The following is a 57,671-nucleotide window of genomic DNA, read 5'->3' on the forward strand; positions in this document are numbered from 1 at the left end:
TTCGATTCCCATCACCCGCTTCATGAATCATTGAAAAGTCTCTGTATATACAGGGACTTTTCTTTTATTTATAGAAACAACACCTCATTATAATACCAATCTTCCCTATATTCGTTTGATAAGTGAAAGAATAACTCAAACCCCTTTATTAAATTCTGCTATAAGAATCAAAAAATTATAAAAACACTCTTTAATTTATTGCGTCACTGTGATAAAGTATACAAAAGCTTGCTTTGCCGGTCATGTTTCTTTATGTTTCGTCTGGTTTGTAATAATGGAAATCATGCAGATACGAATCCATTCAGGTGCAACGAACATTCCAAGTCTAACTGTATATTTATGAAAAATTAAGAATAGGTATGAGTTATTCGAGTAATGAAAAGTACGTGAAAAAGGTATCATGCGACAGCATTTGACCATTAATCGAAGCAGAACAAGAAAATGAATAATAAAGCGTGTTTTTGTGCTGTAAATCAGGGTAAATCCCCATTTTTACTAGTAGAAAAATAAAGATTTTCGTACCATTTTATTGTATGATGTTATGAAGGTGTCAAATTTACGTGTACGAATGGAACGATCAGATGGGAGGATAAGCATGACTGAAACTATGGTAACCGCCAGCAAAAGCCAATCCAACAACCTGCTTCGGCGAGACGTGCGGTTCCTGGGCAATATACTCGGAGAAGTTCTTGTCCATCAAGGAGGCACGGAACTTCTAGATATCGTTGAGAAGATTCGGGAAACGAGCAAATCGTTGCGTGCAGAGTTCTTGCCAGAACTTTATGCAGAGTTCAAAACGATGATCCAGGAATTAGACTCAGAAAATCGCCATCAGGTGATTCGAGCTTTTGCGATTTATTTTCAATTAGTTAATATTGCTGAACAAAACCATCGGATCCGGCGTAAACGGGATTATGAACGTTCTGCAGGGGACGCTGTGCAGCCTGGATCGATTGAAAAAGCAGTACAAGATCTGAAGGAACGTGGACTGTCTCACACGGAAGTAGAGGATATTCTAGAAGATTTATCGCTGGAATTGGTGATGACAGCTCATCCAACCGAAGCCATGCGTCGGGTTATACTGGACATCCACAAACGGATATCCGAAGATGTCATGTCACTTGATAATCCTACGCTGACGTTGCGTGAACGTGAACAGTTGCGGGAGAAGTTGCTGAATGAAGTCATTACACTATGGCAGACTGATGAGCTTCGTGACCGTAAACCGACTGTGCTTGATGAAGTACGGAACGGAATGTATTACTTTCATGAAACGTTGTTCCATGTACTTCCGGATGTATACCAGGAGCTTGAACGCTGCCTGAATAAATTTTATCCTGACCATGACTGGCATGTGCCGACGTATTTGCGGTTCGGTTCCTGGATCGGTGGAGACCGGGATGGAAATCCTTCGGTAACTTCAGATGTAACATGGCAGACACTGTTGATGCAGCGTAAGCTCGCTTTACGTGAGTATCAACGGATTATGATTGAACTTATGGGACATCTCAGCTTCAGCACGAACATCATTCACGTATCGGATGAGCTGGTGCAGTCGATTGAGCAAGATCGTAGTTGTGTAACGTTGAAAAAAGTGGACATGTGGCGGAATGAAAAAGAGCCATATCGCATTAAATTGGCTTATATGATTGCCAAGCTGAACAATGTTCTGGATGAGAACAAAGTAGGACAGCCTGACCGCTATGACAGCGCTCAAGGACTGATGGATGATCTGATGATTATCGATCGCAGCCTGCGTCATCACTTTGCAGACTATGTAGCAGATACGACCATTCGTAAAATGATTCGTCAAGTGGAGTTGTTCGGATTCCATACAGCTGCATTGGATGTGCGTCAGCACAGCAAAGAGCATGAAAATGCGATGTCGGAGATTTTGGCCAAGATGAACATCGTAGAAGATTATGCTCGTTTGACGGAAGATGGCAAAATCGATTTGCTGGCTCGTTTGCTGGATGATCCTCGTCCGCTGACTTCCCCTTATCACCAATACACTGAGGGGACCAAAGAAACTCTGGATGTATTCCGTACGATCAAACGTGCTCAGAGTGAGTTTGGGGCCGGCTGTATCACAAGCTACCTGATTAGTATGACCCAAGGAGCAAGTGATCTGCTTGAGGTTATGGTATTTGCCAAAGAAGTAGGTTTGTTCCGCAAAGAGCATAACGGTGAAGTGGTATCTACGCTTCAAGCGGTTCCATTGTTTGAAACGATTGATGATCTTCATGCCGCTTCGGAAATTATGGAGAAGCTGTTCAATCTTCCGGTATATCGCGCAAGTGTGAGTGGACGGAATGAACTGCATGAAATCATGTTGGGTTACTCGGACAGCAACAAGGATGGCGGGGTTGTTACAGCCAACTGGGAGCTGCGCGTGGCGATGAATGCTATCACCGCTGTTGGGAATAAACACGGCGTTAAACTGAAGTTCTTCCATGGTAGAGGTGGAGCGCTTGGACGTGGGGGTATGCCTCTCAACCGTAGTATTCTTGCTCAACCACCACACACCATTGGTGGGGGCATCAAGATTACAGAGCAGGGTGAGGTTATCTCTTCCCGTTATTCCCTTCAGGGAATTGCATACCGCAGTCTTGAGCAGGCTACATCGGCTTTGATTACAGCTGCACTAAACGGTCTGGAGCCGCAGGAGTCGGACTCAGAGCGTCAGTGGGACAGCATCATCAAAGATATTTCTGAAGTATCCCTGACAAAATACCAGGATCTCATCTTCCGTGATCCAGACTTCTTTACTTTCTTCAAGGAATCGACACCGCTGCCTGAGGTTGGGGAACTGAATATTGGTTCACGTCCATCCAAACGGAAAAACAGCGACAAGTTCGAGGACCTGAGAGCGATCCCTTGGGTATTTGCCTGGACCCAAAGTCGTTATCTGCTTCCCGCATGGTATGCGGCAGGAACTGGACTTCAAAGTTACTATCAGGATAAAGAAGAAAATCTGGTTGTCCTGAAAGAAATGTATGAAAACTTCCCATTCTTCCGTACACTAATTGATACGGTGCAGATGGCTGTTGCCAAAGCAGATCTGGTTATTGCGAAGGAATACTCGGCCATGACTTCCAATGTGGAAGCACGTGATCGCATCTATGGTCAGATTGAATCTGAATTCAAACTTACCAAAGAGCTGATTCTGAAAATTACGGGAGAAGCTGAAATTTTGGATGATGTACCGGTGATTCAAGAGTCGATCCGACTTCGTAATCCATATGTCGATCCTTTGTCCTACATGCAGGTCCAACTTCTGAGTGAGCTCAGAGACATGCGTGAGCGTGGCGAGGATGACACAGAGTTGCTGCGTGAAGTGCTGCTTACAATTAACGGCATTGCTGCAGGACTTCGGAATACGGGCTGATCATTAACCTGCTTAACAATATATGAAGTGAATTTTCCAGCCATATAGATAGTAAAAGCTTAATTCTTTCCTCAGCTTGAGTGAGAGATGAAACGGGACTCCTTCGGGAGTTCCCGTTTTTACTGTTTTTGGCGGTTATTTTCCGGCACAGTCTTGATTTTTGACCAAAGTTGATTTACGATTTGATTGGTGAATTACAAGTGTGGACGGGTATCAGAAGGCGGAAGACCCATCAGCATGTCTGGGGGAATAAGGGTGGACAATTTGGAGAACAGGCTTGTTAAGCTGGTACTGAAGGGTGACCAGCGAGCCTTTGCAGAAATCGTTGAATTATACAAGGACAAGCTGTTTCATCTGGCATACCGGATGCTGAACAATCGTCATGAAGCTGAGGACGTTGTACAGGAGACGTTTTTACGTGTGTTTCGTAATATGGAGAAGTATGATCCGAACCAGAAGTTCTCAACCTGGATATATCGGATTGCAACCAATCTGTGTATTGACCGCTTACGGCGGAAGAAACCTTCTTATTCATTGGATGCAGAGCTGAATGATCAGGAAGGATCTGATGGTTATGCAATGCTTCCAAGCGATGATCGTACACCAGAGAGTGAAGCACTTTTGTCTGAAACACAGACACTAATCCGTGAAGCGATTGACAGTTTGCCGGCCAAGTATAAATCAGTCATGATTTTGAGATATTTACAGGACTTGTCGCTACAGGAAATCAGTGATGTGACAGGTATGCCCGTAACAACGATTAAGACTCGTGTTCATCGGGGCCGTGATTTTTTGCGTAAAAAACTGGAATACAAGTTGTAAATGTAAAACGTCTGTATTTTGGGCGAAATTATTTGAAACATATCCGAAACGGATGCGTATGTAATGTATGCAAGTCTTATGCGTGCTTTTTGGCAATGCAAGGACTAAGTGATCTAAGAAAGGATTGGCTCTCATATGGATTGCAACTCGGCCGTCTCTTTAATGCATGAATGTTTGGATGAGTCGTTGTCCCCGGCCCAGAAGGTTGAACTGAAAAGTCACCTTGTGACCTGTCCGGATTGTCGCATGCGCTTTAAAGAGTTGGAACAGACGGAAATGCTACTCTTTGCCATGAAACACTATTCACCGTCTGCCTCGGATGAGCTGACCAATCGAATTATGAATGCTCTGCCCCAGCCCAAGAGACAGCAAGTATGGCTCAAATGGGTCAAAGGACATCCCGCGCTGACGGCGGCAGCCTTCTTTTTGGTCGTGATGCTCTTTAGCGCCTGGAATTTCTGGAATCAGAATAACGAAATGGTCGTTAAGGGAAATAATTTGGACCAGATCGTGATTGAAGGAAACACGGTTATTGTTCCGGAGGGCAAGTCCATTGCTGGCGATCTTACGATAGAGAATGGAACTGCTCAGGTGTACGGTGATGTGAATGGCAATCTAACGGTCATCGACGGACAGTTGTATCAGGCTTCAACGGCACATATTTCCGGTCAGGTGAAAAGTATTGATCAGGCGCTGGACTGGTTCTGGTACAAAATAACCAATATGGTAAATGAAGTGGCTTATCGCTAAAACAGGGTAAATTCTTCAATGGTATATACCAAGCAGGGTACCTCCAGATTGCTGGGGTACTCTTTTTTTATCTGATAACTTTGTAATTTATGGGATTTGTGTTGTTTATGCGCAGTTTGTGACTCCCGTAACTTGCAACATGAACGTTAACGTTATAACCTAGATACTAAAGAGAACATACTACTACATATAGATAAGCTTTTTGCATAAATCCAAAGAGCGTCTTTCAATCAGCAAAATATAGATGGAAATGATTCTGTTCGTCTTTACGCTGGTTAGATCAGAGTGCTCGTTTCTGGCCAACTTTTGTACCTGAGAGTGAGTCTGAATGGATTATGCAAATGCGATAAAGGATTAATTAAATCCTAATGGGTTAATATGAGAGCAGGGTTTACTCATCAATGGGGATAGCGGGGGCTGGCTTATGAATTATTTTGCTGACTTAACGTGGAAAGAGTCCATTAAGGACGTTATCGATATATTGATCGTTACCTATATTATGTACAAATTGATTTTGCTTGTGCGGGGTACCCGTGCAGTTCAGTTGCTTAAAGGCATTCTGTTCCTTGTAGTGATCTGGGCACTAAGTACGTGGCTAAACCTTTATACGCTCAAATGGCTGATGAACCAGATGTTTACGTTTGGTGTCGTTGCGGTCTTTATTATCTTTCAACCGGAACTGCGCCGTGGTCTGGAGCAATTGGGTAGAGGTAAACTGTTTGGACGCTCGGCAGCAGCAAGTGATGAAGAATTAACGGTTTTAATTGGTGAGATTATTAAGTCCGTAAATTATTTGTCACGACGTAAAATTGGTGCATTGGTTGTATTTGAACGAGAAACAGGTCTGAACGATTACACGGAGTCCGGCATTCAGATGCAATCTCTGGTTAGCTCAGAGCTGATGATTAACATTTTTATTCCGAATACACCGCTCCATGATGGAGCCGTCATTATACAGGGCAAACAGATTTCGGCGGCAGCCTGTTATTTGCCTTTGTCCGAGAATCCGTTTATTAGCAAAGAGCTAGGAACGCGTCACCGTGCAGCAATTGGGATTACCGAGGTTGCAGATGCGATCTGTTTGGTTGTTTCGGAGGAGACGGGACAAGTGTCGCTTGCGATGAATGGACAGGTTGTTCGTGATATTAAGGAAGAATCATTGATTGCCAAACTGTACGAAGAACTGCGTCCAACATCCAATCTGACTAAAAAGAATGGTTGGACTACCTTCTGGAAACGGAAGGGGGGACGTAAAAATGGATAAATGGTTCAATAACAACAATTTTGCCAAGATTCTCGCTTTAGCGGTGAGTTTGTTGCTCTGGTTCATGATACATCTGGATGAAGTACCAACTACGCCAACGATCACGACAGGGACAACTAATAAGGTTGTGGAGCGTACTGTGCCTGTTCAGCCTTATGGACTCGACAGTAACTCCTATGTACTTACTTCATTAAGTACGGATGAGGTACGTCTGGAGATTAAAGGGCAGCGTTCGATGTTAACTTCGATTTTTACGAATGATGATTATAAGGTGCTAGTGGATCTTAGTCAGGTGAAAGATGGGTCCAATACGTTACCGCTAGTACCCGATCTGCCTTCCGGGGTTGAGGTAGTCAGCATGGAGCCTTCCATGGTTACGGTCAACGTGGAGAAATTGGGCACCAAATCCTTCAATGTGAATATTGTACCCGAAGGAGAACCATCCGCCGGATATAACGCTGGAACGCCCGTTGTTGAACCTTCAGGTCCAGTTAAGGTAACTCTGCCGGAAGGGCAGCTTGACGCCGTAGCGAAGGTTCAGGGCAGTGTGAGCGTGAAGGATGCGAAGGATGACGTAACGCAGAAAAAAGTGAAGCTTCAGGCATACGATGCCGAAGGCAAGGTCATTGAAAATGCGATTGTTACACCAGAAACCGTTGAAGTCCGTATTCCGGTCAGTCAGCCCTATACAACTGTGCCCTTAAGAATCAAATATTCGGGACAGCTGCCGGAGGGAATGGTGCTCTCCACGGTTGAACCAAGCGTGAAAGAAGTCTCGGTTTACGGAACAGAGGATGCGCTTGCGGGTATACAGTCCTACGACCAAGTAACCCTTGATCTTACACAGTTCAATGAGCCAGGAACGTCTACAGTTAACGTGGACTTGACGCCGCCTCCCGGTTTTGAGAAAATCGAGCCTAGTTCGATTCAGCTTAAGGTGACGGTATCGCCTTACGATGAGCTTCAGGAGACGACCAAAGTCTTTCCGAACGTGCCCATTACGCTTACTGACGCGGGGAGCGGGCTGGAAGGGACACTGGTGACTCCCAAAAGTGGCGGCTTGAATATTACGCTTAGAGGTTCTTCCACGATGCTTGAAGGTCTAAGTAGTGATGATATCAAGCTGACTGCGGATCTTGCTGGACTTGCGGTAGGCACGCATGAAATAAAGCTTGAGGCTGACTTGCCTCGTTTTGCCAAACTGGATGAATCATCAGTTGATCTGAGCGCTACCGTCAAAATTAGCGAAAAGGCTGATGATACGACGGTTGCTCCCGGCGAGGATCCGAATGATGAAGGAACGCTGGGGCCTGATCCTTCACCAGCCGAAGTCGAGAATGGAGATACCGAAACTGCTCCTGGAGAAGAAGAAACAGAATCGAATACGGACAATCAGGAGCAGAGCCAGCAGGGGAATACCAGTCGAGGTAACTCCAATAACAGCGGTAGCAGTAATAGTGGCTCCAATCCGTAAAGAAAATGTTCAGATCAGAATTTTAAAAATAACGTTTATGCTCTTATATGATGCGAATAGAAGGAGTTAGATCATGGGGAAATATTTTGGTACAGACGGCGTAAGAGGTGTTGCCAATAAAGAATTAACGGCGGAGCTGGCTTACAGCATCGGACGTTGTGGTGGTTATGTGCTTGCAGGCGGTGTGGAAAGACCGAAAGTGGTTATTGGTATGGATACCCGAATCTCGGGCCTTATGCTGGAATCCGCACTGGTTGCAGGTTTGCTGTCCATTGGCGCCGATGTAATTCGTCTGGGTGTTGTATCCACTCCTGGAGTGGCGTATATTGCTCGTCTGCTGAAAGCCGATGCAGGGGTAATGATCTCGGCTTCTCACAATCCGGTTGAGGATAATGGAATTAAATTTTTCGGGGGAGATGGCTTCAAGCTGTCCGATGAGACGGAGAACCGGATTGAAGAACTGATGGATGCAGAAACGGATCAATTGCCGCGCCCAGTAGGTGGTGGTTTGGGGACCGTTACTGTGGATGAAGAATCCCGTTATCGCTATTTGGACTACCTGAAAACAACGGTAAATGAATCGTTCTCAGGACTCAAAATTGTTCTGGACTGTGCTAACGGAGCAGCTTATGAACTGGCACCCAAGTTGTTCAGAGAACTTGGTGCAGAAGTCATTGCCATTGGCGCTGAGCCTAACGGCCTGAATATCAATGAGCAATGCGGATCAACTCATCCGGAGCATTTGAAACAAGAGGTGCTGAAACATAATGCGGATCTGGGCCTTGCTTTTGACGGGGATGCGGATCGTCTGATTGCTATTGATGAGACAGGAGCTGAGGTTGATGGTGACTTCATTCTGTGCATCTGTGGTGATGCGATGAATCGTGCAGGCAAGCTGAAAGACAGTACCGTGGTATCTACCGTAATGAGTAACATCGGATTCTACAAAGCAACGGAGAAACTGGCACTGAAAACAGCTAAGACTGCTGTGGGTGACCGTTATGTGATGGAAGAAATGCGCCGTGGGGGTTATAACCTGGGTGGAGAGCAATCCGGTCATGTTATTTTCTTGGATTACAACACAACAGGCGACGGCATGCTGACAGCGATTCAGCTTGTGGACACGATGAAGGCTTCCGGTAAAAAACTGAGTGAACTTAAGGCGCTGATGACCCAGTATCCACAAGTATTGGTGAACGTGCGTGTTGAAGATAAGAGTAAATACGAGGGCAATTCCGCGATTGAGCAAGCCATTGCTACAGTAGAGCAGCATCTGGGCGATAATGGACGTGTACTTGTTCGTGCGTCCGGGACCGAATCCCTGATCCGCGTTATGGCGGAAGGACCAGATAAAGATGAACTTGAACAATTCGTATCTCAAATTGCAGATGTTGTGCAAAAAGAACTGGTATAGGACCTGATCTATAGGCCTTCCAAACACGGTTGTTTCAAGGGAATCACTGTCTCATAAGGTTTAATCTAACAGGGTTTATGCCATACAAACCCATATTCCTACGTCCCGGCCTAGTGAGACCATGGGTCTGTTTATCCGGTCGGGATTGTGGGTAAATATGCCGAAATTGTCACAGGTACTTTGCTCCATTGCAAAATGAACCTGACGTGCATATAATGAGTGGAGTCGTCATTCAGACACAGAAAGTGAGGATCGTAAGGTACTAGTTACACAAGCGCCAGAGCTTGAAGTTGCGCGGGAAGGATTTTGATCAGTACTAATCTTGAAACAATAAAGATGTTACTGAGCAAGATCGACGGCAATCAAGCTGACGAGGTGGAGGTGTTCGGATTGTTCGGCGGGGACCTCCCGGTGATGCACCAGAGCCGTAAACCGGATTGCGGAAAATGGATGGGTGACTGTCCACACAACGCGCCGGTAGGTGCAAGATTCAACTAAAATTCAAATGAATGTGCGCGAAGAGCGTGAACAGTGCGCGGACGGGAAAATGATGTACATTCATGATTGCATCTAATAACAGCTTATGACTGCGGAGCGGCAAGAGGCTGCTCTGATCATTGATAATTGAATAATTGAAAGTTTTCATGATACGTTAGGCAATCATTTTCATTTTTTCGATATGCCGTGCCAGCCTGTTTCTCTTCGTGACACAGTATTCATATACAAACGGAGGAAATAAACTATGTGCGGTATTGTTGGATATATTGGTAATAAGAACACTCAATCGGTATTGGTCGAAGGCTTGAAGAAACTCGAGTATCGTGGTTATGATTCTGCAGGTATCGCGGTATTCACACCGGAAGGTCTGCAAATCACGAAAGCTCTTGGTCGTCTTGCGAACCTTGAAGCTAAGCTGGATGGTGCACCACTGGTAGGTAATGCCGGAATCGGACACACACGTTGGGCAACTCATGGTAAACCATCTGATGAGAACTCTCATCCACACACGGATGGAAGCCAGAAGTTCTCTGTTGTGCATAACGGTATTATTGAGAACTACCTGGATCTGAAGGACGAATTGATGGCTCAAGGTCACACGTTCACTTCCGAGACAGATACTGAAGTTATTTCTCACCTGATCGCACGTGAATACAATGGTGATATCGTTAAAACAGTGCAAAAAGTGATCACGTTGTTGCGTGGCGCATTCGCACTAGGTGTATTGACAGAGCATGAGCCTGAGAAACTCGTAGCTGTGCGTCAAGCAAGCCCATTGATTATTGGTATTGGTGAAGGCGAGAACTTCATTGGTTCCGACATCCCGGCAATTCTGGAACATACACGTAACGTGTACATTCTGAATGATGGTGAGATGGCTGTATTGACACATGATGCTGTCGAATTGATGACGATTGAAGGTAACTTTATTTCTCGGGAAATGATTCGTGTCGATTGGGATGCTGTAACCGCAGAAAAAGGCGGATTCGAGCACTTCATGCTGAAAGAAATTCATGAGCAACCAAAAGCATATCGTGATACAATGCTGGGTCGCATCGATAATGAAAGCAAAAAGGTTCAACTTCCTGAGTTGAAAATGACTGAAGAACAAATTAAAAATATCCGTAACGTTCAAATCATCGCTTGTGGTACAGCGTACCATGCAGGTCTGGTTGGACGTACAGTGATTGAGCAATTGGTACGTATTCCGGTTGAAACAGATGTTGCTTCAGAATACCGCTATCGTTCCCCGATCGTAAGCAAAGATACACTTGTGATCGTGGTGAGCCAATCTGGTGAAACGGCTGATACACTTGCTGCACTGCGTGAAGCACAGTCAAATGGTGCACATGTACTCGCCATCACTAACGTTGTAGGTAGCTCCATTGCACGTGATGCAGACGATGTGATTGCAACACTGGCAGGACCGGAAATTGCAGTAGCTTCCACCAAAGCGTACACTTCGCAATTGATCGCGTTCAACCTGCTGGGTCTGTACCTTGCACAAGTTCGTGGCACACAAACAGCAGAAGAGATTGCTCACACGCTGGCAGCAATGCAAGCATTGCCTGAGCAAGTTGAATCCATGCTGGAGCAAGCGGAAGCTATTAAAGGATATGCAGAACAAATCTCCAAACATGAACATCTCTTCTTCATCGGCCGCGGTCTGGACTATGCAGTAGCACAAGAAGGATCGTTGAAACTGAAAGAGATCTCTTATATTCACTCCGAAGCGTATGCTGCGGGTGAGTTGAAACATGGTACGCTCGCATTGATCGAGGACGGTATCCCTGTCATTGCTTTGGCAACGCAGGAGAACGTTCTGGAGAAAACTGTGAGCAACATCAAAGAAGTGAAAGCACGTGGCGCAGACGTACTGGCAATTACGTACGAAGAGCACGTAGCACCATTGCTGAAATCCGTTGACCAAGCGTTTGCGATTCCTAAGACGTTGCCACTGCTCAGCCCGGCTCTGTCCGTTGTAGCATTGCAATTACTGGCATACTACGCTTCCCTGGCACTAGGTCACGATGTGGATAAACCACGTAACCTGGCGAAAAGTGTAACGGTAGAGTAAGGGATTGTTAATTTCTTATATTATATAAGTTTATATTAAAAGGGTCCTGATGACAGTTGTCATTAGGACCCTTTTTTGTTATGAACCTTTCCATTATGAATCTAACGTTAAAATTCCTATGTCGAAATCAGTAGAGGGCACATTTATGAAATCCTTTGACTGAAGCAAAGTTTATAGGGTAAGCACTCTTGTTATAGGGGTCGAACAGAAATTTTATCTATTTCTCGAATGGAATTAATTAATTTTCATTGTTATATGAACATAAATCTTTAATCCAGAGATAATACATCTTAAAGACTCTCTGCACGATTAGTTTTAGTTTCTAATGGTAATACCCACGAGCAACAGGATAAATTGAAATGAGTTTAAAAAGGTGCTCATAATTAGAGTTTTCCATTTTCATGTTTGTTTTAGAATTTACTATGGTTACGCCCAAGTCGTAATCGTTTCAACTGGGAGACGATAGGAAGGGTAGCCATCTTTGGCTGCTTTACCTATGGAGATCAACATCACGGGCTGGAAACGCTCTTTATCTAGTCCGAAGGCTTCAGAGATCTGGTCTTTATCATAGCCGGCCATAGGGTTCGTATCATAGCCATGGGCACGGGCAACGAGCATGAGTTGCATGGATATGAGACCTGAGTCAATGAGATTAATATCACGTAGTTCGGATGCGTTTATGTTCGCATAATAAGGTTTTACCTGTTGCATTTGCATATCCATGATGTCTTGTGGCATGTATCCAAGTTCCACTGATTTATTGAAAATCTCTTCCATGTATTCAACGTTATTGGCATCGTAAAACACGGCAATGACAGCCGAGGACGTTAGTGCCTGTGTCTGGTTAAAAGAGGCTAGTGGTGCAAGCTTCTCTTTGCCTTCAGCACTGTCGATGACAAGAAAACGCCACGGTTGCATGTTAATCGCCGAAGGGGCACGTGAAGCTTTCGCCAGTATCTCTGTCATCTCCTGGCGGCTGATTTTGACTTCAGGGTCGTAGACCTTAACGGAATGGCGCTCCAAGACGATGGTATCAAAATCATTTGTTTTGTTGAATTGGCCGGTAATTGTATTCATATGGATATCTCTCCTCATATCTAATATTGGTGAGAGTGGGTTATGGGGTTACCTCAATCCGTCTCACTATGAGGATTGTAAACTATGAAGTATACTTTATAGCAAGAAAAAGAAACGAGGGCGATCCATATGAAAATTAGTGAAGTAGCCAAGAGTGTAAACCTTCCGATATCCACTATTCGTTATTATGAGAAGATAGGTATTATCACGGATGAACATATACTGAGAGATAAAAATAACTATCGGGTATATGCCCAGAGCATTATTCAGCATCTAGAAGTAGTTAAACAATGTTTAGCTGTTGGTTTTACGATCCATGAGATCCAATCTATGATCTCTAAACAGGGATTTTCAAGTAATGAACAAGCATGCGTTATCCAAGCGAAAATAACAGAAATTGAAGAGGCACAGAAAAAATTAGAGAATTCCAAACAAAATCTGTACGATATTCTTAAGGCGGATATCACTTGTGAGGATGGTTTTGGTAAGTATTGAGCCGCACGTCCCTCTTGAGCTTTTCATTCAGTACACTCTAACATCAAATCGAAACAATGGAATACAGACCATCCTGTATACGTAGCCTACCGGGTTGCCCCGTTGCAACCTTTACCTCTGTGGCAAATACCCCGGGCATACGTCCGTCTGGGAACCAGGGCATCTCTTTGTCGATGACAATAAACATACCTTCTGCGTCACCGATCGGGGCAAATTGTTTTCCGTCTCCGGCAAAGGGTTCAAGGTGATACTGTCCATTCATTTTGCTTATGGTATCGGGTACATCATCGACAGGCAGGCCGATCTCGCTAATGCATAGCAGATGCCTGGAATCAAAGGTTTCTTCGACTGCATTATCCAACGAATGGTGTGCGATGAACTCCATCAAATTCCCACTCGGGTCATAGAAATAGAAAGCAGTCGCATCCCAGTATGGGAAATAGAACTCATCTTTATCGTCCTTGGAAAGCAAAGGGATGTTTTGATCTTGAACCCATTTCTTGGCTTCAGCAAGTTGGTTTGTCGGAATCGTAAATGCCACATGATAGAAGGGCTTTTCCTGATCAGGAGCGTGCTGAAATGAAAGGACCGAATTTCCTGTGCGGAACGATACGGATGATGCACTCTCATCCAGTAGCTCCAACTCCAGTAACGTACCGTAAAACTGCTTCATGGCCTCCATTTGATGGGTGAACAAGTTAACCTCTTTTATTTGCATTCAATTCACTCCCCTCTGGACTTATCCTTGATTAAAATAATCAATGGTTTTCTCAATAAATGCTTTGGCAGATTGGGTCAGATAACGGTCGGACCGATGAATGATCTCAAAGTGACGGTAGGGGGCATCGTCCGTAATTCGGATGATGCGTAGTGTCGGTTCATTCATTGCCTTGATCAGTGGATAGGGCAGCACTGTTCCGCCAACGTTAGCTTTGACCAGACTAATAATGGAGGTCGCCGAACTTGTCTCCATGATTGTATTTAAGGTAAAGCCATATTTGCGGCAATAGCCATCAACCAGTTCTCTGCCTGTGAATCCTTCCGGAAACATTACGGTCTGAATATCGCGCAATTCCTTAATTCCAATCTCATTTCGTTCAGCCCAAGCGTGGTTCTCCGAAACGACGAGTACATATTCTTCGCTGCACAAAGGAATGCGGACAAGACGATCATCAGAAATCGAAGTGAGCTCGATGCCGATGTCGACTTCGTTATCCAACACTTGATTCAGTACATAAATCGAAGAAACAACCTTTAATTTCACCTTGGGAAAATGGGCATGAAAATTAACGAGTAATGGAGTAAGACGGTAGTCCAAATCGGAGGGTAGGACACCAATCACCAGCTTGCCTCGCTGATCATTGCGGAATTCAGCTAATGCATCTTGGGTATTCTGTAAATGCCGAACCATTTGTACACAGTGCTCTAGAAATAGCGTTCCCGCCTGCGTCATCACAATCTTTTTGCCTACCCGGTCGAACAAGGGAACGCCCAACTCATCCTCCAACGCTCGAATCTGTTGACTCAAGGTAGGTTGAGAAATGCCGATTTTATCTGCTGCACGTGTAAAATGGAGTTCCTCACAAACGACGATAAAGTTCTCCATTTGGCGAATTTCCATATGCTTCTCCTCATATCATTGGTTTTTATAATCATTTTAATAGAAACTATTGTATTGTTCAATCATTGTAATACTTCTATACTAGTCTTGCACCACAAAAAGATCTACAGCCTGGATCATTAGTGAATGCAGCTATATAACAATACATGAGGTGATCCATAGTGAAACTATTTTATATCGTTCTGGCGCTTATTCTGGCTTCATTGAATTTGCGACCACCCATTACATCCATTTCACCACTAATGAGTACCATACAAAGTGATCTAGGTATTAGCGGAATTACTGCAAGTCTGTTAACTACGCTTCCCGTATTATGTATGGGTATATTCGCTCCATTTTCCGTAAAGCTGAGCAGGAGGTGGGGGAATGAGGGCGCGATTGTTTTGGCATTAATCCTTATTGGAATGGGTACGGCATTGCGGTTGTTTGTGGGTGCAACGCCTCTGATGATGTTTACTTCATTTCTATCCGGTGTAGGGATTGCATTGGCAGGTCCGTTGTTGTCCAGCTTTATCAAGCAGTACTTCCCTACGCGAGTTGCTGCCATGGTGGGGCTTTACTCTACAGCAATGGTCGTGGGGGCCAGCTTTAGTGTTGGATTATCGGTTCCCTTTCAAAATATCCTGGGAGGGTCGTGGAGGGGATCGTTAGCGATTTGGGCATTGATCGCCGTCATTGCTTTGCCCGTCTGGATGAGATTAGCCTTGGTAGCACGAAAAGATCGACAATCGGGGCAGATTTCTACTGTGAACGTTGAAGCTCTTCCAGTGAAAAATAGTCGAGCATGGGTGCTGACGTTGTTCTTTGGACTGATGGCAGCGATCTTCTATTCATTGACTGCATGGCTTGCGCCTGCGATCCAGAGCCAGGGATATACGAAAGAGACTGCCGGAAGCATCCAAACGTTATTTACGTTAATTTCATTGCCGTCTACGTTATTCATTCCAATGCTCGTTCACCGTTACCAAAGACGTGTGTTCTGGCTTGTTGGATGTGCGTTAATGGAGTTGATAGGCGTCTTAATGCTGAACCTGTCCGTCAGTCCTTGGTTGGCTGCGATCCCACTCGGCATTGGTGCCGGGGGACTGTTTCCGATCGCGCTGATGCTGCCCATTGATGAGACGAATAACGCTCAGGAAGCAAGCGCCTGGTCAGCCATGACTCAATCGGGCGGTTACATTCTGGGCGCGCTCGGTCCACTGGCGCTCGGTTGGCTCCATGATACCACGGGCAGCTTTGTTCAAGCGTTCTATGGTCTGGCTATAATCATCGTGCTGCAAATCATAGTTCAGTTGGCGATAGGCAATAAAAAAAGCTCTCCAGCAGTTCATGATAAATCAGAGTCCAGAGTTTGACGAAAAAAGATGGATATCGATGTGCAAAGAGGTCTCTGGAGGTATCATCTTCATGCTGGTTCCTGTTGCGGGCACACATTTCAAGTGGTTAGTTGTTGGCGGTAGTTAAATGTGGTCGAGCAAATCCAGATAGTGCTGTCGTAAGGATTCCTTTAGGTGATCTGGCTCCAAGATTTTAATGGACTTGCCGAAGCTTGCGAGATAGCGAATGATGAACTCAAGCTCATGGTCTTCATACGACCCGACTAAATAGGCGTATCCAGTTTGTCCAGTATCAGTTCCAGATTCGTTAATAATCCGCATGGATGGAAACTGTTCTTGCTGGAACAGCTCAATCCCGGCTTCATTGATCAGACATTTAAATGGGATAGCGCTCTCTGATGGTTTCCATAACGAGTGGGTATCCTGTAGATTGAGTTCATTAATATGTGGTATAGGTTCGATGTCTGTCACCTCAGACGAGGTGATTCGGTCACATCTGAACACACGGTAGGCCTGTTTATCAAGATCATACGCCTGGCAATACCAGTAGCCTTTCATGGCATAGAGGGCGATGGGCTGAATGGTGCGTATGCTGGGCTTAGTTTTAACGGGATTTGAGCTGTTATCTGGGTTAATACTACTGCTGCGAATATGTTGATACGTAATCTGTATCACTATATTCTGAACAGCGGCCATTAATAGAAATTCCAAATGCTCACTATCCCGGATTTGCTCGGTGTGTCGAAAAGAGACCCGATGCTGGATTTGTTCAATATCCTGTCTCTGGTTTTCGGATAGGGCACTTAGAAACTTCTCGTGAATGGAACGAAAAGAGATCTGAAAGGGCAGGTTGGTAAAGCTGCGTAATGCCTGCATCGCAAAGTAGAGAGCATGAAGCTCACTCGTATTAAACGAAATGGGGGGCAGCTGCATCTGCTGAAGCAAACGATACCCGCCATAACGTCCATATTCGACATAAAAGGGAGCACCGATTTCCTCCAATGACGCGATGTCTCGTAATGCAGTTCTCTTGGATATCTGAAACTCCTGCATGAGATCTTGCAGGGTGAAGTGTTGTTTTTGATTGATAAAGCGCAGCATCTGGTTCATGCGTTCTGATTTTTTCATAAAAAAACCTCTCAATGGTGCCATGGATTGGCACCTTTATTCGTTATAGTAAACAGTGTAATCCAATCAAACGAAGGAGGCAATACAGATGAATTTTGAAGTGATCCCGTTTCTGTCGATGAATGGTGATGCTGCGGCAGCCATTGCTTTTTATGAGAAGTACCTGGGGGCTAATGTGTTATTCAAGAAAAATTACAAAGAAATGAAGGAAATGAATCCAGGGTTTGAGTATCCTGAAGGGCAGGATGAATATATTACACATTCGGTACTCCAGATCGGGGTAAACAAATTGATGATTGCTGAGGAAGAAATGGATACGGGTCGACCGTGGCAGCTGGGAAACAGCACGTCATTATGCATTCAATCGAAAGATAAAAGTACGATGACAGAGCTGTATAATTCGCTGGTACAACATGAGCAGGTTAAGGTGCTGGTGCCTTATGAACAAAACGAGTTTAGTCCGGGGTATGGAATTGTCCGTGATCCGTTCGGAATTGTCATTCAGCTCTGTGTGACGGTGCATGATTTTTAATAACAGTAAAAATGAATCCGTCATGAGCCTGAAGGATAAATATCCTTTGGGCTCATTTTGAATTCTTTAGAAGTTGTGGTTTTCTACTCCCTAAACTTTCTGCAAACGGGTAGCGTCCAGCTTGGCAAGACGTTTCATCACTTTCTTCAGCATAACGGAGGCTTTGACACGTAGAGGAAGATCGTTGGATATTTCGATGCTGTATGAACCGGCGAGAATCTGCTCTTTGAGCTCGGCAACCGATGCACATGGACGAACCAGCACATTGAATACACTACCGTATTGCAGACACTGGTGGGTATCGCTTCCGGCAGTGACGGGTTTACCGAGGGACTGGGCGAATGGTTCAACCTGCCCGCGGCACGTCTCGATGCCGTATTGGTACATATCCTTGGCGTTCAGATCAAAAGCATCCAAACGTCCCAACAAATCACGGTCCAACTGATACAGCGGGGTGGACTCGCGGAAAGGGTGTGCGCCAATTTTGAGCAAAGGCCAGGCTTCGGCCATATCCAGCAACTCGGCAAAAGGAATGAATGAGCCCTTGGCTGTATATGGTTCCAGGCCGCTGCGGACGGCAAGGATATGTTCTTTTTGGCCCACCAGCAAAATATGTCCTGTCTCCTGAATATCCACTTCCATGCCGGGAAAAATGCGCAGTCCATCTGCCTCGTAGTACTCTCCGTTGTATGGATAGAGACGATCCAGCGTCTCATAGACTTCGTAGAAGTTACGGGTGTTAAAATGTTCAGTGAGTGCGAGGGCTTCGAGCCCGCTGGCCTTGGCTTCGTTGACCATTTCGGTGAAGTAATCAACCGAGAAATCAGAGTTTTTGGATAATTTTCCGTGAGTATGAAGATCAATGCGCATAGAAGACACTCCTTTATTCCATGAATGGTTAATGGTATGAATAGTTACAGTATTTTATTTTGAATTATAGAATCTTGTAATACCCGCCGACCCAAAACAGCAGTGCAACATAGATTGCCGATCCGGCGAGAAATCCGAGGTCACGTGAGGTGATTTTCAGATGGGCGAGCTTCAGGCGTTTGGATTCGGGATGCTTCATCCCGTACGAAAAACCGCGTGTCTCCAGTGCTTCCACCGTTGTGCGGGAACGTTTGGCGGTAGCCAGCATTAGCGGGAAGAAAGACACAATGAACAGCTTCATATAGTAGACAACGAGTCGCCAGTAGAGCCATCCGTGCCGGGAGGGAACCTGACCCCGCAGTCTGTAGGACAGCATGATGTTGCGGAATTCACCGAACAGCACCGGCAATATGCGATAAGCATAAGAGAGGCTGAAAGAGAACGTAGCAGGCATGCCTAGCGCAAGCAACCCATCACCAATCCGTTCTGGGTCCATGCCGGAAAAGACGGTGATACTCGCTAGCGAGACGATGGACAGCTTCAAGGTGAGCAGCAGCAGGGGGAATGCAGATTCCAGATTGCCGCCGAAGAACAGTGAGATGATAAACATCCACCCGACCTGGCCGATTAATCCTAGGCAAAGAATGATAATGATAAAAGGAGCGGCTCTGGACAGTATGGTGGTCGTCACCATCAATAGAAACATGCCGAGCAGTACAGTCCCGTTATGAACAAACCAGGGAACGATGGCAAAAAAGAGATACCAGATCAGCATGGCACGGGGATCAATCCGCGACAGGCTGGCATGTCCGCTGCCATATACAGTATTCATCAGCTCAAGCTGAATGCGTTCAATGGATATTTTGTCAAACCAGTTGCGGACAAGCTGCATGATGCATATCCTCCTTGGTGAGTGATTGATTCAACAGGCTATCAACAAAAGCCTCGGTTGTTGATGAAAGTGTAGGCAGTCCCATACGGTGGGAGAGCTCCATGATCTGTGTAAGCGCAAGTCCGGAGCGGCGCAGAAGGGATTCATCTGCAAACACGTCGGCAGGTGTGCCGTCTGCTTCCACCTGACCATTGTGAAGCACGATAACGCGACTTGCCCACTGGGTAACCAACTGCATGTCATGCGTGGCAATGACGGTTGTTCGCACATGCTGATCCAGCTCATCCAGCACACCTATCAGTTCCTCGCGAGTGGCAAGGTCCAGATTAGCGGTAGGCTCATCCAGCAGCATAAGTGAAGGCTTCATGGCTGCACCGATCGCAAGTGTGACACGCCGCTGTTGTCCACCACTGAGAAGCCGGGCATCCCGCTCTTTCAGCGGAGTAAGCCGGAAACGCTCCAATACATGTGCAATTTGCTGGTCAGCATCCGGGATGCGACGGTTCTTCAGGAAATACGCGACTTCTTTGCGGACACTGTCCTCGATAAACATTTCGGAAGAGTTCTGAAAAATATAGGCGACTTTCCCCGCCAGCTGCTCCAAAGAGGAACGGTGCGTAACTTCGCCCAGAACACTGACACTGCCTTCCTGAGGTAGGCTAATGCCAGCCATCATCTTCAGTAAGGAGGATTTGCCGGCACCATTATTGCCAATCAAGGCAATCCGTTCTCCTTCATGGAGTGAAATATTAACACCACGAATGACTTCATGTTCTTTTTTGCCTAGTCCTCTGTAACGTAGTCGGGTTTGATGAAACTGAACGATAGGAATCAACGGTTCAGCAGTAGAAGCAATCGTTAGGCGCTCGGAATTCACCATCTGATTGGGAACGTCGTGTGCCAAGTTTGAATAGGATGAAGGTTCATTTTGCAAAGAACCGAATGGCATGGATGGGTAGTGCTCGGCAAAATAAACCTTTGCTTCTTCCACAGTAATTGGGAAGCGTTGTCCTGAACTTGAGGGGGCCGCATTTGTTCTTTCTCCCTGCGATAATTCCGCAGCCTGAACAGCTGCCCGTGTCACCTCAGGAGGCTGAATGCCAAGCCGCTCCAGATCGGTAATGCGATTCAAACCTTCCTTGACGGGAAGATTCCACAAGACTCTGCCTTTGTCCATCAGTACCACATCCGCGCAAAAGTTGGCGATAAATTCAGTATGGTGTTCGATGACGATAATCGTCTTGCCATATTCCGTATTCAATTTCGAAAGGCACTCATAGATAAGTCTTGCATGCTGCGGGTCAAGCTGTGAGACAGGTTCATCCACGATCAGGATATCCGGGTCGAGCGACAGAGCTCCGGCCAGAGCGAGCAGATGTTTCTGCCCACCACTCAATTCCCAGATGTATCGGTTATGAATGGCATCCAGACCACACATGGCAAGTGCGCGTTCACCGAGCTCCCGATAGTTGGGCAGTCCGTAATTGAGTGGTGCAAAGCAAGCCTCGTCCAAGACGGTGGGTCGTACGAGCTGGTTGTCGAAATCCTGATAGACGTAACCAATCTTTCTGGACAGGTCTGCAACACTTCGGCCTTCGGCAGGCATGCCGAGTACATGAACTTCACCGGAGAAGTCCCCTGTGTAGAATTGAGGAATAAGGCCATTAAACAACTTGCAGAGGGTGGATTTGCCGCAACCGTTGCTCCCGATAATGGCTGTAAAACTACCTCGTGGGAGTTCGAGCGAAGCTCCATTCAGTACAGGCTCTTCCGAGCCAGGATACGTAAAGATGACATTTTGAATGGAAATGGCAGAATCCGATGCGGGAACAGAAGCTGATGTGGACATTTCATTATGCATAAGGGCGATTCTCCGAACCGGGTACCGTTTTATTTTTGCTCCGTTTAGCGCGCATGATCAGTAATGTCACCACGGCAACCAATGCAGCAGCTCCGATACTAATCCATATTGAAGCCGAACCATATTGATCTGCATAGTCCGTCTCCCAAACAGCGAAGTTGATATCCATTTCGGATAGAGATTCCGCACCAAAGGCAAGTGCAAGCAGCAGCACACCAATCAGGATCAGTTTCGGACGGAAGAAGCCGATACCTTCATATTTCATCCCTGGATTACGAGGTTTGATGCCGAGCAGTGGTTCAATTTTGCCATAGAGCAGGGGGACGAGATACAGCGTAGGCAGCAAAGCGAACAGGATGCCTGAGAACAGTACGTCATTCAGAAAGCCAACCCCTTCGATCAGCACAACACTTTCCGCAAGTCCAGGGACGGCATCCAGCTGCTCTACACCAATCCACACTTTACCGATATCCACCAGTGAACTGAGGAACTGATGAATGATGACACCTGTCATGGCTGCAATTCCGACCTGTCTGCGATTGCGAGGATCACTGACCATACGTCCTGCGACATACATGGCAAAGGCAAAGGTAATGAATTTCTCCAGCTCGCCCAGTCCGCCAAATTGCCCCAGCATCAGCTCACCGAAGATCACTTCGCCAAGAGCCGCACCAAGTGCAGCTATCATGGGGTGGAACAAAATGCAAAGTGTCAGCGGAATGAAGGCAAAGTACTCAACAGACAATTCAATCGGTCCAAGCTGGAGCTTGGGAATAAGCTCTGTGAACATGTTGGACAAGCCGTACAGTGACATGGAAAGCACAAACACCATCATTTTCTGTGAAGACGTCAGCGTATAACGCTCAGTCATCTTCTTCATCGTTACATACCTCCCTGAAAGTTGGTGATCATCATAGCCACAGTCTAGGGGCAGAGTATTAACGGGAGAGAAGACATTTGTAAATCAAATGTAATTTTTATTACACAATCTGAAATTAATGAAAAAAATATTACATACATAACCCACTTCTTATTCTCTCAACTGATATACTGAGTGCAGAGCGAGAAAAGGAGTGCATACGGAATGAATTTGTTTACTCATAAAGAACAGCTATCGCCAGGCCATCTGAAAATTGCTGATTTTGTTGAGCGGAATCCGGAAGAGATTCTGTTCATGACGGAACAGGAGATTGCCGACAGGCTGGGGGTCAGTATTGCGACCGTATCCCGTTTCTGGCGGGCGGTTGGATATGATAATGCCAAAGCGTTCAAAATCCGGCTTCGTACATCCGAAGACACTACACCTGCCCTCAAATTAAATAAAACCATATCCCGCATGGATACAGACAGCCTTCCTGTTCAGTTACTGGAGGCCTCTGTCAGCCATTTGCAGGAGACGTTGTCTCATATGAAGCAGGGGGATCTGGAGCACGCAGCATCCATCCTTGCTGAAGCACGAAGAGTATACGTATATGCTCCAGGGCCCTCCGCTGGTTTAGCGGAATTATTGTCCTTTCGGCTATCCCGATTCGGATTGACGGTCATCCATCTCGCCGGAGGTGGTCATGAATTATTGGAATCACTGATGCACATGCAGCGGGAGGATGTTGTGCTGCTGATGTGTTTTACAAGACTCTTGCCTGAAGCAGAAGTCATTCTGGATTATGCCAGAGACACAGACAGCAAAGCCGTACTTGTAACAGATCGGGAAGACTTGTTATATGGATTGGCGACGGAGTTATCTTTTTATGTCAGCAGAGGGGAACTTGGCGAATTTCATTCCATGGTTACTCCGCTCCTGTTAATGGAGCAGCTGGTGCTGGCGGTGGGATTGAAGCAGAAGGAGCAGGCGCTGTCCAAGCTGGAACGGCTGGCTGATCTGCGGAGTCGGTACGGCGACAAATTGCCGCGAGGTTGATGGATGAAAATAGTAGCGTAATACACAGTGATGACTACAGATAACATCAAAGGTATGGAAGGTTATACCATAATTAGGGGCGGTTAAACCGTCCCTTTTTGTGTTAGCATTTGTTTATGAAATATAATGTTTAGACAGTTAGTTTATTGGGTATAAAAAGGCAAACCGTAACCGAATTGTTATAAATTGATTTGGGAGTGATCCAATTGACTGCAATTGGAGTATACAATAATAGAGTCGTCTCTATTCAGTTGAATACATAATTGCGATACAACAGGAACTGCCAAAATGAGAACGGTTTAATCATGGGAAGAGTCAGGAAGTGGGGATCGCTTTGCCTATAGTAGATGTAGAAAATAAAGATGTTGTCACCGATGCATTGGTCATTAAGGCGATGGAGAAAAGTCTGGCTATCATTCGATTCGATATGGATCGCCGGGTTACGTATGTAAATGAAGTCTTTGCCCAGACGATGGGCTATACCGTAGCAGAGATGTACGGCATGCAGCATGAGCAATTTTGCTTTGACGAATTCGCGAAGAGCCCCGACTATAGCGCGTTTTGGAGCAGTATATTTAACGGCACCAGCTTCCAAGACAAGGTTGAACGCAAGGATGCAAAGGGAAATCCCGTATGGCTTGAGGCGACATATATGCCTGTCTATGATGAGTTGAATCAGAATATTCTGGGTGTGTCCAAAATAGCTACCAACATCACAAACCGTCAAAATAATATTTCAGCTGTAGTTAACGAACTGAAGACGATGTCACATGATCTGAACGAACATGCTGATATCGGCATTGAGCGAAGTCGTGAGCTGATGTCCAGTATCACATATATATCTGAAGTTTCTGCCCACAACCGAGCGACACTGAGTCATTTGCAAGAACAGGCTCGTTCTATTCAGGGAGTTGTTAAAACGATCCGCGAAATTGCGTCGCAGACTCAGCTGTTGGCCCTGAATGCTGCGATTGAAGCGGCACATGCGGGCGAATATGGGCGCGGGTTCGATGTTGTAGCCAAGGAAGTACGCAAACTATCGGCTATGGTCGAAAATTCCATTAATGAGATTCGGGATAGTGTGAATGGGATAACGAAAGAGATTACGAACATCTCTGGCGGAACACAGAAGGTTGAGGGATACGTGGAGCGAAGCCAGCAGCAGATCGAGGTAGCGCTGAATGATTTTACAACCATTGCGGCGTCTGCACACCTACTGGATGAAAAGGCGCAGCACGTAACCAAAATCGTTTAGACAAGGTAAATCCATACCTCATTAGGGAAGCGGGTGCCAGTAGTGGCATCTGCTTTTTTGTTGTTCTAAAAAACGGGAATTATTGTGAGCAATCAGGGAAACAATACTCAATGTTACCAAGAAAGTCTAGATAATGGGGTGAAACCGGATGTGGTCGAAAATACTTGCTTATTTGCCGGAGTGGCCGATGTGGGGACAGGCCTTTTTATTATTTTTGATACCGATATTGTACATGAAAGGGTATCAGTGGTTGCGATCATCCTTAAAAAAAGGGACCTTTTCAAATAAAGATCAACAAAATCAGGATGCATCAACCAATTCTTCTTCGGACGAAGAGACTGGAAATTACGCAAATATAAGGCTGACCGGGGACTATGCTAAGGATCTGATTAGTGTAAAAGCAACGTTTGGCCAGAACTCAGATGTACGTATACGAGAGTTTATGATAAGAGGAACGAATACACCCGCAGCTGTCATCTTCGTGGAAGGGTTAGTTGATCATGATCGTTTAGATACTCACATCTTCACGCCCCTTATGATTAGGGGGGTTCCCGATACAGAGCGGACTATATTTGAAGAACCGAAAGATGAATATGAGCTCAAGGCTTACGTAAAAAGTAGTCTTTTGCCTGTTGGTGAACTTCAGGAAGCGGAGACTCTGCAACAAGCGGCGCAAGCGGTTCTTAACGGCAAAAATGCTCTATTTGTTGAAGGAGTGGCCAGTGCTCTTCTTGTTGGCTCAGCCAAGGGGAAAAGTCGTAGCCTTGAAGAGCCGGTATCTGAGGCACTGCTTCGCGGGCCAAGAATCGGTTTTACCGAGCGGTTAAGTGATAATACCGGAATATTGCGGCAATTCGGAGGTAACAATGAGTTGTTTATGATCAAACATCAGGTGGGAGCCAGAGTTAAGAGGGATCTGGTTATTGCTTATATCGCAGATATTGCCAATGCCGATCTGGTCACTGAGGTGGAAAAACGAGTCCAGAACCTGGACATGGATATCATGCTTGAATCCGGTTATGTGGAACAACTGATTGAAGATGATGAATTGAGTCCTTTTCAACAGATTCAGAATACAGAGAGGCCCGACCGTGTAGTCAGTGGGTTGTTAGAGGGGCGTGTAGCTATTTTACTGGATGGGACACCATTTGCATTAATAGTGCCATCGACCTTTAGCATGCTGCTTCAATCTCCCGAAGATTATTACGAGCGCTGGATTCCGGGGACGTTTCTGCGTATGCTTCGTTTCTTGGCGGCTACGATTGCACTGCTAGGACCTGCTTTGTATATCTCCTTTATCTCATTCCATCCGGGTCTTATTCCGACCAAGCTAGCTTTAACCATTATTCAAACTAGACAAGGTGTGCCTTTCCCATCTGTTATTGAGGCGCTGATTATGGAAACCTCGATTGAAATTTTGCGGGAAGCAGGTATTCGTCTACCAAAGCCAATTGGACCAGCTATGGGTATCGTAGGTGGTCTAATTATTGGGGATGCCGCAGTGCAGGCCGGAATTGTCAGCCCGTTTCTGGTTATTGTTGTGGCAGTCACTGCGATTTCTTCGTTCTCCATCCCTACATATAGTGCCGGGATAACACTTCGTATATTGCGCTTTGTAGGAATGTTCAGTGCGGCAATCTATGGATTGTTTGGGGTAGTCATGTTTTTCTTGTTGCTCTGCAGTCATCTCGTTCGGTTAAAGAGCTTTGGAGTACCTTATGTCACTCCGGCTGTGCCTTACAGCCTGTCGGATTGGAAAGATTTCTTTATTCGAGCACCTTTAGGAATGATGAAGAAGCGTCCAAGTATGATGCATCCAAAAGACCCTGATCGCAAAAAGTAGGCATATCGGATATTCAGGAGGTGAACCATGAATCGTAAACAAGACCAACTGACGACAGTTCAAGCTGCAGCCTTTATCATCAATTACATGTTGGGTGCAGGGATCCTCACACTTCCTCGCACCACGGTGACGGCTGCAGGTACGCCTGACGTATGGATTTCAATAATATTGTCCGGTCTGTTAGTTATGTTAATGGGTATAATCCTCGTAACCCTGTGCCGACGATTTCCAGGAAAGACCGTTTTCCAATTCACTGAAGAAATTACGGGGAAGTGGTTTGCTTATATCTTGGGAGTAATAATCATCGCATATTTCATTACGATCTCTGCCTTTGAAATCAGGGTGATGGCTGATGTCACCGGTTTATATTTATTGGAGGGAACACCGGCATGGGCCATTGTCATGGTGTTTATGTGGATCGGTTTTTATCTGATCTCAGGTGGTGTCAACTCCATGGCTCGCTTGTATGAGATCATTTTGCCCATTACGCTAATTCTTTTTGTGCTGGCTATTTTTCTGAGCAGCAATCTGTTTGAAATCAATAATTTGAGACCTGTGCTGGGAGAGGGGATTATGCCTGTTATTAAGGGACTTAAGCCTACAACTTTAGCGTATACAGGTTATGAGATCATGTTTGTAGTAATGGCTTTTATGAGAAATCCGGAAAAGGGAAAGAAGGCCATGGTCTGGGGAATCCTTATTCCTATGGGCATCTACTTTATCACCTTGGTGATGGTCATTGGCAGCTTATCCATTGAAGGTATGAAAACAAGAACATGGCCAACCCTGGACTTGATGCGCAGCTTTGAAATCGAAGGTTTGGTCTTTGAACGTTTTGAATCCTTATTGCTTGTAATCTGGATTATGCAGATTTTCTCAACTTTTACCATTACCCATTATGCTGCTTCTCTAGGATGTTCGCAATTGTTTAAGAAAAAGCAGCTGTCATGGATGCTCATTTTGCTTCCCATTATTTATATCATTGCTATGCTACCAGAGAATGCGAACGACACGTTTAAGCTAGGCGATGCTGTCGGATATGTTTCCATATATTTGTTTGGTGTTGTACCACTTTTGCTTCTTCTTTTGAGTATGATCCGAAAAAAAGGAGGAAAGTACAATTGAGCAGGTTCAGAAGGCAATTTACTATTTTGTTCACGTTGTTGCTGCTAGTGTTTACATCAGGGTGTTGGAGTAGTAAAGAGATCGAAGATCTAAGTGTGTATGTGGGTCTGGGACTGGACGTGGCTGAAGAGTCGAAATTTGAAAAGAGTATTAATGCACAAGGAGGTCATTATCCCAAAAACAACAATTTTACAACTACCGTACAGATCGTTCCGCGGATTGGACCCAAACAGGCAACTCAAAAAAGTACCGGTGCTTCCGAGGGACAATCTTTTTTGAATGAAAGGTTAACTGGAGATTCTCTGTTTCAGATCTTTCGTCAATTTGCTCTAAGAAGAGACCGTCCGCTCATTGGTCATCATTTAAAAGTCATTGTTGTTTCCCATGAGTTGACCAAAAAATATAGCTTGGAGCAGTTACTTGATTTTATTTTGCGAGATAATGATATCCGTCCCAGTTCCCTTGTTCTGGTGAGTCATGGAACAGCCTTCGAAGCTCTTAGCTCCATAGAACCTGGGGAAATCCCAGCCTTTTATTTAAAGGGAGTGGTTGCTAACTCGTACCGTTCCAATAAGATCCTCCCTCCTGTATCTCTCGCGAAACTTGACGGGAAAATGCAATCAGGAGCAAGCTTTGTGCTGCAGAATGTCATTACAGCTGAGGGGGAACATAAATTTTCAGGGGCAGAGATCTATAAAGGAGAAACGAAAAAGTGGATTGGCTCCTTTAACCAGATTGAGGTTGAAGGATTGTCCTGGATCACAGGGGAGGCTCAAGAAGGAGCTGTGAAATCGTACGCTTCACCTAATGGGCATACGGTGACTTATGAAATCAAGTCTACCAAGAGTAAGATTACTCCAATAATCCAAGGTAATAACATTTCTTTTCATGTAAAGATTGAATCAGAGGGCCAACTCATGGAAGATTGGAGCGCTCCAGAAATCCCTTCAACAGACAAGTACATTCAGGAATTGGAGGTAAAGTTTGCTGATACAATAAAAGAACAAATACATCAAGTTATGAGCAAAATGCAGAACACCTATCGGGTGGAAGTGGCCGGATTCGGAGAGCAGTTACGGATCAAACACCCGAAGGTGTGGAAAAAGGTCAAAGAAAATTGGGATGAAACGTTTAGTCAAATTCCTGTGACATATGATGTGAAGTTGAATATTAAAGATTCCGGTTCATCGACGGATTAAAAAAAGGAGGGGGAAGTCCGAATTCCCCCTCTTGGAATGTTATTCTTTTGCCTACGTTACTCAATAACCAACATACGAGGGGATGCTTCACGAATATCTTTGGATGATAACCAGGAGCCAAGAGCTGCTGCGCCAATGCTTAGGAAAGCGAACAGAATAATGCCTCCCCAATTTAAAATAAGTGGAAGATGTACAATGCCATATCTAGAGAGAACCGTCTCAAGTAGCATAGGTAGTACATACACACCTACTACGGTACCCAGTACCGCTCCAATAGCGGACAAAATCGTAATTCCCAAAGCAACCGACAATCGAATACGACGAGATGTCACGCCAATGGATTTGTAGATTCCGTACGTTCTGCTTTCTTTGCGGATACTGATCCGGCAGGTACTGAAAATAATGATGAATGTAGCAAGGATAAACAATAACCCAATTAAGCTCATGGGATAGACGAGGATGTCAGCGGCTTCTGCATAGACCGAATCGAGCAGTGTTTTTTGGGTTACGACTGAAGCGGAAGCTTTGAATTGCTCATTTAATTCCCCTGCAACCACATCTGCTTGAGCTGGATGTATTAAATTGATGAAAATGGCATCGAAATCACCGTAAGACGGGTTCACCGTTCTCATGGCATCAATGGTAATCCGACCTGATACGGACATGTTGGAGATCGCTTGATAGATTCCGGTGATGATGAAAGTGCGTTTTTCTCCCTCAATGTAAAGGTCTATGAGGTCACCGAGTCCTTTATTTAATGTCTTAGCGACACTTACACCAATGGCAACTTCATTCGCTTGACGAGGATTATCTCCTTTTAGCGTCTCAAACCCAAGCTCCTGATAACTTCCGTCGAGTACACTCAGATATAGGCTGGTGGATTGGCCCTGCATTTCTGATGTAGACTCTGAACTAACTACTCCGGTAATGTTTCCTTGCCAACCCACAGTTCTAATCCTCGAGTCTTTTCCTAATACTTGCTTCAACTCAGCCTGGGGAAATGTATTTTTGTTAACAACTACAGCTGCGATATTGGCATTGTCATAACCCCATTGAGCGGCAGTCTGATAAATTCCAGTGATGCTGGTCAATAGAACATACCCCAGCACCAGTACGGATGAAGCCATCGTAGTCAGCAGCAGCATCAATACAGAACTTTTGGTGTTCTTGATCAAATTGCGGATTCCGATGACCACGGCTACAGGCAATTGGGCAAAACCAATCCAGTTACCTAGTGGCGAATTTATTCGGTTTGCCAAGCGAGCATGATCCGTCTCTGACATTCCATAGCGGATGGCCAGCACCGGCTGAATGCTGCGTGTTTTTTTGGCATACAGAATGACGAATAATATTACCAGTGCAAACAGGCACACACCTACTAACATGGTTTCACTAATTCCGTTAATCGCAATATGACGATTGCCTACCTGAAGGGAAGACACGGAGATATTAATGATAAATTTCGATACCACCACGCTCAGTGCGAGGCCTGGGAGAATGGCAACAACGGATAGAAAGGAGTACTGGATAACATATGTACCTATGGTTCTGCTTGAAGTGAGGCCCAGTGACTTGAGAATACCGATCGTTTTATAGTTGGCCAGAATGGCATCCGAAATCGTGAATCCGATAGTAATAAGGGCGATTACAAGCATAACAGTACCTAGGAATATCATGATGAATCCAATAATCTGATTGATGATTAGATAGAAAGAGGAGATGCTCTCGAATTCCATCTTGGTTTCCAGGAAAGGAGTTCCCATCTCGCTCGCATAACGTTCCCAATAGCTTGAATTGGTGCTGTAATCGTTGAAATGGATACCCATCATATAATTGTCTTTACCCGCGATTGAATCGAAATCCGTTTGATAATCTGTGGGATTCATCCATACGCGTGCTGTGTTGGTGAAGGGGGCTCCATATGGCACATCGACCACAATGCCAGATACCTTCAGATCGAGTGTGCTGGAACCTGTCTTGAAGCCTATCGTATCTCCTGCCGAGATATTGTAGGCATTAGCCAATGAAGTGGGAATCCAGACCGTACCTCGCTCAGGAATAGCTTTTGAAGTTCCGTTTGAAAAAATGAGTTCATCCACACCCCATGGGGGTGGAGGGGTGTTAAGCATGTAAAGATATACGTTGGGAATATCCGTATCCTTAAAGGCGATGCCTGATAATGTGCGATAGGTCAGCAATGGAGATACTTCGATTCCTCCCTGAGCAGCCCACCATTGATGTGTTTCGTTGGGATCATTCAACCCTTTCTCAAACGTCAGAATCTGATGAGATCCATTGGTTTGATCATGCATATCTTTAAATTGATTGCCTGTGTTGGTCAGGATGATGACTGCCGTAGATACAAGGAGTGTAGAAAGAAGAATCAGCAGAGCGATAAATAGGTTTTGGATTTTACTTCTGCTCAGGTAGGAGAGGCTCAGTTTCAACATGGCAGCCATAAATTACTCCTTCCCCGACACAAAAGCAAAGACCATCGATTCCCGATCATGGATCTGATGTTCGTCATATTTCTCAAACTCCATAATGCCGCCAACCTTACCATCCCGGATGAAAATAAGCCGGTCTGCCCGACAGGCTGCCTTGATATCATGTGTAACCATGACAACGGATTGTCCTTTTCGGTTGATATCCGTCAGGATATCCAACACGGCTTTGCCATGCTCATAATTCAAGCTTCCAGTTGGTTCATCGGCAAAGAGAATATCCGGAGAATTAATTAGAGCACGTGCAATGGCGGCCCTTTGCTGCTGTCCTCCCGAAGTTTGAGAAGGAAGTCGATTGCGCTGACCGTCAATATCCATGGCATTCATGAGTTGAGCGGTTCTTGTTTGTACTTCGTTTTTCTTAGTTCCGGCAATGTACCCCGGCAAAGCGATATTTTCTTTGATGGAAAGGTCGGGGACCAGGTTGATGCTCTGATAGATATATCCGATCCTGCGAATACGGAAGTCGGACATTTCCCGTTCACTATAGGCGTCAATTCGTTGATCCCGAAAATAAACCTCGCCGGCGGTCACATGGTCAAGCCCGCTCATCAGATAGAGTAGCGTTGATTTGCCAGAGCCAGAATTGCCCATGATGACCGTGAAGTCCCCTTCATAAATATCAAGATCGACGTTACGAATGGCATGATATTGTTCACTGCCTGTATTGTACGTTTTACACAAATTCTGTGCACGAATGATGGTTTGTTTCGCCACGAATGATCACTCCCGATTGTAATATAGGGTTCATTCTAAAGGAGAGATATTGATGAAGCCTTATCAAATTATGAATAAAGTATTACAGGCACCATATGGCCAGACTGAGTCTCTTATTCCTCAGCAGATCGGGAGATTAAACTGAAAGATTGTCCCCTGTCCTTCTTTGCTTGAAAAGGAGATATGTCCTCCGTGCGCCTCAATAATGCTTTTGCAGATAGACAAACCTAGGCCTGTTCCTTCGTGAGCGTTTCTGTTTGACCAGGAAGTCTGGCCTTTAAAATAACGTTCAAAAACAAAAGGCATGTCCTGCGCACGTATTCCCTGACCTGAATCAGCGATTGTAACATTGAGTTGGTCACCTTTTAGCTCTACGTTTATACGAATGGCGTCTCCCGGAGCAGTATGCTTAAGAGCGTTTGAGACGAGATTGGATATGACTTGTTCAATTCGAACAGGGTCCATTTGGATTAATACATTTGGAATGTTTTTGGGTGCTTCATAGATCATTCCACTGGTTAGAACAACATGTCCGATCGGTTTTAACATAAGCTCAAAGGCGGGGCTGCTATATACTTCATACGGCTCCACAGAAATCTGCCCCAGCTCCTGCAATGCATGAACAAGCAGGTCCTCGACAAGACGGGCTGTTTTGTCCGTATTGGTCTGCATGACTTTCATATACTCCATCAGAGTTTCTTTATCGGAGTATATTCCTTCCAGAATAGCTTCTATGTAGGCTTTAACTGTTGTAATCGGTGTTTTGATGTCATGAGAAATATTGGTAATGAGTTCTTTTTGCGCAGTTTCCTGCCGGATACGAAGTTCGCTTAAATGCATAATTTCTGTACGCATCAGATCAAACATGGCGTATAGTTCGCTCATCTCATCCATGCGGTTATACTGTATCGGTTCACTATATTTCCCTTTGAGAATGGATTCAGCATGTTGCTTCAACTGATGAATGGGGGAGAGCAGCTGTGTCTTGAATTTTCTCTTCATCAACACCAGATAAATGCCAAGAACCATAGAGGTGATCAAAAGCGTACCCAAAATAAAGAAAGGGAATATCACCGTTTCTTTCACCGTAACCATGGCCTTAGGAATCGTGAAGAGAGCATTGCCAATCTGGCTTCCTTCGGGACCATCCATAACAGGAAAAGCGATGTTAAGCGAATCGTTTCCGTTCGTGGCCTGTACGGCATGATTTAGATCATAATGCAGGGCTGATCGCAGATTGACTTGTTTTCCTTCGGAGGTGGGAGGAGAGGACAGCAATATAGTCCCATCCAATCCAACATAGGAAAGCTCAACCCCAATTTCCTTGACGATGGAAAGAAGATGTTCTCGTACTCTTGTTTCCTGCAGGAGATGAATGTTCTGCTCCAGGTTGAGCAGGATGGGGTTAACCCGGAGACGAACTTGCTGGATCGACAATGTAGACTCAGTCGAATTTCTGGTTTCAAGCAGATTAAGAAATAAAACCAGACTGCATCCGACCAGAATAATCATGAGGATGAATGTTGTTTTGAGCCATCGTGCGGACCATGTGTTCAGTGACAAGTTTCCTCCTCCAATCTTTGCCTATTCATGATTGAATTTGTATCCGACGCCCCAGACGGTCTTCAGAACAGCAGGATGGGAAGGGTCTGCCTCAATTTTTTCTCTTAGTCTGCGAATATACACGGTCACCGTATTTTCATCTCCGTATGCAGCATATCCCCAGATCGCATCCAGCAATTGAGACTTGGAGAAGACCTGGTTTTTATTGCTCGCCAGATAATGCAGCAGCTCAAATTCCTTGGCGGAAAGAGAAACCTCGTTACCGTCTAGGCTAACTTTATAGGCTTTCTTGTCAATTTCCAGGTTAGCCAAACGTAGCAGATCTGTTCTGTCCCGCTCGCTCGCTAAAGTTAAACTGTCATATCGTCTAAAGTGCGCATTAATTCGTGCGAGTAATTCGCTCAGGGAGAAGGGTTTGGTCATATAGTCATCCGCCCCAAATCCCAGGCCGAGTACCTTATCAGTATCACTGCCTCGTGCACTCAATATGAGAATGGGAATGTTGTTTCTCCGCCGAATTTCCCGGCATACATCGATCCCGTCCAGATCCGGAAGCATGATGTCCAGAATAATATAATCCGGCTGCAACATGTCCATCATCTGCAACCCGTCTTGTCCATTGCTGGCCACTGCGGCTTCATACTGATTTTTGGTCAAATAGTCTCGCAAAATGCGCGAAATATCATGTTCGTCTTCAATAATTAAGATTTTACGTTTAGTTTCCATTGAAATCTCTCCAAATAGTAGAGTGGTAGAGTATAAGACTAACTTATGTATGAATCTGTAAGAATACTATATTTTAACTATACAGGTTTGTTTTCGTGAAGTCATGGAATCTAGAAGAGGTTTTTTGAAAGAAAGCAGCCGATTGAAAATCAGCTGCTTTCATCATGAAGAAAGAAGAGGATCGAGCACAACTACACTTATAAATGCTCTAAATCGATGGATTGATGAGCCTGGGATTTGAGATATTCGGCCGGGGACATTCCAAAATGGGATCGGAACACTCTGTGAAAATAGGAATAGCTTGCAAAGCCGCATGTTTCGGCAATATGCTCCAAGGTCATATCACTGTACTTCATACGCTCCAAGGCAGCGTTCAGTCGAATTTCAATCGCATACTGGATCATCGTTTGGCCATAGTGCTCCTTGAACAATCGCACCGCACGAGACAGGCTTAGTCCTGCGTAGCGGGCGGCTTCTTCGAGTTTGAATGTGACAGTAGCATGCTCTTCAATGAATCGTTTCAGCTTCAGTGTTGAGGAAACAGAACGATCCGTCTGGATATTCTCCTTGATGGCCCGATCGATATACAGACACAAACCGCGTAGCAGTGCATCACTCAGTTCTATATTTTCCTCCAGCGGTCCACGGCGTTTCTCCAGGAGCATACTGCGCCAGAGACTGACCAATTTATCATCCAGCCCAATGTGGCTCACCGTGGATCGATGGTGACGCTTCCACCAACTATCAATCCATTCCCCTTCACAGAATAAATAATAGTCTCCGCTGGATAACCTGCCCTCCTTATGAGGTTCTTCTACCACGAGGTGATAATCGTCTCCGGGTTTAAGCAGTAGTAAATCGCCGCCAGTCATCTTAAATTCTTCATCCTGCACATATACTTTGCAAGAGCCTTCGGTTTGCAGACGGAACAGATAAGTCTGCAACTCGCCCTTCATATTATGGTTAAACGCCTTATAGTGATAGGAATAGTCACAGATCAGTACTGAGGTTTCCAAAAGATGTAATCCTCCAAATTTAAAAATTTGATCAGATAGTTCATGTTCTGACGATATTGTATATGTTCATTCTAGCCTGTTTTGCGTTAGGATGATACCAGATAGAGCAATGAAAGCAAATTTGAGAGCAGAGGTGCATCTATTATGAAAAAACTTAATATTGGTTTGCAATTGTTTACACTCCGTGATGAAACTGCAGCAGATTTCCGTGGAACTTTGCGCAAGGTAGCAGAGCTTGGTTATGAAGGTGTCGAATTCGCCGGATATGGTGACATTCCTGCCGAAGAAATGAAAGCGCTATTGGATGAACTTGGACTGAAAGGTTTCAGCAGCCACGTTTCATTACATGCTATGCGTGAAGATCTGCAACAACAAATCGACTACCTCAAAACTATTGGGGCTCAATATATGATCTGCCCTTACCTGATGCCTGAAGATCGTCCAGAGAATGCAGAAGGCTGGACCAAACTGTTCAACGAATTGCAACAATATGGTGCAGAAGCGACTAAACAAGGTCTGATCTTCGGTTATCATAACCATGATTTCGAATTCCACGGTCAGGTTGGCGACGAAAATGCCTTTGATGCAATGTTTGTACAAACGACACCTGAAGCAGTTCAAGTGGAAATGGACGTATGTTGGGTACAATTTGCTGGACAAAATCCGATTGAGTATATCAACAAATATGCAGGTCGTCTGCCGTTGCTTCACTTGAAAGACTTCAGTAAAGACGAACAGGGCCAAATGAAGACATTGGAACTGGGACAAGGTTCCGTTAATCTGCCAGCTGTTATTGAAGCAGCTACGAGTGCAGGTGTAGAATGGCTGATCGTGGAACAGGACGTTTGCCAGAATCCACCGCTTGAAAGCGTAGCCAACAGCCATAACTGGCTGAAGCAGAATTACTTGAACCAATTCTAATTTATTTGTCAAAGGAGACATTTGTACATGAGTAAAATTAAAGTTGCTGTATTCGGCTGTGGAGCCATTGCCGAGCGCAGACATATTCCAGAGTACGCTGCCAATGAGAACGTAGAACTTGTCGCTTTTGCCGATCCGATCGTGGAGCGTGCGGAGAAGATGGCCGAAACTTACGGCGGTAAAGCTTACTCTAGCTACGAAGAATTGCTTGCAAGCGAAGAAGTGGATGCAGTCAGCGTTTGTACGCCGAACTACCTGCATGCCTCGATGGCCATTGCTGCTGCGAATGCCGGTAAACATGTACTGGTGGAAAAACCGATGGCGGTTACTACCGAAGAAGGCGAGCAAATGATTGAAGCTGCCAAGAAAAACGGTGTGTATCTGATGGTTGGACACAACCAGCGCTTGATGCCTCCACACGTGAAAGCCAAAGAAATTCTGGACTCCGGCAAACTGGGTAAAGTCCTGAATTTCCGTACTTCCTTTGGTCATCCGGGTCCGGAAGGCTGGAGCGTAGACGGTGCAGAAAGCTGGTTCTTCCGTAAAGAAGAAGCGATTATGGGTGCCATGGGTGACCTGGGCGTGCACAAATCGGACTTTATCCGTTATTTGCTGGATGATGAAGTATCCGAAGTTGCTGGTTTCATCAGCACACTGCACAAGGAAAACACCAAAGTGGACGATAACGCAACATGCCTGCTTCGCATGAAGAGCGGTGCAATCGGTACGCTGGTAGCGAGCTGGACACAATACAGAGCAGGAGATAACAGTACAGTTCTGTGGTGTGAAAATGGTGTGATGAAGATCGGAACGGTAGATGGTGACGAGGTTATCGTTGAGCTGACTAACGGCACGGTTGAAACATACAAAGTTGGCGCAATGTCTACCAACGAGAAACAAGTACCAAGCGGCGTTATTGACGCTTTTGTAGAGTCGATTGTAACGCAAACACCTCCAAGCATTTCCGGTGAAGAAGGTCTGCGTTCACTGCAAGTGATTCTGGCAGCATTTGAATCCGAGAAAACTGGTCAGATCGTGAAGCTGTAATCGTAAGGATATCATTATCATTACTTTAATTAGTGTGACTATCTCATATTAAAAAGGGGCTTACCTCCAGAGAAATATTTCTGGCGGGTAGTCTCTTTTTATTACTTTTTTCATGACAATCAGCTATACGTATAGAGGACAGCGGAACCCGGTGTTTGGCGATATGGGGGGCATAACGAGCAACGATTCGTTGTTTTACAGATAGTTACTATGTTTGAACCATTAACTGGCATTTCAAAAAGGACTGACCACTCCGCTACATCGCGGAAGAGTCAGTCCCTTAATCTTTACACTTAATTCAAAGCGTATATATCTGTATTAGATACTAGGCTTCACATCACTGCCGAGATCCAGCCATGCTAATTCTTCAGGAGATAGGGTGATACGTGATCCTTCGTCACAGGAGAGCAATTCTGCCTGATTCTGGGCACCTATCAACGCACAGGTTGGAAACGGCTGATTCAATACATAAGCGAGAGCAATCTGGATGGGGGAAGTCTTTTTCGACTCGGCCAATTGTTCAGCACGGTGCAAACGTTCCCAGTTACCGTCACTGTAAAACACACGAACCAGATCTTCATTGTCCCGAACTTCAGGTGTGAATCGTCCGGTAAAGAAGCCACGAGCCTGAGATGACCAGGACAGCAAAGGAAGCTTAGTGCGTTCATGCCATGCCAGTGTTTCTTCGTCTGCCGATACACAGCCGGCCCAGAACGGTTCGTTCGCTTTGGCGAGACTGAGATTTGGACTGCTGAATGTAAAACCTTTCAGACCGTTAGCAGCAGCATATGCGTTAGCTTCCTCCAGCCGCTGCCAGGTCCAGTTGGAGGCGCCGATTGCGCCGATTTTGCCGGATTCAATATGTTCATTCAACGCTTCGAGAATCGCGCCAACAGGGATGTTTGGATCATCCCGATGCAGGGCATAGAGCTCCACATGTTCCGTTTGAAGCCGCTCCAGACTGGTAAGAAGGTCACTGCGGATAGCATCAGCATTAACACGTGGGCCGTTCTGGTCATGATGCGCACCTTTGGTCAAAATAACGATCTCGTTACGGTTACCCCGTTCCTGCATATAACGTCCGAGCACTTCTTCACTTTGCCCGCCACAATAAATATGCGCGGAGTCAACGGTATTACCGCCAATCGCCAGGAATGCATCCATGTTCGTAGCTGCTTTTTCATAGGAATCATGGTAAAAATAATCGGTTCCTTTAATCAATCGGGAGATAGGTTTTCCTGCACCAGCAATTTCAATGTATTCCATAATTCAGTTCATCCTCTCTTCTTATAGTGTAATGCGTGTACGTTCTTCCGCTGAACGAAGGCAAGCTTCAAGTACTTTCATATTGGCTATAGCATCGGATGGATCGAAGCGCAGAGCTTTACCTTGAAGCACAGCTCGTGCCATATCGTCGCCCTGGAAGGAGTAGTGATTGACCTGTGGGACTTCAATCTCCTTACGCTCACCATCAACAGTTACGAAAAAGTTGGAGCTGCGATCCCGATTGCTGATAAAAGCAGAAGGAACCTCAATGATGCCATCCGTTCCAAGTACCTCCAGTGTGTTGCGGAAGGCTGCCCACATGCTGCTGTCAAAGGTGACGCCAATATGATTGTCGAACTCAAGCAAGCCGGAAGCCATCATATCCACATGATCATGTTCAGGGGAGAACATGCCAATGACAGTTGCCGCCGAAGGCTCTTGGCCAAGTATCAAGCGTGCTGCACTGATGGAATAACAGCCGATATCATACAGCGCGCCGCCGCCCCAATCACGCCGAAAGCGAACATTACCTGTTGAGCCTGAACTATTGAACGAAAATGTACTATGAATGCCGCGGATCTCACCAATTTCTCCGCTGGCGATAATATCTTTAATCTGATCATAACGTGGATGATGTCGGTACATGAGAGCTTCAGCGAGATGCACACCAGCGTCTTCGCAAGCTTGCACCATTTCCTGAGCTTCCTGCTCCGTCAGTGCCAGTGGTTTCTCACACAAAATATGTTTACCAGCTTCTGCGGCACGGAGTGTCCACTCCCGGTGCAGATGGTTCGGAAGCGGGATGTAGACCGCATCAATGGAATCGTCAGCAAGCAAAGCTTCATAGCTGCCATAAGCTTGAGGAATGCCGAGTTTCTCAGCAGTTTGTTTTGCTTTTTCTTCATCTCGACTAGCAATGGCAGTCACTTCATTCAACTCGGATTGCTGCAAACCTGGAATAACGGATCCTACGGCAATGCTAGCGCTACCAAGAATTCCCCAGCGCAGTTTTCGATCTGAATTCATTTGTTGTTTCCTCCTATGAATGAATGTATATTGTGATTATAAATAATAGATGGATGAATGAAAATGATAATATATTGAAATGAGTTAACACAATATTGTTTAGAAAAGAGAATGGGCCATGATGAGACAGACTGTACTGCTAACCTTGCAGGATATTCCATACTTTTGTTATCCAGAATCTGTTGGACTTTATGTTGACCACCCTGAGCACACCGTATTACGTGAGGCTGGCGCACTTAACAACTTCAATATTCACTACGTTGCTGCGGGCAAGGGGTACGTGGAAGTGGAGGGAGTAGTGCATGAGCTTCGTGCGGGTCAGGCTGTACTGTATTTCCCGCTGCAGCGGCAGCATTACTACAGCAGCGAAGATGATCCATGGGATGTACGATGGGTTCATTTTTACGGTGAACGGCTGCATGATTATATGATAGAGCGGGGGTTGCACCGCAATCTGTTGTGGACGCTGCGGCAGCAGGCTCCATGGGAAGAAGCACATATGGCCCTACTAAATGAAGCCGAGCAGAACCGGATGCTGCGTCCTGCCCAGCTATCTACCCTGACCTACGCTGTGCTGGCTGAGTTCGTACAGCATGCGGTTCCACTAAAAAGCACACGCACAAGCAAGGCTGAGAGTCGTATCCTTGGACTGCTTCCACAGATGCAGCAGGAGGCATGCCAACCGTTTTTGTTACAGGATTGGGCGGATATGGCGGGTGTGAGTTCGTATTACTTTTGCAAAATGTTCAAGAGTGCCGTGGAAATGACCCCGATGGAATTTATAACCCGTTCGCGGTTGCAGATGGCGAAGCAGTGGCTGCTGGAACGGCCAACGGCCAACATTGGACAGATCGCAGAGGAGGCGGGGTACCCAAATGCCAGTTATTTTAACCGCCAGTTTTTAGCCCATGAAGGCATGACTCCGACCGATTATCGCGGGCTTTACCACAGTTAAAGGTATGTTGTTCGTTTGTTGATTCTGTGGAAATCTTCGACGTTTGACAGAGCGTTCAATCAAGTCTATTATAGATAAATTAAATCCGTATATAATGAGGTGCCCTCATGAAATATTCGAAAGCTACAAACTATGCCCTGCACACCATGCTTTTCCTGGTTGCAACCGAACCGGAACAACTGGTCAGTGTACATCAATTAGCTGAGATGCAAAAAGTATCTCCAACCTATTTGTCTAAAATATTGACCAAGCTGGTCAAAGCCGGCATGATCGAATCGACCTCGGGTGCCAATGGTGGTTATCGGCTTAGCCGGAAGAATCCGGACCCTTCATTTTTGGAGATTATCCATGCCATTGAGGGGCAGGCTTCCTTGTTCGAATGCTCGCAGGATCATAACGAAGGCTGCCTGATTCAGCAGGTGATGGTCCGTGCGGAAGAAGAGATGGAGAGTTATTTGCACAATAAAAAAATGTCTGAGCTGGCTGCCCAGATGAAAGCTGCACATTCCGTATAACCTGAATCGGAGGTCCAGTTGATCCTATAGCTGCGCCTGTTGAAGCGCGAATTTAAAAACCTTTCTCCCCGCTTAAGGGGGATGGAAGGTTTTTTTTGCTGTACTCGGATGAGGATTGAAGTTGAAATTATAAGTCTACAAAGGACTCTGGAAGAGAGCAATACAAGGTATACCCTCGACATCAGAGTGCTTCAACGATAGGAGAAGATAGTTAATATACAAACGTATAATATGCCATTGTACCTAATATAAGTGGAATGGTACAATAAGGAAGAAAATTATTAATACATATTTGCTTACATCTTAGATTTCTGGAGGGACAACACATGAGCCAATCAACCATTACAGAACTGGAACAACTGCTTGCACTGGAAAACATCCGGAACACCAAAGCGCGCTATTGCCGTTATATTGATACGAAGCAGTGGGATACATTAGGTGAAGTGTTCGCTCCGGATGCCGTAGCTGATTTCAGTACAGAAGGCAATCCAATCCCGGTATTAACAGGTCGGGACACCATCGTTCAAGTATTCCGGGATTTGGTGGATGTTGCCGTAACTGTGCATCATGTACATAGCGCCGAAGTTGAATTTGTATCCGAGAATGAAGCCAAAGTCATCTCTCCAATGGAAGATTGGGTGACGTTCCCTGAAGGCAATGACAATAAATCCTTTCACGGATTTGGACATTACCATGAAACGTTTGTCAAAATCGATGGTCAATGGCTCATCCAGCATACCAGCCTGAAGCGTCTACGTCTGGATCTGTTTGAATAGTGTTTGTATTCATATAAATGAATATTGAAACGATGATAAACAAAACCCCAAGAGCGCTATAGCTGCGTCCTCATGGGGTTTTGTTTTGTTCAAGCTGTTACCTTCACTCAGGATTGCATGCGGATTGCTTAGAGTGAAAGTGTCTGACGTTTTTCTTTTGATAATTGTTGTGTGACAACAAGCATGCCTAACGAAAGCAGAACAAGGAGTAGACATACCCAATAGGAATTTCGATACCCCCACACTCCGGCTGTCCATCCCCCGACCAGACTACCAAATAATCTTCCCAACGTGGAAGCATTGGAATAGAGAGTTGATGCATAGCCGGGCATGGACGGAAGCAGATCCTGCATGTAACTGATCCCGATAGCAGAGATAACGGCGACAAAGAATGCGAGCAATAGTTGTCCGGCCAGCAAGTGCCACAGTTCCGTGGAGAACAAAACTATTACATAATAAGCGGCACCCATCAGGGAGCCCCATAACATGAGTGAGCGGTTGGGATATTTTGAGGCGAGCAGACCCAAACCTAGCATAATGGGAATTTCAAGCCCCGCGCATAAACTGGAGATCCAGCCAACTTCCCGGGTTCCCCCGCCCAGATGGTGAATAATGAACAGAGATGCATTCAGGTTATTCATCCAGTGTGCCATATACAGAAGTGTGGTAATGAGAAACGGCATGTAGATTCTTGCATCCTGATGCAATTTTATGTGTATGCCACCCGAAGATGCACAGATAGAAGGAGGCTCGGGAGCTTTTTTTAACAGAAAGAAAAATAATAACGCATTGATCAAAAAAATAAAACACGTTGAGCTGAAAATACCGATGTACCCAATATAGGCAATCAGTAAAGTTCCGAGTAAAGGTCCCGTAATAAACCCCAATGAAAACGCGGAGCGCAGGGTTGAATTGGCCACAGCATGATCGACGTCCGTTGCGGAATTAACCGCTTCTCTTGCAGCTGCGAACAATTGTGGCATAGCGGGAGATCCGAGTGCAGTCAGTACCGTCATATAGATGAATAATAAAGTGAAGTCGTGAATCCACAGATACCCGGCAAATGCAAGAGCATTGCAAATCATGGCAGACACCAGAATTTTTTTGCGAGCCCCTGGTTGATCCGATCGTCTGGCGATCCAGGAACTGAACAGCACACCGGCCATAAGTGTTACTGCAGTGAATAATCCGAATGTTGTGATGGATACTTCGAGGCGGGTTGTAAAGTAGACCGCAAGAAAGGGCGCGCTGATTGAAATAGCCATACCTTGCAACAACATACAAACGAGAAACAGCCGGTATGTAGGGATACGAAATAGTGAATTAAACTGTTGAAGCTTCATGTGCGAAAGACATCCCCTTGATTTTATCATTTTCAAAATATCTATACGATCTGTTTATAATATAAGAATAACAGAGATAAAGTAATACGTATTGATACCTTATAGTCTAATAACAAACAAAAAAGCCAGGGATCAGACTCTATCGGTCCAATCCTGGCTTTCTTATATGAAGAATCTATTATAAGTAAGAACCTATATAACCTGCTTAGTGTGAAGCGATGCTTTTCTTCCGTGACTGCATTCTCAGATACACCTGGGAGAAAACAATGGATGCCAGAGCAACCACAGTCATGCCCCAGAAAATATTAGTATAAGCCGATGATAGTGGCAATTGCTGCATGGCTGTCAATGCGACGCCAGTTACGGCAACACTGAATGCTCCACTGAAGAACTGGCTAAGCTGGAACAGTCCCATGCCTGCGCCTACCTGATCCATCGTCAGATTGCCCGACAACTCATTGGAGACACTCGTTGTCAGTGCAGAGAAGCCTACGCTAAGCAGAATGTATACGGCCATAATGGCATAGATGCTGTCGTCTGCAAAAAGAGCAAACAATCCGGCCGCAGCGAGCAGCAACCATGGTGCGAACTTGAGCAGTTGTGTATTGCCGTGTCGGTCAATCATGCGGCCAATCCGATTGGATAACAGCATAGATACGATTGCACCCGGGAAGATGACAAGCCCGGACTGGGCCGGAGTCAGGCCATACAGATGTGCCAAAATTTGCGGCAATAGGAACAGCGTCGAGAAGTTGTTAATATACGATACAATCCCCAGTGAGCTGAGCATCATATATTTTTTGTTTTTGAACAGAGCTGGTTGCACAAAGGGATCAGCCGCACGGCGAATTCGTAGCCAGAACAGGACGAGTGCAGCCGCACCAACAACGAGGGTTACCCATTCACGTGAAGTCAGGAATAGCAGGACGCCGGTTGTTCCGATTGCCAGTAACAGCGCGCCGAGCAAGTCGAATGAACCCTTTTGTGGCATCTCACTTGGAAGCAGTCTGAAAAATACAGGGATCAGAAACAAGGTTAGTCCGGTAACGATAAACAGATCATGCCATCCTAGGAACTGTGTAATACTGCCACCGATCACAGGCCCGAGTCCAAGACCCAGTGAGCTGGCCGACATGACAACAGCCATGGATTTCCCCCGGCGGTCACTTGGAATGTAACGAGTAATAAGAACGATAGCTAGCCCTGGTACAGAAGCTGCACCCGCAGCCTGAATCAGGCGCGCAATGAGCAGAAGGATAAAATGGTTACTGAAGAAACCAAGAACGGATGCCGCACCAAGCAGTGTAAGACCGGTCGTAAACAGGGTACGAATTGGCACAAAATCCGATAGACGTGAGAACGTGATCGAGGAAATAGCAAAAACGATGGAATAACCGGTGACAATCCAGGAAGAAGAGACGGATGAGAGCATAAATTCAGCTGCAATTTTGGGCAGGGCCAGATTGAACATCATCGTATTCATAACGACAAGCACAACCGTGAAGCCCAGCAGACTTACGATTAACCCTTCCTGTATTCCTGCTGTCCGTTCCCCAGATGATGCAGTTGCGGTGTTGTTCATAAAAACCTCCTAGATTGATGTGTATTTCGCAACATTTCAGAAACGGTGTGTAACATTTGCAAAATGTGGTATAGAGTGAATCCCATGCTTGGCAGCAGGGGATACATAAACGAAATATGTTTGTAAGTTCGATTGGTATCGAACATTAGAAATATATCATGGAATTATGCTAAAATACAATGGATAGTCTGAAAAAAAGGAGACTACAACGATGAAAATTTTGCACCATCCTCAAGTGGAGGATATTGAACTTTCTTCCGTATTGTACGCTTTAAGTGATCCCATCCGTCTTGGGATCGTAACAGAAGCAGCCAGAAATGGTGAACAGCCATGCAGTCATTTTCGTGCACCTGTTGTGAAATCCACGATGTCACACCATATTCGGACCCTGCGGGAAGCCGGAGTCATTCGAGTGAGAGTACAAGGTACACAGCATTTCCTGACACTAAGATCCGAAGATCTGGAAGTGCGTTTTCCTGGTCTGTTGCAGCCTTTGTTACAAGCGGCAGCTCAGTCCGAAATACATGATTCCTAGATAATGTCCTTTCTTCAAGTTGAAGAGGGGACATTTTTTTATGTTTGGTATATTCCATACTGCTGCGACATTCTATGTCGTACCACGTCCTCTATAATAACGGTGAACACACAAACCATATCGAAAAGAGGATCACAAACGTTGGCAAAAACAAAAAGAGGACGCGTCCTGTGGAATCTACCATCCCGAGGAAGAGGAACTTGCCCGGTGTGCAGCAGCACCCGGATTAAATTGTTGTATTCGCAAACGAAAACAGATGGTACGAGTTTGAAAGTATGCAAAAAATGTTCCAAAGCTGTGCAGTCCAGAGTGGATAAGGCAACCGTATAACATAACAGGCCTGTTCTTCGGAACGGGCCATGTCTTTTGGTATAATATAATTACGAAATACGGAATGAGCCAGGGGGCGGGGAAATGAGCAATATGCATCGTATTCACTGGTTTGATGAGCAGATTCGGAGTGGACGTTTTCCGAACAGCAGCTGGCTTGCACGTGAATTTGAAATATCCCGGCGCCAGGCCCAGCGTGATATTGAATATATGGCGATTTCTCTGCGTGCCCCTCTGGTGTATATAGCAAAATATCGGGGGTATTGTTACGAGGATCAGACCTACCGGTTGCCCCATTTATATATGACGGAAGAAGAACAGCGGGTGCTTAAGTATCTGGCGCATCGTTATCGGCATTACAGTTATGATCAGTCGGATGCGGTAAAGCGTGTGGCGCATTTACTGGAGCGTTTTACGCTCGAGGAACAGCAGACAGGAAGCAGTCAGCTTCCGGTGTTTAAAGCAGATCCGCAGCAGCTTCAGTTCTTTGAGATTTTGTCCCATGCGATTGCCGAATCCCGCAAAGTACATATCCATTACAGAGATCATGCCGGAGAACGGCAATTTACTTGGTGTCCATTGAAGATGCTGTCCCAGTTCAACGCCGATTACGTGGTTGGTTATGAAATGGACCCTTTACAGCAAACGGCCATCCGGTTAGAGGGCATGATTCATGTGCAGATGACGAACGAGACGTTTCAGTGTCAGACAGACGGGTTGCTGGGTGCATGGGAAGAGGCGCTGCCTGTCCGTAAACCGTTTGTCGCTGAGATAAGACTGAGAGAAGTGCAGCAAACAGAGCTGTGGCAAGGATATCGGATTCGGGAGAAGCAAGATCAGGTTCACTGGATTGAATTTTATGATACGGATGCTTTCCTACAGCATTTGTTCATTAGCGAGTGGGAGGAACTGTTGTCTCCAACGTGGCTTAGACGAAAGCTTCAGCAAAGTGCGGAAGGCATAATCGATAGGCTCGCCGTACAGCGCAAAGCCAACGTGAATTAGAACAACCATGGAGAGGGGATTTTTTTTGACTGAAGTTGCGTTAGACAACCTGATCATGAAGCGGGAGTCCAAATCGTATGTGGATAGCCTACACGCTGTATTGACCCATGCGGGTCTGTTTCAGGGTTCCAAGTATGTGCTCGCTGGATATACGGGTATGGCATTCAAACTTTCAGTGCATCGCAGACTACTGCCCATGTCGGTTACAGCCTATGGTCAATGGGGAGAATCTCATCGCCCTGGGATCGATAACTTGGGGATATTCACGATCTGGGATGGAGGACGGACACGTCATCCCACATTTGGGTATTACCAGCGGGATGCGGTAAATTGGGTGAAGCGCAGTCTGGATGAAGGCATCGGGGTGATCTACTGGATTCCGGAATTTGGTGTCATTCATGGGTATGATGACAGTGATCGCATCTTTTACGTGCAAGATGGCTGGGGCAAGGAACCACAGATTATGCTGTATGACAATTTCGGATTAAACTTCACCGGGTTTTGGTATTGTCAGGTCTTTGGTGACCAGGTACATATCCCTGAACAAGAGATGCTGTTGGAATCATTGAGATTGGCAATTGAGGATTGGGATATCCCTTATCGTCTACTGCCTGATCGGAATATCGTTTCGGGCAGAATGGCTTATGATGTGTGGGTGCAAGCCCTTCGGGGTGGAGATTACGATGCATCGGGTGCTGCGTATATTTTGGAATCCTATTGCCAGTCCCGAACTGAAATTCAGATGTATTTGCAGGATGTGCGGGGGATATGGCCCGAAATGGACCAAGCCTATGCATGTTATGAACAGCTTGGAGCATTGATTATACAGATGAAGGCATGCATGATTCAGGAACATAACAGAAGGATTATGCAGGCAGACGCCACAGAGAAGCTGGCACAGGTTTTATTGGAAGCGAAAGCATTGGAAGAGCAGGCTGTTGATTATTTTCGTTTGATCTCCTCGAAGTATCCTGATCGTAAACGCAACACTGTACCACGGTGGGGAGCACATTCAGCAAGGTAGGGGGAGGGAGGATAAGGTGATGAGGAGTAAAATACTGCCGGATTTGATTCGTTTTCCACAGACTCAGAATTTGGCAGATGAACAACGATCCTGGAGCGGTGCAGGCTCATACATGGATGCGATGTATCGCATTCTGATGCACAAGCAGTGGACGGATTTACCGCGTCACATGATTGCGGGTATGACCGCAAGTGTATTTCGATTAGTAGTGGATCGGCGTCTAACGACAGAATCGATCTCAGCATACAACTGGATGGCCGAGAACTTTGTAGCTTCTGATTTCATTGGCGTCACGACCGGACAACACGGGGGATTTTCGTTCGAGCCGACCTTTCCGCTCTATCAGAAGCAGGCCCTGCTGGATATCAAGGCTTCTATTGACCGGGGTGTGGGCGCTATTCTGTGGCATGATCAGTTTGTTATTTGTGCTGGATATGATGATGGTGAGCAGATGCTGTTCATTTGTGAGAGTCAAGAAAATGAAGTCATTTGTCTGCCCTATGATTCTTTTGGTCGGAACAGAACACCATACTGGTACTATCAGGTGCTTGAATCCCATACAACCGTAGACATATGGGAAGTGTGCAAGGAATCATTAATTCAGGCTGTGTACAAATGGGAGACCCATGATTACATGCTGCCACCCCAGGATTACGCCTGCGGAGCTGCTACATATGCAGCCATTGCTGATGTCCTACAATCTGGTGCATATGAAACGGATCAAGCTGCCATTGTTTTGCGCTATTATGCCCAATCGAGAAAGGATATGGCTTCCTATGTTGCAGAGCTTAAGCATTTGTCCAGTCAGATGAATCATGTGGTGCAGGCGTACGCGTTACTCGCAGACCTATATGCTCAGATGATGGAGAAGGTTGAGGATTCAACAGCTTGGGATGCGAAGGAACCAGGGCATGTGCTAAGGGTGATCCATCTGATTGAGCAAGCAGGGGAAACGGAACAGCGCGCGATCGATGCCATTAAACTGGCCTTCCCAGAGACGATTGGTAACCGTTTTGAGGATATTGGATTAAGATGAATGGGCAGCGCATGGGTACAAAAAATACCGGATAAGGCTGATAGGCCTATCCGGTATTTTTTGTGTTTTGCCACATCTTAGTCCATTACTCGTCCTTATTTCAACCTGGAAAAGAAAAAATAACCATAATTTCGATTTTGGGGTAATGTGCAGCTCCCTTTGTTCCGAATATTATAATAGATGGTCTTTTTTGGATGGAGGATATTGAAGGACAACAGGGGGCGGGAGTATGGTGCATAATCCGGAAACCATTCAGGAATGTATCGAAAAGGCACGACAGAGGCTCTACCAGATTGCAAACGCTCATAAAGAACTGTGGCATCCGGAGGTCATTCGTCAATCGATGGTTCTGGATGAACTCATTAATCAATATAACAATGCCATTCGCGGAAAATCATCCCGAAGTAAATAACAGCGCGTTATAAACCTCGGGATGAAATGATGCGAATGTATTCAGGTTCAGTATACGAACCCTATTCTTTAACAGCCCCAAGCACAATTCCTTTGACAAAGAAACGCTGCAAGAATGGATACACGAGCAGGATTGGCAGTGCCCCAATAAAGATCTGGGCTGCGTTAACGGTACGCTGCGACATGTTCTGAAGCTGCGTCGCATCAACATTCATATTGGAGAAATCCTGTTGCACGATAATGGTCTGCATTAACGTAGCGAGCGGATATTTGGCTGCGTCATTCATATAGATCAACCCGTCAAACCAGGAATTCCACTGCCCCACCATGGTGAATAGGGAGATCGTAGCAATGGCCGGCATGGATACAGGCAGATAGATGCGGAACAATGTGGTGATATGGTTGGCACCATCGATGAACGCCGCTTCTTCGAGCTCTTTGGGCACGTTACGGAAGAAGTTCATCATGAGAATCAGGTTCCAGACCGCCACAGCGCCCGGCAAAATCAGAGCCCATAGGGTGTTGATCAGTCCCAGCTTCTGAATCAGGATATAGGAAGGGATCAGACCGCCACTGAACAGCATCGTGAAGATGAAAAACCACGCATACAGCGAACGTCCCTTGAAATTCAGACTTTCTTTGGACAAAGGATATGCCGTCAGGATGACCAGTACCATACTAAGCAGCGTTCCGAACACGGTACGTTGCACTGAGATCCAGAGCGCGCTAAGAAAGTTACTGTTACCAAACGTTTTAGTATAGGCATCGACTGTAAAATCAATCGGCCAGAGCGTTACCAGATTGGCGGAAGCTGCCGCTTTACCGCTGAAGGAAACCGCCAGAATGTGGACAAGCGGCAGCACACACAGCAGCGAGACGGCCGCGATGAAGAACAGGTTGAAGCCGTTAAATATACGGTATCCGGTCGTTTTGTGATACACCTTAATTCCTCCTTAGAAAATGCGGTAATTAGCGATTTTGTAAGCCATCCGGTAGGCAGTAATAACGAGGAACATGGCAACAAAGGATTTAAACAAACCAACCGCAGTTGCAAAGCTCATTTTGCCATTCAAAATACCCATCCGGTAAACAAACGTGTCAATAATATCGCCTTTATCATATACAAGTGGATTGTACAGGTTGAAAATCTGGTCAAATCCAGCATTAAGAATATTCCCCAGTGATAGCGTTCCCACCACAATGATCATCGGCACGAGTGCAGGCAGCGTAATGTGTAGGGTCTGCTTAAGCCGTGTTGCCCCGTCAACTTCGGAAGCTTCGTATAGAGCAGGGTTAATGCCCGCAAGGGCTGCAAGAAAGACAATGGTACCAAATCCGAATTCCTTCCATACATCACTGATGACCACGGTTACACGGAACCAGTCGCCATCTCCCAAAAAGAAGATCGGTTCAATGCCAACGGCCGCCAGAACCTGGTTAATCAGTCCGCCTTCGGGGGAAAGCATGTCCAGCAGGATGCCGCCCAGTACAACCCAAGACAAGAAGTGGGGCAGGTATACCAACGTCTGTGAGAACCTTTTGAACGTGGAATTGCGTACTTCATTTAGCAAAATGGCAAACACAACCGGGGCCACGAGTCCGGCCACAATCTTCATCGCGGCAATCAGTACTGTGTTCCAGATGACTTGAACACTATCCGGATATTCGAACATGAATCGGAAGTTATCCCATCCTACCCATTTAGAGCCGGTGAACCCTAGCCATGGTTTGAAATCCTGAAACGCAATAATAATGCCGCCCATAGGCACATAGGCGAACAGCAATGTGAGCAGTACTGAAGGCAGCAGCATCAGATGCAGCGGCCAATTGCGTTTGAAATTCCAGCGGGTACGTTTGCGTGGATTGTGTGTTGCCTGCCGCACCGGCGTATTGGTCGTTAGTGGTTGTTCCATAGCCATCAGGTCCCTCCTTTATATCGTCCAGCCTCTGCATAATGAGGCCAGTCAGCCTCTGCAAATAGTGGAGCAACTGAATTATAACAATGGAAACGGGCGGGCTATAGAACAACATTTCAAGGCGGATGTTGATTTATTAACTTGTTAAAAACGTGTACCGAATAGTGACTCATTTGAAATTCAGTATAGATATGTAAGGGGTTTCAATATAAAATAGGACTTCGATGTGTATCTTTACTTTAATTCGGGACAGGGTGAAGCAATGAAATTTACAGTATTCTCAAAAACAGTTATGCTGCTGGTCTGCTTGCTGGTACCTATCTTGCTGCTCTATACCTACGCGAATCAGGCGAACGTGGACATGATCGTCGAGGAGAAGCAGCAGTCCAGTTTGAATCAGTTCAATTATTTTAGCTCTCAGGTGGATAAAAATATTGAACAGCTCTCACTTTACGGGCTGACTTTACTGCGTGATCCAAGCATTCTACACTATCGTTACATGACAGAATCGACAAGCCAATATGAGAAAAACAGCATCTATCTCGATATTCTCGACAAATTGTCACTATACCAGTCCACGAGCCGCTGGAAGAACGATATTACCATTGTGCTGCCTCAAGCAGAGCTGGTATTGTCCACCATGTCGAACCGGACGGTCTTTAATGAGAAGATGTTGAAGTTTCCACAGCCAGGCCGATGGCAGTTGAACGAAGGCAGCTTCACTTATTTCTTTACGGATAACTACGAGTGGAATGAAAAACCTGTGACCACGGATGTACGAACGGTGATGGAGATTGATTTTGACCCGATGAATATTGTTGCCATGCTGGATGATTTCAAGGAGGCACAGGGAGGAGATCCATTTCTACTCGTCCCGGGCAACGAGCCTCTATTAAATCGTAGTGCGGACCCTGAGCTCGTGGAAGCCGTGATGCGGGACATGCCATTAACCGAATTGGATAGTGAAGGCAACCATCAGCTTGAGGTGGGGGGCAAGAAGTACTTGGTCAGTTATGTGCTCTCCAAACAGCTGAACGGAATCTATGTTAACCCGGTTGTGCTGGATGATTTGCTTACGCCGATGGACAAGAGCCGAAATATGTTTATAACCTCAATTTTGCTGCTGCTCGTGCTCAGTATTGGCGCTGCCCTATTGTTATACCGAAAGGTACAGGTGCCGATACAACGGCTGATGAGAGGTTTGCAGCAGATTCGCAAAGGACAGCTGTCCACACGAATTCCGGTTGATCACTCTCGTGATGAATTCGCTTATTTGACGCAGAGCTTCAATCACATGGCTGAGCAGATTCAGGAGCTGATCGAAAAAGTATACGAGGAACGTATCCGTTCGCGGGAAGCGACGCTGAAGCATCTGCAATCACAGATCAATCCTCATTTCCTGTATAATTGTCTGTTTTATATTAAAAATATGACGCAGCTCGGCAACCGGGAAGCGGTTATTGCAATGTCGCTCAGCCTGGGAGATTACTATCGCTACATCACACGTGATGAGAACGATATGACGACCGTGGAAGAGGAAATCCGGTTGTTGGACAATTATTTGTCCATCCAACAGATGCGTACCAACCGTTTGTCGTATGAGATCGCCGTACCGCAAGAACTGATGCAGCAGCACATTCCAAGGCTGCTGATCCAGCCTATCGTGGAGAATGCAGTCATTCACGGCATTGAACCGATGGAGGGTAGCGGTCACATCGTAGTTACAGGCATGGCAGCACAAGAGCAAATCGATGGAAGGGAATACACACGATACAGTTTGTTTGTCGATAACGATGGTGTTACTTTGACGCCCGAAGAGATTGCTAGTCTTGAGCGGGAAATCAATGAACCGATGGGTGAAGAAATAGGCACGGGTACCTGGAACGTACACCAGCGGCTCGTTACACGATATGGTCATTCTTCAGGGCTTCATTTTGGAGCGATCCCTTATGGGGGTCTCAGTGTGGAAATACGATGGTTTGAGGAGGAATATCCTAATGATGAATCTAATGGTCGTGGATGATGAACATTCAGCGGTGGAATCGATTGCAGCCTCCATACCGTGGAGAGAGCATGGGATTGGGCACGTATATAAGGCGTACTCGGTGAAAGAGGCATTGCAGCAAATGGCGGCACATCAGGTCCATATTATCATCACTGATATTCGTATGCCGGGCTTATCCGGTCTGGATTTGGTGAGTCATATTCGTCAAAAGTGGGAGCGGACTAAATGTATCATTTTATCTGGACATGCATCCTTTGATTATGCGAAGCAGGCACTCCGTCATGGGACAGTGAGTTATCTGCTGAAGCCAGTGCGGGATGAGGAACTGATTGAAGCCGTGCAGCAGGCCTCCGTCCAGATTCGGCTGGAGGGAGAGAAACAGTTGATGCACCAGCGCGCCATGTATTCGGTGAGGGAACATTTACCGGAGAAGCGGGCGGGCTTAATGAAGGATGTACTGCTTGGACATAAATTTGCAGAGAGCGAACTTGTGGAAAAGTTGGAGCAATTGGAGATTGGGTTCCGTCCCCAGGATAAAATGCAGCTGCTGCTTATCCGTTATGATGACCCACAGCCAACGCACAAAGCATTCCGTTTGATGAAATACGCCATCTCCAACGTCGTGGAAGAAATCTTTGGCAGCAGCTATCATCTCTGCCATACAGACGATGCGTATGATGATCTCGTCTTCATGGCAAGTCCAAAACAAGCACAGTCTGAACCCGAACTGCTGATGGGGCGGCTCGGAGAACGGCTGCTTCACAGTGTGAAGCAGTATTTAAACGCAACGATTTCACTGTCAGTCAGCCGGATAGGCCGTTTTCCGGAACAGGTTCCCCAGCTTTACCATCAAGCTGTAAGTGCATTGCGCAAGCAGGCGGAAGCAGGCAAAGGTCTGCATCTCAATGCGGCTGCCGGCTCCCATGGAGCAACATTAAAATCACTTGCGGCGCTGTATGAGCCACCTGGACTGACCGCACTACTGGAAGCAGGACGGATGGAGGACGCTAATCGCAAGATTGATTCGATTTTCGCCGAGTTATCGGATAGTGTGTTCCCGGAGCATGTCTATGTTGCTTTTCACTATCTCGCAGCAGCTTTCTCGTACATGGCTCATCGGGAGGGTAGACAGTTGTCCGATGTTCTTGGTGAGCAGTATCAGCAACTGCTGAAGGACGGCTACGGCGTGTCACTTCGGAGTCTGGAAGCATGGACCCGGAGTGTGATGGAACAATGGGCTCTAAGCACAACCGATACAGGCCAGGAAAGTGGATCGAACATGATCAGACAGGTCCAGCAATGGATTGACAACCATCTGGGCGAAGATCTTTCCTTGCAGGTTATTGCAGGGGAGGTTCATCTGCATCCGGTGTATTTGTCCAAAATGTATAAACAATCAACGGGTGAAGGCATCAGTGACTACATTATCCGTTCCCGAATGGAACGTGCTGTTCACTTGTTGAAACACACGGCTATGAAGATTTATGAAGTCGGTCAGGAAGTGGGATATAACAATACTCCTTATTTCATTCAAGTATTCCGCAAACATTATGGCTTGACCCCGCAGGATTTTCGGAACGGTTAACAAATCAATATGAACATTGAAATTGTGATATATGTTTGCTTCCCCGGCTGCACTATCCTTTTCATGTAAGGGCATTCAAAGTGATTGAGGAGGGGTTTCATGTATAGAAAAATGATGACTGCATTGCTTGCACTGACGATGATTGCCGTAACGGCATGCAGTTCGGGGGCAAAGGAAGAACCATCCAAGGAAGCGGCTACGCCACTTGCGCTGCAAGACGGTAAGTATGAACCTGCGGTTCAGATGAGCTATTTGCGAGCCTGGAATGATGATACAAAGTTCAAGAACGGAGAGACTGCACAGAACAACGTGCACACCAAATGGGCCAAAGAGCGTCTGGGCATCGACCTGACTACACCTTGGGCTGTGTCCGTGACGAATGATGCTTTTTACACGAAGCTTCGTCTTTCCCTGTCGGCTAACGAAGAGCTGCCAGATATCGTCTCCATCCGTGGTGACTACAATCTGGTGCGTGAGTTGATTGAGTCCGGTAAATTCGCCGATGCAGGTGAACTGTTCGATAAGTATGCATCCGACACATGGAAAGGGGCTGCTGAATCCGCACCGGAAGAGTGGTACCCGTACATGTATGAAGGTAAACGGTATGGCGTCCCGATCTTTGACTATGCTTACAACGGAGACCCGGTAATGTTTATCCGTGAAGACTGGCTGAAGAAGCTTGGACTGGAAGAACCAAAAACGATTGATGAGCTCGTTACGGTGATGGATGCATTTACGAATCAGGATCCGGATGGAAACGGTAAAAAAGATACGTACGGTCTGACGGTCGGTATGAAAAATGCCCTCAATACCTGGATGACCGAATCCGGCTGGATCTTCGGAATGTATAACACGATGCCAGGACAGTGGAATCTGAATGCAGAAGGAACACTGGAATACGGCTCGGTTCAACCGGGTGTGAAAGAAGGACTTGCAACGATGAAAGACTGGTTGTCCAAAGGCTATCTGCCGAAGGAAGCCGGCGTATATGATGAGATTAAGGCAGCTGAACTGTTTACAGCAGGCAAAGCGGGAATCATTGTGGGACCACACTGGATGCCAAACTGGCCGATCGATGATGTGAAGAAAAATGTGGACGGTGCTACCTACAAAGCTATTGCCCTGCCAACCGGACCGACTGGCGAGAGCCATCACCACGGTTCAGGTGCTAGCAACGGGGTCGTGTTGATCAACAAGGATATGGAAAACCCAGAAATTTTCTTCACATATCAAAATTATTTGTTTGATAAATTCGCTAATCCAGAAGTGGGTGGGGAGTTCGAACATGGCTTTGCCCAAGGATATGACTTTGATATCGTAGATGGTAAAGTGCTTGGTGAAGCTGAAGTGAAAGATGGGGTATCCCCGCTCAAGTACACAATTACGTATGACGGTGCACGGATTCCAAACCTGATGATGGATACGTTGGCAGAACTCGCTACAGGTAAGGAAGCGGAAACACCTTTCGAGAAAAATACGAAAATTGCCAACAAACCTGAAGTGTTTGCTGCGGCTCAAGTCGTGGTAGCTCATAAGGATGATGCAATCAAGAACAAGTTCACGGGTGCACCTACGGATACGATGAAGATGAAGAAAGATGCGCTCGACAAGCTGGAGAAAGATACGTTCAGCAAAATCATTTATGGTCAAGTTGGCATCGATGAATTTGACGCATTCGTGACTAAATGGAAATCTATGGGCGGCGATCAAATCACAACGGAAGTCAATGAATGGTTCAAAACAGTTAATTAATACCGTGAATAATTCACAAAATGAATCATACTAAAGTAATACAAGAAGGAAGAAGTATTTCGTGAATACACCGGATTTGGGCGGAAAGTCGCCTGAATCCGGTGTTTTTGTTTTGTGTACGGATGCTTAGACATGTAAATAAGAAATTTATCTATTAATTTCTCTGCGTACAACCGTGCGTAAGACTTATTGTTTCGCATATGCGTGAGAGAGTAAGATAATAGGTAATATACGAACATCAATACGTATTTTTAGCATAGATGGTTTGAAGAATGATTTGATAAATGGAAAGGCGGTCGAAGCATGAGTACACTCTATGATCAGGCAATGGAAGAGATGATTGAGGTCATTGAAGAATGGTTTAGTGAACAGATGAAGCGGGATGACCTGGAAAAGGCTGTGAAGCGAACAACGCTGCAAATGGGGATCTTTAATGATATTTTGCTGGATTACAGACCTGGAAGGACCACGGTAGACAGTGTGGATCTTGGATTGGATGAGGGATTGAAATCGAAGAATCCCGGTCCCTTTACGGAAGAACAAGTGCGGAATGAGATCCAGCCCAGGCTTGTAGAAGTGATTCAAGAGAAATTGGACAAGCTGGCGGATACACCGTTGATCGACTATCGGTTTACCTTTCGCGGGAAATTCCCAACGATAGAAGGAAAGCTGCAAGTGAACATACTCGAATATATCAACGAAGAGAAAAGGCAGCAGTTGCTTGAGCGCATTCATACATATGTAGACCAGAAGCTGCTGAAAGGTTCATATCCAACAAAGCCGTTGGAATCCTTTTTTTTGACGCGTCACCTGCTTGATCCGAAATTGTTCCCTGAACTGGACGTAGCGTGGACTATAGCGCAATATGATCGCATACAGGAGTTAAATAAAGGGCGTCAGGAAGCTCTGGCGGAGCATCGCGGTGACATTATTCGTGCGATAACGTCTTGGGCGGAGAATCATTTTCTGCCACAGTACTTTGATGTACAGCCTTCTGCGTACAGCGCCAATGTATATACCCTTAAGCCAGGTGCTTCTTTGGAGGAGGAGGAGCCTCAGAGTGAGCATGGGCAGCATATGGCACAGCCTATCGATCTGCTGCTATATGCAGCCGTGATGATTCTTCGTTATGAGCCTAGTTACAGTAAACCGAAGGGGCTTACTTTTTTGGAACTGGCCAAACAATTGGGTAGTAACCGTGCAGCGCGAATGATGGTGGAAGGTAGCGGAGCCTATGCCAAGGAAGATATCCATTTGAAAAATGAGCAGGTGGAG

General features: G+C 45.8%; 49 protein-coding genes (1 of these 49 running past the window's edge). 30 read left to right on the top strand and 19 right to left on the bottom strand.

Annotated elements, in window-relative coordinates:
- The first annotated feature begins 595 nt into the window (after positions 1-595).
- The 7 genes from ppc (at position 596) to glmS (ending at position 11,687) form a co-directional block, all read left to right on the top strand.
- Positions 596-3,388, top strand: a complete 2,793-nt coding sequence (ppc, locus tag CS562_RS25020; protein ID WP_076291154.1) for a phosphoenolpyruvate carboxylase — start codon at positions 596-598, stop codon at positions 3,386-3,388.
- A 255-nt stretch (positions 3,389-3,643) separates the two neighbouring features.
- Positions 3,644-4,210, top strand: coding sequence for an RNA polymerase sigma factor SigW (gene sigW / locus CS562_RS25025; RefSeq protein ID WP_017692117.1), 567 nt, complete (start codon positions 3,644-3,646; stop codon positions 4,208-4,210).
- Positions 4,211-4,345: 135 nt separating this feature from the next.
- Positions 4,346-4,960 (top strand): zf-HC2 domain-containing protein, encoded by a 615-nt coding sequence (locus CS562_RS25030; RefSeq protein ID WP_062329949.1) that lies wholly within the window; start codon positions 4,346-4,348, stop codon positions 4,958-4,960.
- Positions 4,961-5,384: 424 nt separating this feature from the next.
- Positions 5,385-6,224, top strand: coding sequence for a diadenylate cyclase CdaA (gene cdaA, locus CS562_RS25035; protein ID WP_063567044.1), 840 nt, complete (start codon positions 5,385-5,387; stop codon positions 6,222-6,224).
- The gene (locus CS562_RS25040) at positions 6,217-7,698 is read left to right on the top strand and encodes a CdaR family protein (protein ID WP_175381723.1); all 1,482 of its coding nucleotides are present in this window, start codon (positions 6,217-6,219) and stop codon (positions 7,696-7,698) included. Before cdaA ends, CS562_RS25040 begins: the two co-directional genes overlap by 8 nt.
- A gap of 73 nt (positions 7,699-7,771) precedes the next feature.
- Complete coding sequence (glmM, locus tag CS562_RS25045) at positions 7,772-9,112, top strand: phosphoglucosamine mutase (protein WP_076291156.1); 1,341 nt, start codon at positions 7,772-7,774, stop codon at positions 9,110-9,112.
- Between the two features lie 742 nt (positions 9,113-9,854).
- Entirely contained in the window at positions 9,855-11,687 is a 1,833-nt protein-coding gene (gene glmS, locus CS562_RS25055; protein WP_076291158.1) for a glutamine--fructose-6-phosphate transaminase (isomerizing), read from the top strand.
- A 426-nt stretch (positions 11,688-12,113) separates the two neighbouring features.
- Here the strand turns inward: glmS and CS562_RS25060 are convergent, their stop codons facing one another.
- Complete coding sequence (locus CS562_RS25060) at positions 12,114-12,764, bottom strand: nitroreductase family protein (protein WP_063567049.1); 651 nt, start codon at positions 12,762-12,764, stop codon at positions 12,114-12,116.
- Positions 12,765-12,893: 129 nt separating this feature from the next.
- Between CS562_RS25060 and CS562_RS25065 the strand changes: the two genes are divergently transcribed.
- The gene (locus CS562_RS25065; protein WP_180287215.1) at positions 12,894-13,259 is read left to right on the top strand and encodes a MerR family transcriptional regulator; all 366 of its coding nucleotides are present in this window, start codon (positions 12,894-12,896) and stop codon (positions 13,257-13,259) included.
- 43 nt (positions 13,260-13,302) lie between these two features.
- Here CS562_RS25065 and CS562_RS25070 read toward each other — a convergent pair whose 3' ends face one another.
- The gene (locus CS562_RS25070; RefSeq protein WP_099858515.1) at positions 13,303-13,977 is read right to left on the bottom strand and encodes a VOC family protein; all 675 of its coding nucleotides are present in this window, start codon (positions 13,975-13,977) and stop codon (positions 13,303-13,305) included.
- A 21-nt stretch (positions 13,978-13,998) separates the two neighbouring features.
- Positions 13,999-14,880 carry a LysR family transcriptional regulator gene (locus CS562_RS25075; protein WP_099858516.1) on the bottom strand — a complete coding sequence of 294 codons (882 nt, stop codon included), beginning with the start codon at positions 14,878-14,880 and terminating at the stop codon, positions 13,999-14,001.
- 161 nt (positions 14,881-15,041) lie between these two features.
- On the opposite strand from CS562_RS25075, the gene CS562_RS25080 reads away from it, so the two are divergent.
- Entirely contained in the window at positions 15,042-16,235 is a 1,194-nt protein-coding gene (locus CS562_RS25080) for an MFS transporter (protein WP_099858517.1), read from the top strand.
- A 105-nt stretch (positions 16,236-16,340) separates the two neighbouring features.
- On the opposite strand, the gene CS562_RS25085 is transcribed toward CS562_RS25080, so the two are convergent.
- Positions 16,341-17,345, bottom strand: coding sequence for a helix-turn-helix transcriptional regulator (locus CS562_RS25085; RefSeq protein WP_099858518.1), 1,005 nt, complete (start codon positions 17,343-17,345; stop codon positions 16,341-16,343).
- Positions 17,346-17,433: 88 nt separating this feature from the next.
- On the opposite strand from CS562_RS25085, the gene CS562_RS25090 reads away from it, so the two are divergent.
- Positions 17,434-17,877: a VOC family protein gene (locus CS562_RS25090; protein WP_064640672.1), complete on the top strand. Its 444-nt coding sequence runs from the start codon at positions 17,434-17,436 to the stop codon at positions 17,875-17,877.
- A gap of 90 nt (positions 17,878-17,967) precedes the next feature.
- On the opposite strand, the gene CS562_RS25095 is transcribed toward CS562_RS25090, so the two are convergent.
- The 4 genes from CS562_RS25095 to CS562_RS25110 form a co-directional block, all read right to left on the bottom strand.
- On the bottom strand, positions 17,968-18,747 hold the full coding sequence (locus tag CS562_RS25095; protein ID WP_099858519.1) for a PHP domain-containing protein: 780 nt from the start codon (positions 18,745-18,747) through the stop codon (positions 17,968-17,970).
- 64 nt (positions 18,748-18,811) lie between these two features.
- On the bottom strand, positions 18,812-19,639 hold the full coding sequence (locus CS562_RS25100; RefSeq protein ID WP_099858520.1) for an energy-coupling factor transporter transmembrane component T family protein: 828 nt from the start codon (positions 19,637-19,639) through the stop codon (positions 18,812-18,814).
- Entirely contained in the window at positions 19,614-21,500 is a 1,887-nt protein-coding gene (locus tag CS562_RS25105) for an ABC transporter ATP-binding protein (protein ID WP_083679064.1), read from the bottom strand. The genes CS562_RS25100 and CS562_RS25105 overlap by 26 nt, the downstream gene beginning before the upstream one ends.
- Positions 21,493-22,380 carry a DUF8171 family membrane protein gene (locus CS562_RS25110; protein ID WP_076291167.1) on the bottom strand — a complete coding sequence of 296 codons (888 nt, stop codon included), beginning with the start codon at positions 22,378-22,380 and terminating at the stop codon, positions 21,493-21,495. The genes CS562_RS25105 and CS562_RS25110 overlap by 8 nt, the downstream gene beginning before the upstream one ends.
- Before the next feature lie 204 nt (positions 22,381-22,584).
- Here CS562_RS25110 and CS562_RS25115 point away from each other — a divergent pair, with 204 nt between their 5' ends.
- From CS562_RS25115 to CS562_RS25135, 5 genes are all read left to right on the top strand, one after another.
- Positions 22,585-23,418, top strand: a complete 834-nt coding sequence (locus tag CS562_RS25115; RefSeq protein WP_099858521.1) for a MurR/RpiR family transcriptional regulator — start codon at positions 22,585-22,587, stop codon at positions 23,416-23,418.
- Positions 23,419-23,812: 394 nt separating this feature from the next.
- A complete protein-coding gene (locus tag CS562_RS25120; RefSeq protein ID WP_099858593.1) occupies positions 23,813-24,673 on the top strand; it encodes a methyl-accepting chemotaxis protein in 861 nt (286 codons plus the stop codon).
- 148 nt (positions 24,674-24,821) lie between these two features.
- A complete protein-coding gene (locus CS562_RS25125) occupies positions 24,822-26,516 on the top strand; it encodes a spore germination protein (RefSeq protein ID WP_099858522.1) in 1,695 nt (564 codons plus the stop codon).
- Positions 26,517-26,543: 27 nt separating this feature from the next.
- Positions 26,544-27,641: a spore germination protein gene (locus tag CS562_RS25130; protein ID WP_099858523.1), complete on the top strand. Its 1,098-nt coding sequence runs from the start codon at positions 26,544-26,546 to the stop codon at positions 27,639-27,641.
- Entirely contained in the window at positions 27,638-28,840 is a 1,203-nt protein-coding gene (locus CS562_RS25135) for a Ger(x)C family spore germination protein (RefSeq protein WP_099858524.1), read from the top strand. The genes CS562_RS25130 and CS562_RS25135 overlap by 4 nt, the downstream gene beginning before the upstream one ends.
- Before the next feature lie 56 nt (positions 28,841-28,896).
- On the opposite strand, the gene CS562_RS25140 is transcribed toward CS562_RS25135, so the two are convergent.
- The 5 genes from CS562_RS25140 to CS562_RS25160 all read right to left on the bottom strand — a co-directional run bounded on the left by CS562_RS25140 (position 28,897) and on the right by CS562_RS25160 (position 35,366).
- Entirely contained in the window at positions 28,897-31,299 is a 2,403-nt protein-coding gene (locus CS562_RS25140) for an ABC transporter permease (RefSeq protein WP_099858525.1), read from the bottom strand.
- Positions 31,300-31,302: 3 nt separating this feature from the next.
- A complete protein-coding gene (locus tag CS562_RS25145) occupies positions 31,303-32,061 on the bottom strand; it encodes an ABC transporter ATP-binding protein (protein ID WP_099858526.1) in 759 nt (252 codons plus the stop codon).
- Positions 32,062-32,181: 120 nt separating this feature from the next.
- Positions 32,182-33,624 carry a sensor histidine kinase gene (locus CS562_RS25150; RefSeq protein WP_099858527.1) on the bottom strand — a complete coding sequence of 481 codons (1,443 nt, stop codon included), beginning with the start codon at positions 33,622-33,624 and terminating at the stop codon, positions 32,182-32,184.
- Between the two features lie 21 nt (positions 33,625-33,645).
- Complete coding sequence (locus tag CS562_RS25155) at positions 33,646-34,350, bottom strand: response regulator transcription factor (protein ID WP_076291175.1); 705 nt, start codon at positions 34,348-34,350, stop codon at positions 33,646-33,648.
- Positions 34,351-34,547: 197 nt separating this feature from the next.
- Positions 34,548-35,366: a helix-turn-helix domain-containing protein gene (locus CS562_RS25160; RefSeq protein ID WP_076291176.1), complete on the bottom strand. Its 819-nt coding sequence runs from the start codon at positions 35,364-35,366 to the stop codon at positions 34,548-34,550.
- A gap of 144 nt (positions 35,367-35,510) precedes the next feature.
- Here CS562_RS25160 and CS562_RS25165 point away from each other — a divergent pair, with 144 nt between their 5' ends.
- Both CS562_RS25165 and CS562_RS25170 read left to right on the top strand, forming a co-directional pair.
- Complete coding sequence (locus CS562_RS25165; RefSeq protein ID WP_063567070.1) at positions 35,511-36,287, top strand: sugar phosphate isomerase/epimerase family protein; 777 nt, start codon at positions 35,511-35,513, stop codon at positions 36,285-36,287.
- Between the two features lie 27 nt (positions 36,288-36,314).
- Entirely contained in the window at positions 36,315-37,334 is a 1,020-nt protein-coding gene (locus tag CS562_RS25170) for a Gfo/Idh/MocA family protein (RefSeq protein ID WP_063567071.1), read from the top strand.
- Between the two features lie 318 nt (positions 37,335-37,652).
- Here CS562_RS25170 and CS562_RS25175 read toward each other — a convergent pair whose 3' ends face one another.
- Together CS562_RS25175 and CS562_RS25180 are read right to left on the bottom strand one after the other, a co-directional pair.
- Positions 37,653-38,600, bottom strand: coding sequence for an aldo/keto reductase (locus tag CS562_RS25175; protein WP_076291177.1), 948 nt, complete (start codon positions 38,598-38,600; stop codon positions 37,653-37,655).
- 21 nt (positions 38,601-38,621) lie between these two features.
- On the bottom strand, positions 38,622-39,626 hold the full coding sequence (locus CS562_RS25180) for a Gfo/Idh/MocA family protein (RefSeq protein WP_099858528.1): 1,005 nt from the start codon (positions 39,624-39,626) through the stop codon (positions 38,622-38,624).
- A 118-nt stretch (positions 39,627-39,744) separates the two neighbouring features.
- Between CS562_RS25180 and CS562_RS25185 the strand changes: the two genes are divergently transcribed.
- From CS562_RS25185 to CS562_RS25195, 3 genes are all read left to right on the top strand, one after another.
- Positions 39,745-40,581 carry an AraC family transcriptional regulator gene (locus CS562_RS25185; RefSeq protein ID WP_072735596.1) on the top strand — a complete coding sequence of 279 codons (837 nt, stop codon included), beginning with the start codon at positions 39,745-39,747 and terminating at the stop codon, positions 40,579-40,581.
- 107 nt (positions 40,582-40,688) lie between these two features.
- Positions 40,689-41,096 (top strand): Rrf2 family transcriptional regulator, encoded by a 408-nt coding sequence (locus CS562_RS25190; RefSeq protein ID WP_076291179.1) that lies wholly within the window; start codon positions 40,689-40,691, stop codon positions 41,094-41,096.
- A 326-nt stretch (positions 41,097-41,422) separates the two neighbouring features.
- The gene (locus CS562_RS25195; protein WP_079697142.1) at positions 41,423-41,872 is read left to right on the top strand and encodes a nuclear transport factor 2 family protein; all 450 of its coding nucleotides are present in this window, start codon (positions 41,423-41,425) and stop codon (positions 41,870-41,872) included.
- Between the two features lie 128 nt (positions 41,873-42,000).
- Here the strand turns inward: CS562_RS25195 and CS562_RS25200 are convergent, their stop codons facing one another.
- Complete coding sequence (locus tag CS562_RS25200; RefSeq protein WP_099858529.1) at positions 42,001-43,215, bottom strand: sugar efflux transporter; 1,215 nt, start codon at positions 43,213-43,215, stop codon at positions 42,001-42,003.
- 205 nt (positions 43,216-43,420) lie between these two features.
- Complete coding sequence (locus CS562_RS25205; protein WP_099858530.1) at positions 43,421-44,797, bottom strand: MFS transporter; 1,377 nt, start codon at positions 44,795-44,797, stop codon at positions 43,421-43,423.
- A gap of 211 nt (positions 44,798-45,008) precedes the next feature.
- Here CS562_RS25205 and CS562_RS25210 point away from each other — a divergent pair, with 211 nt between their 5' ends.
- The 6 genes from CS562_RS25210 to CS562_RS25235 all read left to right on the top strand — a co-directional run bounded on the left by CS562_RS25210 (position 45,009) and on the right by CS562_RS25235 (position 49,139).
- Positions 45,009-45,332 (top strand): ArsR/SmtB family transcription factor, encoded by a 324-nt coding sequence (locus CS562_RS25210; protein ID WP_053780179.1) that lies wholly within the window; start codon positions 45,009-45,011, stop codon positions 45,330-45,332.
- Positions 45,333-45,473: 141 nt separating this feature from the next.
- Positions 45,474-45,662, top strand: a complete 189-nt coding sequence (locus tag CS562_RS25215; protein ID WP_076291183.1) for a hypothetical protein — start codon at positions 45,474-45,476, stop codon at positions 45,660-45,662.
- Between the two features lie 84 nt (positions 45,663-45,746).
- A complete protein-coding gene (locus tag CS562_RS25220) occupies positions 45,747-46,667 on the top strand; it encodes a helix-turn-helix transcriptional regulator (RefSeq protein ID WP_099858531.1) in 921 nt (306 codons plus the stop codon).
- A 25-nt stretch (positions 46,668-46,692) separates the two neighbouring features.
- On the top strand, positions 46,693-47,691 hold the full coding sequence (locus CS562_RS25225) for a C39 family peptidase (RefSeq protein ID WP_257219601.1): 999 nt from the start codon (positions 46,693-46,695) through the stop codon (positions 47,689-47,691).
- Between the two features lie 19 nt (positions 47,692-47,710).
- Positions 47,711-48,727 (top strand): hypothetical protein, encoded by a 1,017-nt coding sequence (locus CS562_RS25230; protein ID WP_099858533.1) that lies wholly within the window; start codon positions 47,711-47,713, stop codon positions 48,725-48,727.
- A 229-nt stretch (positions 48,728-48,956) separates the two neighbouring features.
- The gene (locus CS562_RS25235) at positions 48,957-49,139 is read left to right on the top strand and encodes an aspartyl-phosphate phosphatase Spo0E family protein (RefSeq protein ID WP_076291186.1); all 183 of its coding nucleotides are present in this window, start codon (positions 48,957-48,959) and stop codon (positions 49,137-49,139) included.
- A 61-nt stretch (positions 49,140-49,200) separates the two neighbouring features.
- Here the strand turns inward: CS562_RS25235 and CS562_RS25240 are convergent, their stop codons facing one another.
- Positions 49,201-50,079 (bottom strand): carbohydrate ABC transporter permease, encoded by an 879-nt coding sequence (locus CS562_RS25240; RefSeq protein WP_076291187.1) that lies wholly within the window; start codon positions 50,077-50,079, stop codon positions 49,201-49,203.
- Positions 50,080-50,091: 12 nt separating this feature from the next.
- Positions 50,092-51,051 (bottom strand): ABC transporter permease, encoded by a 960-nt coding sequence (locus CS562_RS25245; RefSeq protein ID WP_024631474.1) that lies wholly within the window; start codon positions 51,049-51,051, stop codon positions 50,092-50,094.
- A gap of 265 nt (positions 51,052-51,316) precedes the next feature.
- Here CS562_RS25245 and CS562_RS25250 point away from each other — a divergent pair, with 265 nt between their 5' ends.
- From CS562_RS25250 to CS562_RS25265, 4 genes are all read left to right on the top strand, one after another.
- On the top strand, positions 51,317-53,077 hold the full coding sequence (locus CS562_RS25250) for a sensor histidine kinase (RefSeq protein WP_076291188.1): 1,761 nt from the start codon (positions 51,317-51,319) through the stop codon (positions 53,075-53,077).
- On the top strand, positions 53,052-54,644 hold the full coding sequence (locus tag CS562_RS25255; protein ID WP_076291189.1) for a response regulator transcription factor: 1,593 nt from the start codon (positions 53,052-53,054) through the stop codon (positions 54,642-54,644). The genes CS562_RS25250 and CS562_RS25255 overlap by 26 nt, the downstream gene beginning before the upstream one ends.
- A 99-nt stretch (positions 54,645-54,743) precedes the next feature.
- Positions 54,744-56,396 carry an extracellular solute-binding protein gene (locus tag CS562_RS25260; protein ID WP_099858534.1) on the top strand — a complete coding sequence of 551 codons (1,653 nt, stop codon included), beginning with the start codon at positions 54,744-54,746 and terminating at the stop codon, positions 56,394-56,396.
- Between the two features lie 303 nt (positions 56,397-56,699).
- Positions 56,700-57,671, top strand: partial view of a DUF6138 family protein gene (locus CS562_RS25265; RefSeq protein ID WP_099858535.1) — the 5' portion only. 717 nt of this gene lie beyond the right edge of the window; only the first 972 of its 1,689 coding nucleotides appear in the window; it begins with the start codon at positions 56,700-56,702; its stop codon lies beyond the right edge, outside the window.

The organism is Paenibacillus sp. LK1, assembly GCF_002750415.1.
GTDB classification, from domain to species: Bacteria; Bacillota; Bacilli; order Paenibacillales; family Paenibacillaceae; genus Paenibacillus; species Paenibacillus taichungensis.

Bases quoted from the DNA above. Each gene is read 5' to 3' on its own strand.
- ppc (WP_076291154.1), top strand. From the start codon at position 596: ATGACTGAAACTATGGTAACCGCCAGCAAAAGCCAATCCAACAACCTG.
- CS562_RS25030 (WP_062329949.1), top strand. From the start codon at position 4,346: ATGGATTGCAACTCGGCCGTCTCTTTAATGCATGAATGTTTGGATGAG.
- cdaA (WP_063567044.1), top strand. From the start codon at position 5,385: ATGAATTATTTTGCTGACTTAACGTGGAAAGAGTCCATTAAGGACGTT.
- CS562_RS25040 (WP_175381723.1), top strand. From the start codon at position 6,217: ATGGATAAATGGTTCAATAACAACAATTTTGCCAAGATTCTCGCTTTA.
- glmM (WP_076291156.1), top strand. From the start codon at position 7,772: ATGGGGAAATATTTTGGTACAGACGGCGTAAGAGGTGTTGCCAATAAA.
- glmS (WP_076291158.1), top strand. From the start codon at position 9,855: ATGTGCGGTATTGTTGGATATATTGGTAATAAGAACACTCAATCGGTA.
- CS562_RS25060 (WP_063567049.1), bottom strand. From the start codon at position 12,764: ATGAATACAATTACCGGCCAATTCAACAAAACAAATGATTTTGATACC.
- CS562_RS25065 (WP_180287215.1), top strand. From the start codon at position 12,894: ATGAAAATTAGTGAAGTAGCCAAGAGTGTAAACCTTCCGATATCCACT.
- CS562_RS25070 (WP_099858515.1), bottom strand. From the start codon at position 13,977: ATGCAAATAAAAGAGGTTAACTTGTTCACCCATCAAATGGAGGCCATG.
- CS562_RS25075 (WP_099858516.1), bottom strand. From the start codon at position 14,880: ATGGAAATTCGCCAAATGGAGAACTTTATCGTCGTTTGTGAGGAACTC.
- CS562_RS25085 (WP_099858518.1), bottom strand. From the start codon at position 17,345: ATGAAAAAATCAGAACGCATGAACCAGATGCTGCGCTTTATCAATCAA.
- CS562_RS25090 (WP_064640672.1), top strand. From the start codon at position 17,434: ATGAATTTTGAAGTGATCCCGTTTCTGTCGATGAATGGTGATGCTGCG.
- CS562_RS25095 (WP_099858519.1), bottom strand. From the start codon at position 18,747: ATGCGCATTGATCTTCATACTCACGGAAAATTATCCAAAAACTCTGAT.
- CS562_RS25100 (WP_099858520.1), bottom strand. From the start codon at position 19,639: ATGCAGCTTGTCCGCAACTGGTTTGACAAAATATCCATTGAACGCATT.
- CS562_RS25105 (WP_083679064.1), bottom strand. From the start codon at position 21,500: ATGCATAATGAAATGTCCACATCAGCTTCTGTTCCCGCATCGGATTCT.
- CS562_RS25110 (WP_076291167.1), bottom strand. From the start codon at position 22,380: ATGAAGAAGATGACTGAGCGTTATACGCTGACGTCTTCACAGAAAATG.
- CS562_RS25115 (WP_099858521.1), top strand. From the start codon at position 22,585: ATGAATTTGTTTACTCATAAAGAACAGCTATCGCCAGGCCATCTGAAA.
- CS562_RS25120 (WP_099858593.1), top strand. From the start codon at position 23,813: ATGGAGAAAAGTCTGGCTATCATTCGATTCGATATGGATCGCCGGGTT.
- CS562_RS25125 (WP_099858522.1), top strand. From the start codon at position 24,822: ATGTGGTCGAAAATACTTGCTTATTTGCCGGAGTGGCCGATGTGGGGA.
- CS562_RS25130 (WP_099858523.1), top strand. From the start codon at position 26,544: ATGAATCGTAAACAAGACCAACTGACGACAGTTCAAGCTGCAGCCTTT.
- CS562_RS25140 (WP_099858525.1), bottom strand. From the start codon at position 31,299: ATGGCTGCCATGTTGAAACTGAGCCTCTCCTACCTGAGCAGAAGTAAA.
- CS562_RS25155 (WP_076291175.1), bottom strand. From the start codon at position 34,350: ATGGAAACTAAACGTAAAATCTTAATTATTGAAGACGAACATGATATT.
- CS562_RS25165 (WP_063567070.1), top strand. From the start codon at position 35,511: ATGAAAAAACTTAATATTGGTTTGCAATTGTTTACACTCCGTGATGAA.
- CS562_RS25170 (WP_063567071.1), top strand. From the start codon at position 36,315: ATGAGTAAAATTAAAGTTGCTGTATTCGGCTGTGGAGCCATTGCCGAG.
- CS562_RS25175 (WP_076291177.1), bottom strand. From the start codon at position 38,600: ATGGAATACATTGAAATTGCTGGTGCAGGAAAACCTATCTCCCGATTG.
- CS562_RS25180 (WP_099858528.1), bottom strand. From the start codon at position 39,626: ATGAATTCAGATCGAAAACTGCGCTGGGGAATTCTTGGTAGCGCTAGC.
- CS562_RS25185 (WP_072735596.1), top strand. From the start codon at position 39,745: ATGATGAGACAGACTGTACTGCTAACCTTGCAGGATATTCCATACTTT.
- CS562_RS25190 (WP_076291179.1), top strand. From the start codon at position 40,689: ATGAAATATTCGAAAGCTACAAACTATGCCCTGCACACCATGCTTTTC.
- CS562_RS25195 (WP_079697142.1), top strand. From the start codon at position 41,423: ATGAGCCAATCAACCATTACAGAACTGGAACAACTGCTTGCACTGGAA.
- CS562_RS25200 (WP_099858529.1), bottom strand. From the start codon at position 43,215: ATGAAGCTTCAACAGTTTAATTCACTATTTCGTATCCCTACATACCGG.
- CS562_RS25205 (WP_099858530.1), bottom strand. From the start codon at position 44,797: ATGAACAACACCGCAACTGCATCATCTGGGGAACGGACAGCAGGAATA.
- CS562_RS25210 (WP_053780179.1), top strand. From the start codon at position 45,009: ATGAAAATTTTGCACCATCCTCAAGTGGAGGATATTGAACTTTCTTCC.
- CS562_RS25220 (WP_099858531.1), top strand. From the start codon at position 45,747: ATGAGCAATATGCATCGTATTCACTGGTTTGATGAGCAGATTCGGAGT.
- CS562_RS25230 (WP_099858533.1), top strand. From the start codon at position 47,711: ATGAGGAGTAAAATACTGCCGGATTTGATTCGTTTTCCACAGACTCAG.
- CS562_RS25235 (WP_076291186.1), top strand. From the start codon at position 48,957: ATGGTGCATAATCCGGAAACCATTCAGGAATGTATCGAAAAGGCACGA.
- CS562_RS25245 (WP_024631474.1), bottom strand. From the start codon at position 51,051: ATGGAACAACCACTAACGACCAATACGCCGGTGCGGCAGGCAACACAC.
- CS562_RS25250 (WP_076291188.1), top strand. From the start codon at position 51,317: ATGAAATTTACAGTATTCTCAAAAACAGTTATGCTGCTGGTCTGCTTG.
- CS562_RS25255 (WP_076291189.1), top strand. From the start codon at position 53,052: ATGATGAATCTAATGGTCGTGGATGATGAACATTCAGCGGTGGAATCG.
- CS562_RS25260 (WP_099858534.1), top strand. From the start codon at position 54,744: ATGTATAGAAAAATGATGACTGCATTGCTTGCACTGACGATGATTGCC.